Origin of the sequence: Myxococcus sp. CA023, assembly GCF_010998615.1 — a bacterium.
Taxonomy (GTDB): domain Bacteria; phylum Myxococcota; class Myxococcia; order Myxococcales; family Myxococcaceae; genus Myxococcus.
In genome coordinates, this window is the sequence record NZ_JAAEAH010000062.1 from 1 (window position 1) to 56098 (window position 56098).

Annotated in this window: 53 protein-coding genes and 1 pseudogene (1 of these 54 cut by a window edge); 16 read left to right on the forward strand and 38 right to left on the reverse strand. The window is 69.4% G+C overall.

The window, feature by feature from the left end:
- Positions 1–260, reverse strand: a pseudogene (locus F8M74_RS25365) (hypothetical protein); the annotation flags it as partial.
- Between the two features lie 224 nt (positions 261–484).
- On the opposite strand from F8M74_RS25365, the gene F8M74_RS25370 reads away from it, so the two are divergent.
- Entirely contained in the window at positions 485–811 is a 327-nt protein-coding gene (locus F8M74_RS25370; RefSeq protein WP_026113775.1) for a PilZ domain-containing protein, read from the forward strand.
- A gap of 12 nt (positions 812–823) precedes the next feature.
- On the opposite strand, the gene F8M74_RS25375 is transcribed toward F8M74_RS25370, so the two are convergent.
- Positions 824–1231 carry a response regulator gene (locus tag F8M74_RS25375; RefSeq protein ID WP_141259161.1) on the reverse strand — a complete coding sequence of 136 codons (408 nt, stop codon included), beginning with the start codon at positions 1229–1231 and terminating at the stop codon, positions 824–826.
- Positions 1232–1472: 241 nt separating this feature from the next.
- Here F8M74_RS25375 and F8M74_RS25380 point away from each other — a divergent pair, with 241 nt between their 5' ends.
- Complete coding sequence (locus F8M74_RS25380) at positions 1473–2060, forward strand: hypothetical protein (RefSeq protein ID WP_240462305.1); 588 nt, start codon at positions 1473–1475, stop codon at positions 2058–2060.
- 18 nt (positions 2061–2078) lie between these two features.
- Here F8M74_RS25380 and F8M74_RS25385 read toward each other — a convergent pair whose 3' ends face one another.
- From F8M74_RS25385 to F8M74_RS25425, 9 genes are all read right to left on the reverse strand, one after another.
- Complete coding sequence (locus F8M74_RS25385; protein ID WP_228560315.1) at positions 2079–2447, reverse strand: hypothetical protein; 369 nt, start codon at positions 2445–2447, stop codon at positions 2079–2081.
- 105 nt (positions 2448–2552) lie between these two features.
- Positions 2553–3263 carry a tetratricopeptide repeat protein gene (locus F8M74_RS25390; RefSeq protein ID WP_141254949.1) on the reverse strand — a complete coding sequence of 237 codons (711 nt, stop codon included), beginning with the start codon at positions 3261–3263 and terminating at the stop codon, positions 2553–2555.
- Entirely contained in the window at positions 3260–5149 is a 1890-nt protein-coding gene (locus tag F8M74_RS25395) for a BatD family protein (protein WP_141254950.1), read from the reverse strand. Before F8M74_RS25395 ends, F8M74_RS25390 begins: the two co-directional genes overlap by 4 nt.
- Positions 5133–6143: a tetratricopeptide repeat protein gene (locus F8M74_RS25400; protein ID WP_141254951.1), complete on the reverse strand. Its 1011-nt coding sequence runs from the start codon at positions 6141–6143 to the stop codon at positions 5133–5135. Before F8M74_RS25400 ends, F8M74_RS25395 begins: the two co-directional genes overlap by 17 nt.
- Positions 6140–7201: a VWA domain-containing protein gene (locus F8M74_RS25405; RefSeq protein WP_090490234.1), complete on the reverse strand. Its 1062-nt coding sequence runs from the start codon at positions 7199–7201 to the stop codon at positions 6140–6142. The genes F8M74_RS25400 and F8M74_RS25405 overlap by 4 nt, the downstream gene beginning before the upstream one ends.
- Positions 7198–8208, reverse strand: a complete 1011-nt coding sequence (locus tag F8M74_RS25410; protein ID WP_011555616.1) for a VWA domain-containing protein — start codon at positions 8206–8208, stop codon at positions 7198–7200. The genes F8M74_RS25405 and F8M74_RS25410 overlap by 4 nt, the downstream gene beginning before the upstream one ends.
- Positions 8183–9193 carry a hypothetical protein gene (locus tag F8M74_RS25415; protein WP_141254952.1) on the reverse strand — a complete coding sequence of 337 codons (1011 nt, stop codon included), beginning with the start codon at positions 9191–9193 and terminating at the stop codon, positions 8183–8185. Before F8M74_RS25415 ends, F8M74_RS25410 begins: the two co-directional genes overlap by 26 nt.
- The gene (locus tag F8M74_RS25420; RefSeq protein ID WP_141254953.1) at positions 9190–10071 is read right to left on the reverse strand and encodes a DUF58 domain-containing protein; all 882 of its coding nucleotides are present in this window, start codon (positions 10069–10071) and stop codon (positions 9190–9192) included. Before F8M74_RS25420 ends, F8M74_RS25415 begins: the two co-directional genes overlap by 4 nt.
- A gap of 30 nt (positions 10072–10101) precedes the next feature.
- Entirely contained in the window at positions 10102–11091 is a 990-nt protein-coding gene (locus tag F8M74_RS25425; protein WP_141254954.1) for a MoxR family ATPase, read from the reverse strand.
- 195 nt (positions 11092–11286) lie between these two features.
- On the opposite strand from F8M74_RS25425, the gene F8M74_RS25430 reads away from it, so the two are divergent.
- The gene (locus tag F8M74_RS25430; RefSeq protein ID WP_141254955.1) at positions 11287–12177 is read left to right on the forward strand and encodes an alpha/beta fold hydrolase; all 891 of its coding nucleotides are present in this window, start codon (positions 11287–11289) and stop codon (positions 12175–12177) included.
- Between the two features lie 218 nt (positions 12178–12395).
- Here F8M74_RS25430 and F8M74_RS25435 read toward each other — a convergent pair whose 3' ends face one another.
- Both F8M74_RS25435 and F8M74_RS25440 read right to left on the reverse strand, forming a co-directional pair.
- The gene (locus F8M74_RS25435; RefSeq protein WP_141254956.1) at positions 12396–13085 is read right to left on the reverse strand and encodes a YafY family protein; all 690 of its coding nucleotides are present in this window, start codon (positions 13083–13085) and stop codon (positions 12396–12398) included.
- Between the two features lie 12 nt (positions 13086–13097).
- Positions 13098–13508, reverse strand: coding sequence for a DUF1761 domain-containing protein (locus F8M74_RS25440; RefSeq protein ID WP_141254957.1), 411 nt, complete (start codon positions 13506–13508; stop codon positions 13098–13100).
- A 298-nt stretch (positions 13509–13806) separates the two neighbouring features.
- Here F8M74_RS25440 and F8M74_RS25445 point away from each other — a divergent pair, with 298 nt between their 5' ends.
- Entirely contained in the window at positions 13807–14154 is a 348-nt protein-coding gene (locus F8M74_RS25445) for a hypothetical protein (protein WP_171410249.1), read from the forward strand.
- A gap of 74 nt (positions 14155–14228) precedes the next feature.
- Here the strand turns inward: F8M74_RS25445 and trxA are convergent, their stop codons facing one another.
- Entirely contained in the window at positions 14229–14615 is a 387-nt protein-coding gene (gene trxA, locus F8M74_RS25450) for a thioredoxin (protein WP_141254959.1), read from the reverse strand.
- Between the two features lie 144 nt (positions 14616–14759).
- Positions 14760–15725, reverse strand: a complete 966-nt coding sequence (locus tag F8M74_RS25455; RefSeq protein ID WP_141254960.1) for a hypothetical protein — start codon at positions 15723–15725, stop codon at positions 14760–14762.
- Between the two features lie 466 nt (positions 15726–16191).
- On the opposite strand from F8M74_RS25455, the gene F8M74_RS25460 reads away from it, so the two are divergent.
- On the forward strand, positions 16192–17541 hold the full coding sequence (locus F8M74_RS25460; protein WP_141254989.1) for a sigma 54-interacting transcriptional regulator: 1350 nt from the start codon (positions 16192–16194) through the stop codon (positions 17539–17541).
- 12 nt (positions 17542–17553) lie between these two features.
- Positions 17554–18060: an ureidoglycolate lyase gene (locus tag F8M74_RS25465; RefSeq protein WP_141254961.1), complete on the forward strand. Its 507-nt coding sequence runs from the start codon at positions 17554–17556 to the stop codon at positions 18058–18060.
- Positions 18061–18077: 17 nt separating this feature from the next.
- Here the strand turns inward: F8M74_RS25465 and F8M74_RS25470 are convergent, their stop codons facing one another.
- From F8M74_RS25470 to F8M74_RS25480, 3 genes are all read right to left on the reverse strand, one after another.
- Positions 18078–18623 carry a hypothetical protein gene (locus tag F8M74_RS25470; protein ID WP_228560317.1) on the reverse strand — a complete coding sequence of 182 codons (546 nt, stop codon included), beginning with the start codon at positions 18621–18623 and terminating at the stop codon, positions 18078–18080.
- Positions 18624–19048: 425 nt separating this feature from the next.
- Positions 19049–20200: a hypothetical protein gene (locus tag F8M74_RS25475; RefSeq protein ID WP_228560319.1), complete on the reverse strand. Its 1152-nt coding sequence runs from the start codon at positions 20198–20200 to the stop codon at positions 19049–19051.
- A gap of 181 nt (positions 20201–20381) precedes the next feature.
- The gene (locus tag F8M74_RS25480; RefSeq protein ID WP_141254962.1) at positions 20382–21089 is read right to left on the reverse strand and encodes a fimbrial protein; all 708 of its coding nucleotides are present in this window, start codon (positions 21087–21089) and stop codon (positions 20382–20384) included.
- Between the two features lie 135 nt (positions 21090–21224).
- Here F8M74_RS25480 and F8M74_RS25485 point away from each other — a divergent pair, with 135 nt between their 5' ends.
- The 5 genes from F8M74_RS25485 (at position 21225) to F8M74_RS25505 (ending at position 25018) form a co-directional block, all read left to right on the forward strand.
- Complete coding sequence (locus F8M74_RS25485; protein ID WP_141254963.1) at positions 21225–22238, forward strand: DUF2157 domain-containing protein; 1014 nt, start codon at positions 21225–21227, stop codon at positions 22236–22238.
- A 1-nt stretch (position 22239) separates the two neighbouring features.
- Positions 22240–23337, forward strand: a complete 1098-nt coding sequence (locus tag F8M74_RS25490) for a DUF4401 domain-containing protein (RefSeq protein ID WP_141254964.1) — start codon at positions 22240–22242, stop codon at positions 23335–23337.
- Positions 23337–23825 carry a GDYXXLXY domain-containing protein gene (locus F8M74_RS25495; protein WP_171410250.1) on the forward strand — a complete coding sequence of 163 codons (489 nt, stop codon included), beginning with the start codon at positions 23337–23339 and terminating at the stop codon, positions 23823–23825. The genes F8M74_RS25490 and F8M74_RS25495 overlap by 1 nt, the downstream gene beginning before the upstream one ends.
- Before the next feature lie 138 nt (positions 23826–23963).
- Positions 23964–24218, forward strand: coding sequence for a hypothetical protein (locus tag F8M74_RS25500; protein ID WP_026113777.1), 255 nt, complete (start codon positions 23964–23966; stop codon positions 24216–24218).
- Positions 24215–25018 (forward strand): heme oxygenase (biliverdin-producing), encoded by an 804-nt coding sequence (locus F8M74_RS25505; RefSeq protein ID WP_141254966.1) that lies wholly within the window; start codon positions 24215–24217, stop codon positions 25016–25018. The genes F8M74_RS25500 and F8M74_RS25505 overlap by 4 nt, the downstream gene beginning before the upstream one ends.
- Positions 25019–25036: 18 nt before the next feature.
- Here F8M74_RS25505 and F8M74_RS25510 read toward each other — a convergent pair whose 3' ends face one another.
- The 8 genes from F8M74_RS25510 to F8M74_RS25545 form a co-directional block, all read right to left on the reverse strand.
- Positions 25037–26761 (reverse strand): sigma-54 dependent transcriptional regulator, encoded by a 1725-nt coding sequence (locus F8M74_RS25510; protein WP_171410251.1) that lies wholly within the window; start codon positions 26759–26761, stop codon positions 25037–25039.
- A 338-nt stretch (positions 26762–27099) separates the two neighbouring features.
- Positions 27100–27984: a bifunctional 2-polyprenyl-6-hydroxyphenol methylase/3-demethylubiquinol 3-O-methyltransferase UbiG gene (locus F8M74_RS25515; protein ID WP_141254968.1), complete on the reverse strand. Its 885-nt coding sequence runs from the start codon at positions 27982–27984 to the stop codon at positions 27100–27102.
- A gap of 9 nt (positions 27985–27993) precedes the next feature.
- Complete coding sequence (locus tag F8M74_RS25520; protein ID WP_090490250.1) at positions 27994–28782, reverse strand: ZIP family metal transporter; 789 nt, start codon at positions 28780–28782, stop codon at positions 27994–27996.
- Positions 28783–28812: 30 nt separating this feature from the next.
- On the reverse strand, positions 28813–30069 hold the full coding sequence (locus F8M74_RS25525; RefSeq protein ID WP_141254969.1) for a COG3014 family protein: 1257 nt from the start codon (positions 30067–30069) through the stop codon (positions 28813–28815).
- 15 nt (positions 30070–30084) lie between these two features.
- Positions 30085–30693 (reverse strand): penicillin-binding protein activator LpoB, encoded by a 609-nt coding sequence (gene lpoB / locus F8M74_RS25530; RefSeq protein ID WP_090490447.1) that lies wholly within the window; start codon positions 30691–30693, stop codon positions 30085–30087.
- 14 nt (positions 30694–30707) lie between these two features.
- Positions 30708–31535 (reverse strand): hypothetical protein, encoded by an 828-nt coding sequence (locus F8M74_RS25535; protein ID WP_141254970.1) that lies wholly within the window; start codon positions 31533–31535, stop codon positions 30708–30710.
- A 15-nt stretch (positions 31536–31550) separates the two neighbouring features.
- Positions 31551–32117, reverse strand: a complete 567-nt coding sequence (locus F8M74_RS25540; RefSeq protein ID WP_140794704.1) for a hypothetical protein — start codon at positions 32115–32117, stop codon at positions 31551–31553.
- 121 nt (positions 32118–32238) lie between these two features.
- Positions 32239–33888: a mechanosensitive ion channel family protein gene (locus tag F8M74_RS25545; RefSeq protein WP_141254971.1), complete on the reverse strand. Its 1650-nt coding sequence runs from the start codon at positions 33886–33888 to the stop codon at positions 32239–32241.
- Positions 33889–34070: 182 nt separating this feature from the next.
- On the opposite strand from F8M74_RS25545, the gene F8M74_RS25550 reads away from it, so the two are divergent.
- The 4 genes from F8M74_RS25550 to F8M74_RS25565 all read left to right on the forward strand — a co-directional run bounded on the left by F8M74_RS25550 (position 34071) and on the right by F8M74_RS25565 (position 39336).
- Positions 34071–34454, forward strand: coding sequence for a PleD family two-component system response regulator (locus tag F8M74_RS25550; RefSeq protein WP_002634498.1), 384 nt, complete (start codon positions 34071–34073; stop codon positions 34452–34454).
- Positions 34455–34459: 5 nt separating this feature from the next.
- Positions 34460–36013: a cytochrome c family protein gene (locus tag F8M74_RS25555; protein WP_171410252.1), complete on the forward strand. Its 1554-nt coding sequence runs from the start codon at positions 34460–34462 to the stop codon at positions 36011–36013.
- Between the two features lie 151 nt (positions 36014–36164).
- Positions 36165–38279: a LysM peptidoglycan-binding domain-containing protein gene (locus tag F8M74_RS25560; RefSeq protein ID WP_141254973.1), complete on the forward strand. Its 2115-nt coding sequence runs from the start codon at positions 36165–36167 to the stop codon at positions 38277–38279.
- A 64-nt stretch (positions 38280–38343) separates the two neighbouring features.
- Positions 38344–39336: a L,D-transpeptidase family protein gene (locus F8M74_RS25565; protein WP_141254974.1), complete on the forward strand. Its 993-nt coding sequence runs from the start codon at positions 38344–38346 to the stop codon at positions 39334–39336.
- Between the two features lie 46 nt (positions 39337–39382).
- Here F8M74_RS25565 and F8M74_RS25570 read toward each other — a convergent pair whose 3' ends face one another.
- From F8M74_RS25570 to F8M74_RS25620, 11 genes are all read right to left on the reverse strand, one after another.
- Positions 39383–40834 (reverse strand): DNA/RNA non-specific endonuclease, encoded by a 1452-nt coding sequence (locus tag F8M74_RS25570; RefSeq protein WP_141254975.1) that lies wholly within the window; start codon positions 40832–40834, stop codon positions 39383–39385.
- Positions 40835–40903: 69 nt separating this feature from the next.
- Positions 40904–41461 carry a gamma-glutamylcyclotransferase gene (locus F8M74_RS25575; RefSeq protein WP_171410253.1) on the reverse strand — a complete coding sequence of 186 codons (558 nt, stop codon included), beginning with the start codon at positions 41459–41461 and terminating at the stop codon, positions 40904–40906.
- A 60-nt stretch (positions 41462–41521) separates the two neighbouring features.
- Entirely contained in the window at positions 41522–43279 is a 1758-nt protein-coding gene (locus F8M74_RS25580) for an ATP-binding protein (RefSeq protein WP_141254977.1), read from the reverse strand.
- 75 nt (positions 43280–43354) lie between these two features.
- Positions 43355–45871, reverse strand: a complete 2517-nt coding sequence (locus F8M74_RS25585; RefSeq protein ID WP_141254978.1) for a serine/threonine-protein kinase — start codon at positions 45869–45871, stop codon at positions 43355–43357.
- A gap of 100 nt (positions 45872–45971) precedes the next feature.
- Entirely contained in the window at positions 45972–46751 is a 780-nt protein-coding gene (locus F8M74_RS25590) for a hypothetical protein (protein ID WP_141254979.1), read from the reverse strand.
- Complete coding sequence (locus tag F8M74_RS25595) at positions 46748–48031, reverse strand: FtsX-like permease family protein (protein WP_141254980.1); 1284 nt, start codon at positions 48029–48031, stop codon at positions 46748–46750. Before F8M74_RS25595 ends, F8M74_RS25590 begins: the two co-directional genes overlap by 4 nt.
- A complete protein-coding gene (locus F8M74_RS25600; protein WP_141254981.1) occupies positions 48028–48729 on the reverse strand; it encodes an ABC transporter ATP-binding protein in 702 nt (233 codons plus the stop codon). Before F8M74_RS25600 ends, F8M74_RS25595 begins: the two co-directional genes overlap by 4 nt.
- Positions 48726–50381 (reverse strand): hypothetical protein, encoded by a 1656-nt coding sequence (locus F8M74_RS25605; RefSeq protein WP_141254982.1) that lies wholly within the window; start codon positions 50379–50381, stop codon positions 48726–48728. Before F8M74_RS25605 ends, F8M74_RS25600 begins: the two co-directional genes overlap by 4 nt.
- 120 nt (positions 50382–50501) lie before the next feature.
- On the reverse strand, positions 50502–51305 hold the full coding sequence (locus F8M74_RS25610) for a hypothetical protein (protein ID WP_141254983.1): 804 nt from the start codon (positions 51303–51305) through the stop codon (positions 50502–50504).
- Positions 51306–51320: 15 nt separating this feature from the next.
- A complete protein-coding gene (locus F8M74_RS25615) occupies positions 51321–52508 on the reverse strand; it encodes an ABC transporter substrate-binding protein (RefSeq protein ID WP_141254984.1) in 1188 nt (395 codons plus the stop codon).
- Between the two features lie 10 nt (positions 52509–52518).
- Positions 52519–53256 carry a PspA/IM30 family protein gene (locus tag F8M74_RS25620; protein WP_140794720.1) on the reverse strand — a complete coding sequence of 246 codons (738 nt, stop codon included), beginning with the start codon at positions 53254–53256 and terminating at the stop codon, positions 52519–52521.
- Between the two features lie 261 nt (positions 53257–53517).
- On the opposite strand from F8M74_RS25620, the gene F8M74_RS25625 reads away from it, so the two are divergent.
- On the forward strand, positions 53518–54885 hold the full coding sequence (locus tag F8M74_RS25625; RefSeq protein WP_141254985.1) for a sensor histidine kinase KdpD: 1368 nt from the start codon (positions 53518–53520) through the stop codon (positions 54883–54885).
- Positions 54886–54888: 3 nt separating this feature from the next.
- On the opposite strand, the gene F8M74_RS25630 is transcribed toward F8M74_RS25625, so the two are convergent.
- Positions 54889–56098 carry the 3' portion of a 5'-deoxyadenosine deaminase gene (locus tag F8M74_RS25630; protein ID WP_141254986.1) on the reverse strand. It continues 137 nt past the right edge of the window, so 1210 of the gene's 1347 nt are visible here — the last part of the coding sequence; its start codon lies off the right edge, out of view; its stop codon occupies positions 54889–54891.

Here is a 56098-nt window from a genome sequence, read left to right on the forward strand (position 1 = left end):
GCCGCGCCCCCCGTATCCGCCGTTGCGGGAATCCCCGCCCCCGACGTCTTCGGTGCTACCGCCGACACCACCGTCTTCGCGCTGGAGACGGCCGCGCTGACGATGGGCCCCCCCGGAATCATGCCGCCCACCAGGCCCGCTCCCGAGCGCACCACCTCGTTCGCCGCACGCGCCAGCACCGTGCCGAAGTCGTTCTGCGGCGTCTGACGCGGAACCGTATGGGTGATGGTCAGTGTGGGAATCCGACTGTCATTGGACACGGGCAGCCTCCTGCGGAGAGTTGCCCGGCCCTGTTTCAGCCGCCGTGCCAGGGATAACCCCCGGCAATCCCAGGCGTTGAGGCACCACGGAGGGTCCGGAAGCGCTCCGCGGACCGGGAGGAGCGTCCGGAAGGCTGGACGGCGGCCCTGGCTGGAAACTTGCGTCCGCTCCGGAGTGCCTCAGAGTTGTTGCACCCTGTCGTGTGGAGAAGAGGAGAAACCCGGTGCGGACGACCGATGGCGGCCCCCAGATTGCCGAGCGCTTTCACCCGCGCGTCGACGCCAACCTCCCCGTGAAGGTGCTCCTCAAGGGACGCTCGGTGATGGTTCGCGCCCGGGACGTGTCCATGGCGGGCCTGTTCCTGATGGCCCACCCGGCCGACACCGCACGGGAGCTCACCATCGCGGTGCCGCTGCCCGGCGACCGGGAAATCGTCACCACCTGCCAGATTCGCCGCCGCGAAGTGGACGGTGTGGCGCTGGAGTTCGGCGAGCTGGACTGGGACGACCTCATCGCCCTGGCGCGCTACCTCCACCCGCGCCTGCCCTGAAGCCCGCCTGACTCAAGGCAGCTCTGGCTTCGGCCCCGCTTCGCGCAACCGCTCCACCAGCGCCATCAGCTCGGCGCCCCGGAAGGGCTTGTGGATGTAGCCGTCCGCCCCCGCCTGGGTGGCGCTCTCCACGTCGGAGCGCTTCGCCTTCGCGGTGAGCATGTAGAGCGGCACCCCCGCGGTGACCGGGTCCCCCTTGAGGATGCGGCACACAGAGATACCGTCCAGTTGCGGCAACACCACATCCATCAGGATGAGGTGGAACGTCTGGCTCTTGGCCAGCTTCAGGCCCTCCAGCCCCGTGGCGGCGCACACCACCTCCACGGTGCCGTCACTCAGCATGGAGCGCACCAGCTCCCGGATGACCGGCTCATCCTCGACGAGAAGGATGTGGAAGGGTGCCTGGGAATTGCCAGCCATGGTTCTCCGGACGCAACACGATGCCAATGCCACCCGCCGCGCGCGGTATAGCCCTCCGGGGCGTAGCCGCACCAGGGAGGATGCAACGGATTGTGCAATGGCACCCGTCTCCCCCATACGTAAGTCGGACACACACTGGATGCCTTGCTTTTCGATTAGGAGGGCTGACAGGCGAGCGTAGCCAGGGTGGGCACGGCCCCGTCCAACACGGCCAGAAACCGGGCGCTATGATGGCCCTGGAATGGCCGCGAAACCAGAATGTCCCGAGTGCCGGGCGACAGTGGGTGGAAACGACTTCCAGTGCACGCAGTGCGGGTTGCTGCTGGACCCGCAGCAGGCCAGCGGGGAGTACGTCATCACCGAGCCCACCATCGTCCGGGCGCTGCTGTCCCCGCCTCAGCGCACGCGCACCATGGAGCTGCCAAGGCCCCCGCCCCAGCGCCCCACGCCGCATGACCTGGCCACCGCGCGCTTCACGGTGCCCATGGACGCGCACACCGTGCCGCACCTGCGCGCTGGGTTGGACATCGCGCTCCAGCCGCTCCACCCCTTCGAGGCGCACATTGCTTCGTTCATCGACGGGGACCATGCCGTGCCGGACCTGGCCCAGGCGGCACGGCTGCCCGAAATCGAGGTGAAGGTCGTCCTCAAGGCCCTGCTGGAGCGCGGCGTCGTGGAGCTGCTGGAGCGCGCGGTGGCGCTGGAGCCGAACCATCCCGTCTTCCAGCAGAACCTGCTCAAGGTGACAGGCCTCGCGGCGGCCTCCCCCGGCCCTCGCAAGGAAGAGAAGCGCGGCCTCTTCGCGCGCCTCACGGGCCGCCGGAGCTGACCGGCGCCGTGCCGGGGCTCATGTCCAGCCGCCCTCCAGCAGTTGCTCCGCCTCTTCGAGGGAGAAGGCCAGGTAGGCCTCGTGCCCCACGTTCCGGCTGCTGCGCTGGAACCGCACCGCCGCCATCGCGGAGCGCCCCACCACGCGCACCACCCGGCGAAAGCCGCGGACCCGGGCCGCTTCGACGACGCGCTCAATCTGCCCCGAGCCCGACTCCGGGAGTTCCGTCACGGCCGTCAGGTCAGACAGGATGTCGAAGCCCGGCCGGAGCCGCTCGAGCGCGCGCAGCGACGCATCGCCAATCTGGAGCGCTTCCTCCTCCGTGACGACACCCCAGAGACGGATGACCAACCGGTTCTTGCCAACGAGTGCCTCGACCGAGAACACAGGGCCACGACCTCCTGGCAATACCCGCTGTCCCTCCAGAAGCAGTCTACTCTCCGAATGGCGGACATTTCCAGGTTTTCTCGTCCCGACACTCCGCGTACGGCCTCAGATTTCGGCCACGCCTTCCCGCTCGGCCCAGCCCTCCAGGCCGTTGGGCAGACGGATACGGACGAAGCGGCCCGTCTCTTCGAGCAGGCGCACCTTGAGGCCGGCGTGCACCTCGAAGATGGAACGGGCGCCGGGCTGAGGCAGTTCGCGCGCAACCAGCGTGGGTGCCACCACCACGGCCTCGTGCACCGTGGCCCCCACGTAGGCGTGCGTGGCCACCAGCAGCCCTGACGGCACCGCCACCGCGAAGAGCAGGACCGTCAGCACGCCCACCGCCGTCCGCCGGCCCTGCCCCAGCAAGCGCCAGAGCAGCACGAGAACGAAGGCCGCCACCCAGGTGCCCAGGAAGGTCCACGCCACCACCGGGCCATCCGTGGCCGCGGCGACGCGAGGCAGGAAGGCGTCCTCGGCGGTGGCGCCCACCACCTTGTCCACCTGTCGCGCCCGGGCCACCGCGAGGTTGGCTTCCAAATCTGGGGCCTGGCCCCCTTCCTTCCGGGCCTGCTCGAGCGCCAGCACCGCGCGGCCCAGGTCGCCCTGCGCCAGGTGCGTGGTGCCCAGGTTGTAGAGCACGTCGGGGCCGCCCTGGCCGTTCGCCAGCAGCTTCTCGTAGCCCTCCTTGGCCGCCGCGTAGTCCTCATGCGCGTAGGCTTCGTTGGCCTTGAGGAAGATGTCCTGCGCCTCTTCCGGCGTGTAGTAGCCGCTCACGCCCAGCCCTCCATGGCCGCCGCGGCGGCATCCATCACCTTCTGTCGCTCGGCCGGGTCACCCCCGCCGCCATAGCGTCCGAAGTCGCACGCCTCCAGCACGAAGAGCACCTTGGCGCGCCGCTCCGCATCCGCGCCCGCCGCTGTCAGCTTCTCCGCGAGCACCTCACGGGTGAGGCCCACCACCGGCATGCCCAGCCGCGCCTCCAGGAAGCCATGCAGCGCCTTCTCCACCTCGCCGTAGAACGCCCCCACGTCCCCGCTGGACTGGAGCTTCTCCGCATCCGCCAGACGCTTGCGCGCGGCCTTCGCCTGCTGACGCCCACGCCCCGCCTCGGTGCGCAGCGCCAGCCGCCCGCGCACGCCGCCAATCAGCGCCACGCCCAACAGCAGCCCCAGCGGGGCCAGCACCGTCGGGACAAAGAAGCCTCGCTTCCACACGGGCACGCCCGGCGCCTCGAATTGGGCCTGGTAGCGCACCGGCCGCAGACCTCCCGCCGTCAGCACGTTCTTCTGCTCGTTGGCCTGGTCCGACGAAGACTGCGGCGACGCCGAGGCGATGGACGATGCTCCGCCCGCGCCCGCCTCCACCGTAATCGTCACCGGGTCGGTGCGCGCCACCTCGTACTTACGAGCGCGCGGGTCGAAGTAGGTGAACTCCAGCGCGGGCAACGTGAAGCTGCCCGTGCGCTGCGGCATCACCAGGTACTCCATCACCCGCCGGCCCTGCACACGGTGGCGCTGCGGCGACACCTTGTCCGTCGTGGTGGGGTCATAAATCTTGAGCGCGGCGGGGCCCTTCAGCGCGGGGGGCGTGACGTTCTTCACGTTGCCCACCCCTTCCAGGCCGACCTTCACCGTGATGGGCTGGCCCAGCTCCACGCGCGTCTGGGATACGTCCATGGACAGCCGCCAGTTGCCCACGTGCGCGTTGGGCATGTCCTCCGGCCCACCGGGCGGCAGCGGCTTCACCTTCACCTTGAGCGCGTTGGACACCCGGTGCACGCGGTGGCCAGCGAAGAGGAAGCCGGTGGTGATGTCCGCCTCCGCGGGGGTGATGGACAGCGTGCCGGACTTCACCGGGAAGATGGCGCGGCGGCGCAGCAGGTAGGCGCGGTACGGAATGCCGTCCACCACGCGCTGCTCGCCCGACAGCTGCGTGGGGCTCTCCACCTCTTCCGTCCAGAAGCCCTCCAGCTTGGGCATGGTGACGGCGTCCACGCTGGACAGGTCCACGCGCGAATAGATGTAGAGCGACAGCGTCACCTGCTCGCCCACGTATACGTTGTCCCGGTCCAGGCTGGCGCGCAGGAAGAGGTCGGAGTCCCCACGGGGAATCGTGGGCCGGTCCGGCTCCATCATGTCGCCGAAGGCCTCTTCCATCTGCTGCATCTGCGACTGGATGCTGGAGAAGGGGTCCGGCTGCCGGCCACTCCCGCGCCCCGCCGGCCCGGACGACGGCGCACCGCCCACCCGGCCGGCATTCACCGTCAACTCCACGGGCTGCGTGCGGTACGTCTTGCCGCGCACCGTGATTTGCGACGGTGGAATCTTGAGCCGCCCCGCGCGCGTGGCCTGCATCACCAACACGTGCCGCGTGACGTCCTGGATGACGGCGGGGCCACCGCCCGACAGGGAGATGGAGCGCTGGCTGCTGCGCGAGCTGGAGAGGATGGAGAAGTCCCCCGACTCCGGCAGCTTCACCTGCGCATTGGCGGGCGCGTCCACCACCACCACCGTGAGGCGGAAGGTGTCCTCGGTGCCCACCTCCTCACGGTCCGCCGTCTGGTAGAAATCGAGGTCGTCCGAGGCCGCCCACGCTGGCGCGGTGGCCAGCAGGGCGAACACGGCGAACACCACGCCGAGGGCGCTACCAGTCCTTCTCATTCGGCTTCCTCTGCTTCTTCTTCTGCTGGAACCGCCAGAGCTGGAGGTTCTTCTCATTCTGCTTCATCGCATCCAGCAGGCGCTCCGCTTCCTGCCGATCCAGGTCCGACTGGCTGGAACCACCGTCCGCCTCGGATTCCTCCGAGTCTTCTTCTCCCGCGCTGCCGCCGTCGCTGCCACCGTCCTGGGGCTCGCCCTCTCCGTCGTCCTGTCCACCATCCACGCCGCCGTCCGCGCCCCCGTCGCCCTTGTCCGGTGGGCCCTGGTCGCCGCCGTCCGCGCCTCCGTCGGAGCCGCCGTCGCTGCCACCATCACCGTCGCCACCGTCGGCACCACCGTCCATGCCGCCATCGCTGGCGCCACCATCCGCGCCGCCGTCGGCACCGCCGTCCGAGCCACCATCGGTGCCACCGTCCTGGGGCGTGCCGCCGTCGCCCTTCGTGCCGCCGTCCTCGCCGGCATCCGGGCGCCCACCGTCACTGCCGCCGTCGTTGCCACCGTCCGTGCCGCCATCCTGGCCCTTGTCCTGCGGCGGCGGCAGGTTGCGCAACACCACCTCGTAGTTGTGGCGGGCCTGCACGTCCTGCGGGTCCAGCGTGAGCGCGCGCCGGTAGGCCTTCAGTGCTTCCTGCCGGTCTCCGGTGGTCGCATGCAGGTTGCCCAGGTTGTACCAGGCCTTCTGCCGGAGGTCGGCGCGGTTGGACTCCGTCACCGACTGGAACAGCGCCTTCGCATCGGCGATACGCCCCAGCTTGGCCATCGCGTCCGCGCGATTGAAGTCCACCGTGACGTCGTTGGGGCGCTCCTTCTTCGCGGCCTCGAACGCCTCCAGCGATTCCTCGAAACGACCCGCCGTGTACGCCTCGCGGCCCTGCTCCACCAGCGGGTGGTCCCGCTCCAGCGGCCCCGCGGCCCACACGGGCGACGGCAGCGCCAGCGACGTCACCAGGCCCCACGTCAGCCACCGCGCCGCGCGCGTCCTCGCGGCGCTCATGGTGACGGCCTCCGGCGCGATGACGGCAGCAACAACATGCCCAGCGCCAGCAAGGCCAGCCCCGGAATGGCGAACGACTGGAAGCGCTCGTCGTAGCGGACCGTCACCCGGCTCTCCAGCTCACTCTTCTGCATCTGGTCGATGCGCTCCACCACCTGCGACATGGCCACGCCACGGGGCTGGAAATAGAAGGTGCCCCCGGTGGCCTCGGCGATGGCCGTCAGCCCCGCCCGGTCCAACCGCGTAATCACCGTCTCCCCCGCGGCGTCCTTCTTGTAGTCCACGAACGCGCCGCGCCGGTCGAAGACGGGGATGGGCTCACCGGACTCCGAGCCCACGCCCACCGCCAGCACCTGCACGCCCGCATCCTTCAGCGCCTCGGTGGCCTCCGCCACGTCGCCTACCAGGTCCTCGCCGTCCGTCAGCAGGACGACCACGCGCTCCTTCGAGCCGCGGTCCGCGTTCTCCAGCACCTGCCGCGACAGCCGCAGCGCCGCGCCCACGTTGGTGCCGCCCTGGGGCATCACCTCCGGGTCCACCGCGCGCAAGAACAACTTCACCGCCGAGTAGTCCGACGTGAGCGGGGACTGGATGAACGCATCGCCCGCGAACACCACCAGGCCCACGCGGTCGCCCTTCAGCTCGTCCAGCAGCGTGGTCAGCTCCAGCTTCGCGCGCTCCAGGCGGCTGGGCTGGATATCCCGCGCCAGCATGGACTTGGAGGCATCCAGCGCCACCACCACGTCGATGCCGCGCCGCTTCGTCAGCTCGCTCTTGGTGCCACACTGCGGCTGCGCCAGCGCGAAGCCGAAGAGCGCCAACCCCAGGCCGTACAACCCGCCCTGCGTGGCCGGACGCCACACCGACACGCCCGGCGTGAAGCGCTCCGCGTGGCGTTCATGCAGCAGCGCCCGCACGCGCGAGCGGCGCCGCAGCGCCCCCACCAGCGCGAGCAAGCCCAGCGTCATGCCCGCGAGCACGAACAGCAGGAAGAGGGGCTGCGCGAGCCCCGCTTGGTAACCGAGCACGGTGAAGCGCCAGGGTTCCACGGGCGTCACGGGAAGACCCTCAGGAAGGAGGCGCGCAGGAGCAGCTCCAGCGCGGCGAGGCCGAAGGCGGCCAGGAGGAAGGGATGGAACTCCTCGCGGTAGGTGGCGCTGGCGCCGCCCTCCATCAGCTTCGAGCGCTCCAACGAATCGAGCACCTTCTGGAGTCCCTCTCGCAACTGCTCGGGGTCCGTGGCGCGGTAGTACTCGCCGCCGGTGCGGTCCGCGATGTCCTGCATCAGCTCCGGGTTGATGGGAATCTCCGTGTCGCGCCACACGGTGTTGCCGAACAGGTCCGTGCCCTGCGGGAAGGGCACCTTGCCGCCCTTGCCCACCAGAATCGTGTAGATGGGCACCTTCAGCGCCTGGGCCATGTTCGCCGAGTCCATGGGCGAAATCTTCCCGGAGTTGTTGTCGCCGTCGGTGATGAGCACCACCACCCGGCTCTTCGCCTCCGAGTCCCGCAGGCGGTTGAGGGACGTGGCCAGCGCGTCGCCAATGGCCGTGCCGTCCTCCAGCACGCGCGTGCGCAGCTGCTTCACCACTTCCTTCAGCACGCCGTAGTCCAGCGTCAGCGGCGCCTGCGTGTACGCCGCGCCCGCGAACACCACCAAGCCGATGCGGTCGTTCACCCGGTTGGCGATGAACTCGCTCAGCACTTCCTTGGCGACGTGCATGCGGTTCTGCGGACGGAAGTCACCGGCCTCCATCGACGTGGACAGGTCCAACGCCACCACGATGTCGATGCCCTCCACCGACAAGTCTCGCACGCGCGAGTCACGCACCTGCGGCCGAGCGATGGCCAGCACCGCCGCCGTCACCGCCGCCACGCGAAGCAGCGGCAGCAGCGGTAGCAGGTACGCGCGGAAGCCGCGGCCACCCCGGGCGAAGACATGCGCCGCGGAGAAGCGCAGCGTGGCGCGGGCACGCCGCTCCCGCCACGCCTGCCAGAGCAGCAGCGGCACGAGCAGCAGCCCCCAGAGCGCCTCGGGGTTATTGAACGCGGGGAGCGGCGGCATTGTCGGGAGCCTGGGGCGGCGGTGGCGGAACGTACGTCGTGTCGATGAGCGAGTAGCCGAAGGCCAGCGCGTCGCGGCAGGCGTCAGCGGAGGCATCCGCGCGTGCGTATTTCACCATGTCCGACTCGGACACGAAGCGCATCAGCTTGTCCTCCGGCAGCCCCGGCGTGGACATGCGCCGCAGCGACGCCATCAGCTCGGAGCTGGTGCACTCCAGCGCCTCGAAGCCGTAGCGCTCGCCCAGGTAGCCCCGGACGATTTCGGACAGCCGGAAGTAGAAGTCCTTCACCCGGCCGCGCGAGGGCAAATCCTCCGCCTTCAGCGCGTCCAGCGCCTTGCGCGTGCGCACGTCCAGGGGCAGCGCCGGCACCACCTCCACGTGCTTGGGCCGGTTCCTCCACCAGCGGAAAAGCACCCACGCCAGCAGCGCCGCGGCCAGCACGCCCAGCACCGTGAGCACCAGGCGCCACGAACGGATGGGCACCTCCTCCGGCGGCTTGTAGTCGAAGAGGTCCGCGCCCTGCCCCTCCGCGTCCGGCGGCAGCGTGGACGTCACGTCCACCGTGCGGCCCGGCACCGTGAACGCCTTGGGCCCCTCCGGCGTGGCCACGTCGAAGGGCAGCGCCGGCACCGCCACCGAGCCCAGGGCGAAGGCGGACATCCGCACCCGGAACGTGGTGGTCGCAGACTCCTGCCCGTCCTGGCGCTGGCGCGTCTGGTCCAGGAACTCGAAGTCCCCCGTCTCCTGGGGCACCTTCAGTTCGTAGCGGTGCTCCTTCGGATGGGTGATGACCACCTCGTAGACGAAGGGGTCACCGATGCGGACCTGCTGCGGCTCCAGCCGCACGGACAGGTTCCGCGGTTCGACCTGCTCCGTCGTCGCGGCCGCCGGTGCGGGGGCCGGAGCCTGGGCCCACGCCGGAGCCGCCACCGCCAGAGCCGTCACCACGAGCCACACCGCCAGCAGGGGGATGAGCCGGTTCATGCCGCCATCCTCCGGGCCCGCGCGCGGAAGAAGTTCGCCAACGCCTTGCCGTGGTCATCACCTGCGCGCAGCTCCACGTGGTCCAGCTCCAGCTTCTTGAACAGCTTGCGCCGCTCGTCGCGCGCGGCCTGCATGGCCCGGGCGAAGCGGCCTCGCACGCGCGGGTCGCTGGTGTCGACGACGAAGCGCTCGCCCGTCTCCGGGTCCTCCATGTCCACCAGGCCCAGCCGCGGGAAGGCCTCCTCCAACGGGTCCGCCACCACCACCGGCACCAGGTCGTGCTTGCGCCCCACCAGCCGCAGCGGCTTCTCGTAGTCGCGCGCCTGGAAGTCGGAGATGAGGAACGTCACCGCCTTCCGCTTCGCCACCCGCGTCAGGTAGTTGAGCCCCGCGGCCAGGTCCGTCCCCCGCCCCTGCGGCTGGAACGTGAGGATGTCGCTCACCAGCCGCAGCACGTGCGTGCGGCCCTTGCGCGGCGGAACCACCTTCTCCACCCGGTCCGAGAAGAGGACGAGCCCCACCCGGTCATTGTTGGCGATGGCGCTGAACGCGATCTGCGCCGCCACCTCCGCGGCGACCTCCGACTTGGTGCGCTCGCGCGAGCCGAACTCCTTCGACGCGGAGACGTCCACCACCAGCATCACCGTCAGCTCGCGCTCCTCGGTGAAGACCTTGACGTAGGCCTCATCCATGCGCGCGGTGACGTTCCAGTCGATGATGCGAATCTCGTCACCGGGCTGGTACTGGCGCACCTCGGAGAAGGCCATGCCCCGGCCCTTGAAGACCGAATGGTACTGGCCGGCAAGCATGTCGGAGACCACCTTGCGGGTGCGAATCTCCAGCTTGCGGATGCGGCGGATGAGGTCCTTGGGAAGCACGGGGCGCCTGGCGGGCTCGAGGAGGAAGGGTCAGGGGACTTCGACGCGGTCGAACACGCGCTGGATGATCTTCTCCGGCGTGAGGTCTTCCGCCTCCGCCTCGTACGTCATGGCGACGCGGTGGCGGAGCACGTCGAAAGCAATGGCCTTCACGTCTTCGGGGGTGACGAAGCCGCGGTGGCGCAGGAAGGCATGCGCGCGCGCCGCCTGGGCCAGCGCGATGGTGGCGCGCGGCGAGGCGCCAAACTGGATGTAGTCCGCCAAATCCTTGAGGCCGTACTTGCTGGGCTCGCGCGTGGCGAACACCACGCTGAGGATGTACTCCTTCACCTTCTCGTCCATGTAGATGTGGTGGACGAGCTCGCGAGCACGGACCAGGTGCTGCAGGTCGATGACCCGCTGGGCGCGCGGCGACGAGCCGCCGGACATCCGGTCCATGATGACCTTCTCTTCGTCGCGCGTCGGGTAGCCCACCTTCACCTTGAGCATGAAGCGGTCCACCTGCGCCTCGGGCAGCGGGTAGGTGCCTTCCTGCTCGATGGGGTTCTGCGTCGCCAGCACCAGGAAGGGCGAGGGCAACGGGAAGGACTGGTCGCCGATGGTGACCTGGCGCTCGGCCATGGCCTCCAGGAGCGCGGACTGCACCTTCGCCGGGGCGCGGTTGATTTCGTCCGCGAGCACGATGTTGGCGAAGATGGGACCCTTGCGGACGGTGAAATTCGCCGCCTGCTGGTTGTAGATCATGGTGCCCACCACGTCCGCGGGCAGCAGGTCCGGGGTGAACTGGATGCGCATGAAGGTGGCGCTGAGCGAATCCGCCACGGTGCGCACCGTCAGCGTCTTGGCGAGGCCGGGCACGCCCTCCAGCAGCACGTGCCCGTTGCACAGCAGGCCGATGAGGATGCGCTCCAGCATGTAGCGCTGCCCGACGATGACCTTGCTGGTTTCCTGGTTGAGGACCTCGACGAAGCTGCTTTCCTGCTGCACGCGTTCGGTGAGCGCGCGAATGTCGGTGTTCATGTCGCCTCGTGTCGGACTGGCGGCGGGCAGCCTAGGGTTTACAGGGTATCCGGCTCAACACCGCTGAGGGCCGCGCATTCCAGTATGTTGCCCGTCCGTCCGCCCCTCCTGGAGTGTCCTCCCCATGTACCACTCACAGCCGCCACGCCAACCCCTGTTCCACTCCCGGCGGACGGCGGTGTCGAGGAAGCTGGTATGAAGGCCCCCTCGGTGGGACCGGTGGAAGCCGCGTTGCTGGCCCAGTTGGCCCCGGCGGTGGTCGCGACGGTTCACTGGTTGCCGGGCGGCGGGGCCCTCCGGGTCCTGGAGGCGGGCACAGGCCCCACGGTGGTGCTGCTCCACGGGCGCGGCGGCGCGGCCTCCCAGTGGTTCACCTACCTGACGGTCCTCGCCCGGGGCCACCGCGTGCTGGCGGTGGACCTGCCGGGCTTCGGCATGTCGTCCGCCCCCGAAGGCCCGCTGGCCACCGGCGAGGACGCGGCGGCCTTCTTCACCGCCCCCATTGAGGCGCTGCTGTCCCAGCTCGCCCCGGGCCCGGTGGCCGTGGTGGGCCACTCGCTGGGCGGGCTCGTGGCGCTGGAGCTCGCGCTGCGCGGCCGGGTACCGGTGGAGCGGCTGGCCCTGGTGGATGCCATGGGCCTGGGCCCGGAGATGGCGCGAAAAGCCCGCCTCTTCTTCCGCGCCGGTCCCGAACGGCTGGCGCGCTCGCTGGGGCCATGGGCCTGGGCCCAGCTGATGCCGCCGCCCCCGACGCCGCTGGGTGAGCGGCTGGGCGCCCTGGAGTACGAACTGCACACCCGCCCGGGCGCCAGCCCCGACGCCGCGCGGGCCTTCAACCGGCTCGTGCCCGTGGCTGGCCCTGTCTTCCATCGCGCGGAGAAGCTCGATTCCGTGACGGCGCCGGTGCTGCTCGTCTGGGGTGAACACGAGGACACGCTGCCCGTCTCCATCGCCGAGCAGGCGGCACGGCGCCTTCCCCAGGCCCGGCTCCTGCGCCTGAACGCGGGCCACAGCCCCCACCAGGAACGTCCGGAGCGCGTGCTCCCCGAATTGAAGGCGTTCCTCGCCGCGCCCCAGGAGGGTTAAACCAAGGATTGTGATTCTCGAACGGCTGCCCACGACGAGCTGCCCGCTCGCGATGGTGGCGACCGGCACCAGCGACCAGGACTCCCTTCGAGGATGTAGCCTCGGCTGGAGTTCGGGCCGCTAACTGACTGGAACTACGGCAGAGGCCGGCGGAGAAGCCAGCCGCCGCAAGGTCGCCCGGCCTTTTCCTTGGCCTCGAGTCCTGATGTGCACCCCTTCTACTTCGTGTGACGCAGCTGGGCTTCCCAGCGCCGGCGCAATGTAGAACGGCGCTCGGGGTAGAGCGCGTCGAGGAAATCCACGCTGAGCAATCGCTCCGTCCTGAAGATCCGAAAGTCCCGACGCAGCTCACACCATGCGATCAACACGCGAACGCCGGTCACGTAGCCCACGAGAATCGGCCACACCGTGCGCTTGCTCGTCGTGCCTTCCGCATCGGCGTAGTGAATGTGGAGCTTCAATTGCTTCCGCGACCACTCACGCAGTCGGCTCAGGTCGACGGTTCCGTCCGGATGCTGCTGCTTCGCCGGCGGAGTGCCCACCACCGGGTCGTCGACCAGCTCGCGCAGGTGCTTCGGTACGATGGCGGCGACCTTCGCCAACACATCTCCCGCTGCCGCCGACAACGTCCTGTCTGCGTTGGCCGCCACCCACTGTGCGCCGAGCACCACTGCCTCGATTTCGCTCGGCGTCAGCATCAACGGCGGCAGGTCGAAGCCGCGCTCGAGCACGTAGCCGACACCCGCTTCTCCTCGAATCGGCACGCGACGCGCCATCAACGCCGCGAGGTCCCGGTACACCGTGCGCTGACTCGTCTCGAGTTGCTCGGCGATCGCGCTGGCCGTCATCGGCCCCTTTGCCCGCCGCAGCACCTGCAGAATCTCGAACAGCCGGTCAGCGCGTCGCATGCGTCCTCTGCGCTATGCCATCGCGGTAAGAATAGCGCAGCTCACGAGGTTGCTGAGCAGGAAGTAGGGAGCGTTGATGACACCGTACAGAACCGGCCGCGGGATGTTCGGGTTGATGGCCACGTTGAACACCGTGGCGACGAGATAGCCGACTCCGCTGATGGCTCCGAACACGAGCGCATTCGACATCGCGTCGATGTGAAACGTTCGCAGCAGCATCGCGTTCGCCATCGTCACCACGAGTCCGCAGAGCAGGGGACCTGCGATGAAGATCGGCTCCGGCTTACGGCCCATGAGGTCGGCGCGCCCGAGCGCCAGCGCATACGGCTTCGGGATGACCCCCATGAACCACGCCGCGCCAAGCATCTGCAGCGCCACGGCCGAGAGAAGAACCGCGAACCAATTGATCGAAAGAGTGAACATCGTGTACGTCCCCGGTTGAGGTGAGACGCATGAAGTACTGCCACCCTGTTGCCACCGTGGTGGCAGCAGAGAGTCGCTTGCTTCACGCCGCCGTCGGTCACCACGTACTGGCCAACCAAGGAACGTGATTCACGAACGGCCGCCTGGCGGGCGCCCGGCAGGCAGGCGCCCGACGGCGTTCGGGTGACACGGGCTGGTCCGGTGGTCGGAGTTCGTCCTGGCGGCGCTTGTCCTGGCCTTCCTGGATGGCAACCGTCCAGCCGTGTCACCCACGGACACCGCCGCCAGGGAGGCTGCCATGAATCACAAGACGCACGAGCGCCATGACCACGTCCACGCCAAGGGCTGTGGCCATCCCGCCATCCAGCACCAGGACCACGTGGACTATCTGCACGACGGGCACCTGCACCACTCGCACTCGGACCACACGGACGAATGCACGCTCGCCGAAGACGCGCGCAATCCCGCGCAATGCACGCCGCAGCATGCCTGTGGTGCCCATGAAACCACGCACCGCCACGGCCCCTCGTGTGGCCACGCGGCCGCGCCGCACGGGAACCACATGGACTATCTCGTGGACGGCCACCTGCATCACCCGCACGACGGCCACTGCGACGACCACGGCAAGGTGCAGGTCCTGAGCTGAAGCGAAGACGTGACGGAAGACCTCTCCCCCCGAGAGGCCCCGCCCGTCTTCACGCGGGACAGAGGCGTGCCGTCTCAAGCCTGGGACGGCGCGCCGTGCTGTGCCTCGCGATCCACCAACTGCTTGCGCACCTCGTTCATGTCGAGCGCGCGCACCTGGCGGATGAGGTCATCCAGCGCGCTGGCCGGCAGCGCTCCCGCCTGTTCGAACAACATGATGCCGTCACGGAAGACCATCAGCGTGGGGATGGAGCGGATGGCGAAAGCCCCCGCGAGTTCCACCTCCGCGTCGGTGTCGAGCTTGCCGAAGACGAGGTCCGGATTCTTCGTGCTCGCCTGTTCGAACACAGGCGCGAAGGTGCGGCACGGTGCGCACCACTCGGCCCACCAGTCGAGGAGGACGATTCCCTCCTTCGAGACGATTTCCTTGAAGTTGGCTTTGGTGATGTCGATGGTTGCCATGCCCTGACACTGGGCCCTCCCCCCCGGAGGCGCCAGTGTCAGGACGTGGCCAGCCAGGCTCCCCCCAGGGCCCGACTCCCAGTCACCTTGAGCTCAGCGCGGCGGCGACCCATGACGGGTGGACCGCCGGGACAGCGGGCGGGCTCAGCCCCAGACGCTCGCCCGGCCCATGAACTGCGCCAAGTCCAGGCGGTTGGACTGCGTCTCGCGGCGGGGGGCCTTCGCCGTGAAGGACTCCAAATCCTGGAGACTGATGTGGACCTCCTTGCTGGACTTGGACTTGCTGGCACCCTGGTCCACCGAACGCAACGCCGTGGGGTGGTTGATCAGAAACTGCGCCGCCTCACGGAGCTCCTTCGGCGCGCCGCTGCTCGGGTCCGCCACGCGCTTGAGCTCCGACATGCCGATGTTGTTGTCCCCGGCGCCCTTGCCGCTGGCGTTCATGCCCACGCCCTCGGCGAAGTTGAAGTGGTCCTTGAGCGTCTGGGCCGCCTTGTAGACGTCCATGGGCTCCTGGCGGCCAGCGCCGAAGGGCGGGCGGGACAGAGGGCCGAACGAAGGGCCACACAGGTCCAGCCGAGGCGGCAGGTTGGGACGGTGCGGGTTGGGCAGGCCGCCCGGGCCACCAAGTCCGCCGCCGAAGCCGCCTCCGAACCCGGAATCGAACAACGACGGACGCTGCGGGAAGCAAGGCCGCTGCGGAGCCCCGGAGTCCGACGCATTGCCCGCGCGCGCCTGGAGGTCCGCCTTGCTCAGGTGCACCTCATTGTTGCCGCCATGGGCCTTGCTGGCGCCCTGGTCCAGCGAGCGCAGGGCGATGGGGTGGTCGAGCATCCACTTCGCGGCGGCGCGGACGTCGGGCGGGAAGCCGCTGTTCGGGTCCGCCACGCGCTTGAGCTCCGACGTCCCGATGTTGTTGTCCCCGGCGCCCTTGCCGCTGGCGTTCATGCCCACGCCCTCGATGGCGTCGAAGTGCTTGAGCACCGTCTGCGCCGCCTTGGACGGGTCCATCGACTGGTAGGCCGCCTGGTAGCGGTCCGTCGGGCCGCAGCCACGGGTGTTGCCGGAGAAGCCGCTGCACTGGATGGACTTCGCGATGGACAGGCTCATGGTCGTGACTCCTGATAGCGATTGCTACGATGGTTTGGATTGGGGGCAGGTGGCTGTTTCAGCCGAAAGCCCCGCGCGCTGACTACATGAACATTCTCCGTCGGATACGCGCGATGTTTCGTGCGGTGTTTTTGTTTGTTTTTCGCGCGCCTTAGAGGGGAACGAACACAAAGCAAAGACAAATAAGCCCACCCGCGAAGTGCCTTGCCATTCAAGGCAAGACATCGCGGGTGGGCGGCTCGGCGGTGTCGTTCTCGATGCGGACCCAGGCCATTGCAGTGGGTGTGCCATGGCCCTCCAGCGCCTCCGGAGCCGAGGCGAGGCGCGCGCTCTAGAGGAGGACGCCCGGCAAGGCGCACCGGCGGGCCTGGTAACCGCGGTTGTCAGGTGGCAACAACAGTTGTCACCCCCCCCTCCCCCGCGTGGGTGAGGTGGTAGCCTGCCCGCCGTGGCGGACCCAGGTGACATGGACACGGAGGTGGACGCGCTGGTCCAGACGGCGCCCGTCCCGGTGGCGCGGCGCGGCCCCTTGCGGTTGAAGCTGCTCGTGCTCTCCGGGGAACAGGCGGGACACAGCCACGTCCTGCGCCCGGGGATGGTCCGGCTCGGCGCGTCCTCGACGTGCGACATCGTCTTGACGGATCGCGTCGTGTCCCGGCAGCACCTCCAGTTGGAGGTGACGGACGAACGGGTGGTGGCCACCGACCTGGGCTCGCGCAACGGCTCCTTCCATGAAGGGGTGCGCTTCACCGAGTTGGAGGTGCGGCCCGGGGCGTCGCTGACGCTGGGCACCGTCGTCCTCAAGGTGGTGCCGGAGGATTCGCGGGAGCGACCTCTACCGCTGTCCTCGCGGCGGAGTTTCGGCGCGCTCGTGGGCGCCAGCGCGCGGATGCGCGAGCTGTTCACCGTCCTGGAGCGGGTGGCCGCGGGCGGTGGGGACGTGCTCGTCCAGGGCGAGACGGGGACGGGCAAGGAGCTGTGCGCCGAAGCGCTCCATCAGGAGAGCGCCCGGGGCAGCGGCCCCTTCATCATCGTGGACATCGCCGGGATTCCGCCCTCCCTGATGGAGTCGGAGCTCTTCGGGCACGTGAAGGGGGCCTTCACGGGCGCCCAGGCAGAGCGCGCCGGGGCCTTCGAACGTGCCCAGGGAGGCACCGTCTTCCTGGATGAGGTCGGCGAGCTGCCGCTGGAGCTGCAGCCTCGGCTCCTGCGCGTGCTGGAGCGCCGGCAGGTGAAGCGCGTGGGCGCCAACGACTACCACACGGTGGACATGCGCGTCGTCGCGGCCACGCACGTCGACCTGGAGCAGGCCGTGCAGCAGGGCCGGTTCCGTAAGGACCTCTATCACCGGCTGGCGGTGCTCAAGGTCGCCCCGCCGCCGCTGCGGGAGCGGGTGGAGGACCTGCCCCTGCTCATCGACGCCATGCTGGAGCGGCTGGGCCGTCCGCCCAGCGCCCTGTCCGAACAGACGCGCGCGCTGCTGGCCCAATACCCCTGGCCCGGCAACGTGCGCGAGCTGCGCAACGTCGTGGAGCAGGCCATCCACCTGGGCGAGGACACCCTGCCGCCCATGGAGGCCCCCTCCGGTTCGACCCGGTCGCCACAAGGCGCGCTCGACGCGGAGCTGCCCTTCAAGGAGGCCAAGGAGCGGCTCATCGAGGTCTTCGAGCGGGACTACCTCCAGGGCCTCATCGCGCGCTGCGACCGGAACATCTCCCGCGCGGCCCGCGAGGCAGGTATCGCCCGGGTGTACCTGCGCAAGCTGCTCACGAAGCACGGGATGATGCTCGTGGACGACGACGACTCACGGGATTGAGGGAGACGACGCATGCGACCGCCCATCCGCGCCCGACCGCTCACGAAAGAGTCCTTCGCGCCATTCGGTGACGTCATCGGAATGGAGCTCGCGGGCGGGCATAGCGCCAACCAGGGCACGGCCACGCGGTATGACCGGGTGGCGAACCTGACGGGCAGCCGGCCCCAGGCACAGCCCAACCTCGCCGTGTTCCGCTCGGTGGCGAAGGCGCTGCCCTTCGAGGTGCAGCTACTGGAGCGGCACCCGTGCTCCACGCAGATGTTCGTGGCGCTCGCGTGCCAGCGTTTCCTGGTGGTCGTCTGTCCGGACGACGCGCGCGGCGAGCCGGACCTGGACCGGCTGCAAGCATTCGTGTGCGGCCCCGGCCAGGGCGTGAATTACCGCCCCGGCCAGTGGCACCACCCCATCATCGCGCTGGATGGCCCCGCGGACCTGCTGATGCTCGCCTGGGAGGACGGCTCCGCCCTTGACTGCGAGGAGCGCCCCCTCACCACGCCCCTGCTCGTCACCAGCGGCTGAACGGCGCCACGCGCGCGTCAGTCCTTCAGGTCGTTCATGACGTGGAGGGGCTCACCAGGCTCCACGGGCTGTCCATCCAGCCCGGTGAGTTCCTTCGAGGAGATGAGCCACACGTCCAGGTCGCCATCCCGGTCGAGATTGGCAACACAGGCGGCCGTGATGGCACAGTCAGGGCACTCTCCCGAAAGGCCGACCTGCTTGGCCACGAGCACCGGCAGGTCGCCGAACTTGATGGCCTTCAATTCCGGGTTCGTCGCCACGTCCACACCCACGGCGACGGCGTCCTCCACCGCGGCGGCCCCAGCCGCGTCACGAGCATCCGCCGGCTCGACACCCGCCAGGAAGGCGAAGTGATTGCCCCGCGGAATTTCATGGTTCAACTTCGCGAAGACAGGCTCATAGGCGTCGTGCTCGGCGTAGTGAGCCAGCTGGGCGATGTACCACTGCTTCAACTGCAACTTGCACATCGCCTGCATCGCGCGGTGCTTGGAGCCCTGGAAGCCGCTGATGGCGCCAAGGCTGACGAAGAAGCACGGGATGAGCAGCAAGACGAAGCCACCCACAGCTATGAAGAGGAAGACCTGCTTCCTGCTGAGGCGAGGAGGTACGGGAGACGTGTATCCGCAAGAGCACCGGATGATTGAATCCGGCATGAGCACCGTCACGCCGGCCTTCGTGCCGCACGCCGGACACTGGATGTCTGCCATCGAAGAAGAATCCCCCCTGTGAATGTCCGCACCCCAATGCGCGGAAGGCGCGGAACCCTATCACCCCCATCTCGCCAATGAGCCATCCATTGCAACTGTTTCTTCAATAGCAGCGAGTGTCCCTTGTGCCCCATCCAATGCAGCACATGCGCGGTCCCCTCACCGCGCGGGATGCCTTCGCGGACCTGCGGATGCTCGCCTGGGAGGCTGGCTCCGCCTGGACTGTGCGGAGCCCGCTGTTCACGCCCCAGTTCGGCCCCCACGGCCGGGCCCGTCTCCGCTCAGCGCGTCTGCGGCTCGCGGCTGGACTCACGCGTCGAGTGGATGCTCTGGAAGCCCGCGATGCACAGCTCGGCGCGCAGCGGCGCGGAGTTGTAGTACGGGCCACCGTCATACGGGGTGTCGATGCCGTTGCGGCGGTCCGGGTGCGAGTAACCGGCGATGTGCATCATCTCGTGGATGAGCGTCTGGGCAATCTCCGTGTCCCCCTGAGGGAAGAGCACGCCGAAGTTGATCCAGACATCGTCTCCACCCAATTCCGCCCGCGCGTTGATGCCGGCCTCGTTCGTGCCCGAGTGACGGATGGCCTTGCGGTAGGCATTGCGCAGCGCGGACTTCTCCAGGTTGGTCAGGTGGGTGCAGGTCTGGATGGCGTCCTGCGCTGCCTCGTGGCGCCGCAGCGTCCGGGCCCAGTTGTCGCCCGTGACGGTGGCGGTGTCGGAACTGAAGCGGTCCTGCATCGCCAGCACGTCCGCGAGCACGTCCCGCGTATCGGCGTAGCCCGGACGGATGAGGTGCATGCCGTACACCCTCGTGCCGCTGTAGATGGCGGAGTGGAAGGTGGGCAGGCCCGCGGCGAAGCCGTTCGAGGAGGCGTAGTCGTTGGCGGCGCGCATCATCGCCCCGGCGTCCGTCACGTCCGGGTAGCCAATGGCCCAGCCCGGGACGTCGCGGAACTCGACGACGCTGGGGTGGAGGAAGTGGATGCCGTACTCCACGACGGAGCCGTTGAGGCCCTGCTCGAACGAGGGCAGCGCGACGCCCAACCCGTGCGCGTTGCCGTAGTCCTGCGCGCGGCGGAACAGCTCCGGGATGTTGCTCAGCGCCGTGTTGCTCAGCGAGGAGCGGGGCACCGCGAGGTAGTGCGCCACGGTGCCCGGCTTGAGCAGGATGGTGCCACGCACCACGCCCGCGCCGTAATTGGCCTCATGAAAGTTGCCGTAGCCCGCCGCGTAGCCGTGAATGCCCGCGTAGCGGTTGGCGGTACGAAAGCGGAAGTCACTGGCCGTCTCCACCGCGGACGCGGTGGTGCCCACGGCCTCCTCGGGCAGCGCCATGTCCGCCATGGCGTCGGCGTCCATCATCTCGCCTCCGCACCCCAGCAACGCCATCGACGTGGAAATGCATACACCCAGGGAGAGACGCTTCATCATCGAGCGCACGGTTGAAACCTTTCTGTGGATTGGCGGGCGAGGCGGAACGGGACTCAGGCCCGTCCATCCGTCGGTCGCTCTCAAAGTCAGATACGAAAAGCGCGGGATTTCCAGGTCGTCCTCCCACGGCGATTTCGCCGGGTGACGAAACGGAGCGTCCGCGCACCTCGAACCGCACGCGTCAGTTGTCGACGTCGTTCACGACATTCACTGGCGTGCCGGGAGGGACGGTCTCACCATCCTCGTCCTTGAGGGGCTTGGTGGAGATGAGCCAGACATCCACCGTGGCATCGATGTCGATGTCTCCCGCGCAGGCCAGGGTGACGTCACAGTCCGGACATGTGCCAGAGACCCCCACCTGCCTGGAGACCCAGCCGGGAAGGTCCGTCAGGGTGACGGCCCGGCGGCGTTCATCTCGCGAGCGGTCCACGCCGATGCCACCCGCGTCCTCCGGAACCGTCGGTGGCGTGGCCGCCTCGTCCACCGTGTCGCGCGTCACCAGCGGCCCTGGGCCCGTGAAATACGCATAGCGGTTGCCATGCTCGGGGACGAAGCCCGCCTTCAGGATGCGCGGCTCGAAGGCGCCGTGCTCAGCGTGGTGATGCCGCTGGGCCTTGTAGAGGGCGCGGAGATTGGCTTTGCACTCCGCCTGCTTGGAGCGCACTGGGAACTTCTTGTAGTTGGGAATGGCGATGGCGGTCAGGACGCCCACGCAGGGGCAAAGGAAGAGCAGCCCCAGGGACAGCGCCACGCCGCGAAGACTTCCCCAATGAGCGCGTTTCGGGACGGCCGACAGGTTCCCACACGCGCAACGGATGATGGCGCCCGGGCTTCGCCCCGATACATCCAGTTCGCTGCCACACTTCGGGCACTCCAGGTTCGTCGCCATGGCCAGGGCCCCTTGGCACCCGTGCGAGCCTCACACGAAGGCGGGCACCGTAACATGCCCCCGGGACGCCGTTCGGGCGGGCGCGGCGGACATGCCGATGGACGCACCACCCGGCCGGGCCGCTAGACTGCGCCCGTGCTGAAACCCTTGCTCGACCTTGACGCGACGCCTGAACGACTCCGGGCACTCGCGGACGCTGGCGTCCTGACGCCGACCACCCTGGAGCGCGCGCTGCACCTGTCCGTGGCCACCCCGCCGCGGCAGGACTGGCGGCGCTTCCTGTCCACCACGCTGATGGGCCTGGGCGTGCTGCTGGTGCTCGCGGGCGTCATCTACTTCTTCGCATACAACTGGGCGGACATGCACCGCTTCGCGAAGCTGGGCCTCATCGCGGCGGCCATCACCGGCGCGACGGTGGGCGCCTGGAGGCAAGGCGCGACGCTGGGAGGCCAGCTGTCACTGTTCGCGGCCTCCGTCCTCGTAGGCGCGCTGCTGGCCGTGTACGGACAGGCGTATCAGACGGGCGCAGACCCGTATGAGCTGTTCATCGGCTGGGCCGTGCTCATCCTTCCCTGGGTGGCGGTGTCCCGTTTCGCGCCCCTGGGGCTGCTCGCGCTGGTGCTGGTCAACACCGGCATCCTCCTCTTCTGGGAGCAGGTGCTGGATACGGAGCTGGACCAGACCTACTGGCTGGCGGTGGTGCTGGGCGGGCTCAACGGCTTCACCTGGGCCACCTACGAGCACTTCGCCAACCTGCGCGTGTCCTGGCTCCAGGCGCGCTGGGTGCCTCGGGTGCTGGCGGTGATGGCGGTGGCCCCGGTGCTCATCGCCTCGGTGCCATTCATCATGCACCCGGCGCGAGCCCCCACCGGCGCCGTGGTGGCGCTCCTCCTGGTGCTGGCCTCGCTCGCGGCCGAGTACGCCCTGCACCGACACCTGAAGGGCGAGCTGTTCATGCTCACGCTCGGCGCGGTGAGCGTGATGACGCTCCTGACCTCCGGCGCCGTCAGCATCGTCTTCGACTCCTACCAGGACGTGGAAGTCCTGGGCCTCTTCGTGCTGCCGCTCTTCGTCATCGCCCAGGTGGCGCTCGCGGTGTGGTGGCTGCGGCACGAAGCCCGCGTCACCGGCGCCACGGAGGAGTCCTGACATGGCCCTGCGTCCCTCGTTGCAGGACGTGTTGAACGCGCTCCAGGCCGAAGGCCAGCTTGAGCCCGACGCCTTGAACCGGGCCCGCGTGGCCCTGGAAGCCCATCAGCGCCAGTCCGTGGCCGTGCCCTGGTTCGTGAAGGCCTTCGCTGGCGTCGGCGCCTGGCTGTCCGCCATCTTCGTGCTGAGCTTCTTCGCCTGCGCGGGCCTCTGGGAGGAGCAGGTAGTGATGGGCGTGGTGGGCCTGGGCCTGTGCGCGGGCGCGACGATGCTGCGCCGCACGCTGCGCGGCGTCTTCGTAGAGCAGCTCGCGCTGGCGCTGTGTCTGGCCGGCGCCGCCATGGCCTCCGCCAGCTTCGGCATCGAAACGGAGAACGAAAACGTCGCCGCGACGCTGGTGCTGGTCATCAGTGGCGTGCTGCTCTTTGTCTACCCGGACGCCATCCTCCGCTTCCTGAGCACGTTGGGGATGGTGAGCGCGGCCGGCTTCCTCGCCTGGCACCTGGTGGGCGGCTTCGCACTGGACCTTCTGATTCTGGGCTGCGCTGCGCTGATGTACTTCCTCTTCCTGGAGCAGGCCCGGCTGCGACGGGGAACCACGGGCGAACTGGTGGGGCCGGTGGCCTTCGCGCTCGCGTGCGCCATCCCCGGCGTGCTGCTGGCGCGCGGCATGAAGGACGTGGCCCGACACTTGTTCGACACCGTCTCCGCGCTCCCGGATGGCGTGCTGACGCTAGGGCTGACGGCCCTGACGCTGTACACGGCGTGGCGGGTGCTGCGTGAGCTGGCGCTGGAGCCCACCGGCGTGGCGGGCGCGGCGGTGTTCGCGGCGCTGACGCTGGTGGCCGTGCTCACGCCCCATACACCGGCGGTCATCACCGCCGTGGGCATGCTGGTGCTCGGCTTCCACCGGCGCAGCAGCGTGCTGCTGGGGCTGGCGGTGGCGTACCTGCTCGCGTCCGGCAGTTGGTACTACTACGACCTGGGCCTCACGCTGCTGGCCAAGTCGCTGGCGTTGATGGGCAGCGGCCTGGTGTTCCTGGGCCTGCGTTCGTTCCTGCTGCGGCGCTTCCCCGCCCCGGCGTCGGAGGTGCGGTGATGGTGCGCACGGCGGTCATCTTCGGCGGGCTGGCCTTCGCGCTGCTCGTCCCCGCGGGGCTCGTCGTCCAGAAGGAGCACGTGCTGCGCTCGGGCACGCCGGTGCTGCTGGAGCTGGCCCCCGTCGACCCGCGCTCGCTGATTCAGGGCGACTACATGGTGCTGGACTACGCCATCAGCCGCGAGCGGGACGCGAATCCCGCCACCACCGCCAAGGACGGAAACATGGTGCTGCGGCTGGACGCGAATGGCGTGGGCTCCTTCGTGCGCTTCGACACGCCCGACACCCCGCTGGCGCCCGGCGAGCTCAAGCTCCGGTACCGCCTGCGCAAGGAGCGCTTCCGCCTGGGCGCGGAGGCCTTCTTCTTCCAGGAAGGTCACGCCGACCGCTACGAGGGCGCCCGCTACGGCGAGCTGCGCGTGGCGGACAGCGGCTCCAGCGTGCTGGTGGGCCTGAGGGACGCGCAGCGCCAGCCCCTGGGCCGCTGACGCCCCGCTATCCCACGCCGATCTCCTTCCCCACACTCGGAGCAAATCGAGAAAAGGCCGGGGCTTGCTCTCCGCCGGCCTTTGGTGCATCATCAATTTTGATTTCGATATTCAAAATCAAAATCAAGGATGACGACGATGCCCGGTCAGGGATGCGGCAAGACGGTACTGGCGCGAGGTCCATGCGCGGAAGTGACGCAGTGCTCGTGCGGGCACATCCACCTGGCCATGGGGCCGGTGACGATTCGCGTGGAGGAGGAGGTCCTCCGCGCCATCGGGATGACGCTGGCGGAGGCGCTCCAGCAACTGGGGACACCGCTGGAGGCCTTGTCAAACGAGGACGCCGGGCCCCTGGCGATGAGCACGCTGGCCGGTGGCGGGTGGAAGCAGTGAGCGCCACCGGCACGTTGCGGCTGCCGCGGACGGATGTGTCCGCGCGTGTGAAGCGGCTGGTGGAGCCCCAGCCCCCTGCGTCCCAGCAGCAACCCCAGGCCACCACCCCGGCGCCACTGTCCGTGCTGCTGGCGGAAGGCACGGCGAAGCTGGCCGAGCAGGCGGAGCGCTCCCTGTTCATCCAGTCCCTCTTCTTCGACGCGTGGGAGGGCGGCATCTACGGCCAGTACGTCCGGGCGCAGCACTACGTGAGCCACCTGCGGCAGCTCCACACGCTCTACGCGGCGTTCGAAGCGGCGCTGCCCCACGTCATGGGCACCACGCTCACCACCGCACTGCTGCTGCCCGAGCTGCGGCTGGCCTCCGCGCTGGAAGCGGACCTGACGTACTTCTGCGGCGAGTCCCGGGCGGACACCTTCGCCTGCGTGGAGACGCGGCTGCACGCCGAGCGCATCCGGGAGGTGGCCGAGAACGCCCCTCACCTGCTGGTGGCGCACGCCTACGCGCGCTGCGTGCTGGACGTTTTCAGCGGGCACCGCCGGGCGCGGCGAATCACGGATGCCTTCGAGCTGGCGGAAGGCCAGGGCACCGCCTTCTACGGCACGGTGCCCGAGGCCGGGCTGGCGGCCTTCCGCGTCCGCTTCCACTCGCGCATCGACGGACTGGAGCTGGAGGAGGACGAGGCGCGCGAGGTGGTGCAGGAAGCGCGCATGGCCTTCCGGCTCCACGCGCTCGTGTGTGACGAGCTGGCCCGGGGCGCCACGGGCATCACCGCGGGCCCCCACGCAGACGCCCGGTAGCTTCCCGGGCGCCGCGACTCAGATGGCTTCGACCTCCGACAGCAAGTCGGAGAAGGGCGAGCCCTCCTCTCCCAGCGCCTTGTAGAGCGAGTCCACCTTCTCCAGCTCGCGCTTGAGCGCCTTGTGGTGGTTGCGGTTCTTCACCAGGCTCTCACGGCCCAGCAGCTTGAAGCCCTCGTCCCGCCCCACCTGGCGGATGGCGAGCCCCAGCACCATGCCGCGGAAGGCATCGGCCAGGTCCAAATCCAACGGGGCATTGCGGCGGCGTGCTTCGGCGACGAAGGCCTGCGCGGCCGCGCGCAGCGCCTCCGGCAGCGGCCGGGCTCCCGGGGCCTGCTCATAGTCGAGCGCCCGCGCGACATGCTTCTCGTGCAGCACCAGCTCGCCCGAGGCGTCCGCGTGCTCCACCATGGCCAGCGTGTAGGCGCGGCGGACGATGTTGTCGAGTTGCCGCAGGTTGCCCGGCCAGGGACTCCCCACCAGCAGCCGCTCCGCCTCCTTCATCAGCCGGGCGTGGCCGTCCGGCGAGCGCTCGCGGTGCCGGCGGTTCACCATGTACTGCGCCCACAGAGGGATTTCGTCCTGGCGCTCCTGCAGGGCCGGCATGCGCACCGGCAGCACGTTGACGCGGTAGTAGAGGTCCTCGCGGAAGCGGCCGGCGCGGACCTCCGCGTGCAGGTCCGCGTTGGTACCGATGATGAAGCGCACGTCCGCCTGCCGCTCACCGGTGCCCTCGCCCAGCGGCCGGTAGCTGCGCGACTCCAGCAGGTGCAGCAGCCCCGCCTGGGCCTTGAGCGACAGCTTGTCGATTTCGTCGATGAACAGCGTGCCGCCCTCCGCGCGGGCCACGCTGCCGGGGGCATCTCGCACCGCGCCGGTGAAGGCGCCCTTCTTCCAGCCGAAGAGCTCCGCCATCTGGAGGTCTTCCGGCACCGTCACCAAGTCCAGCGTCTCGAAGGGCTTGCCGCGGCGGTTGGAGCGCTCGTGGCACCAGCGCGCCAGCCGTGACTTGCCCGCGCCGGTGGCGCCGCTGATGAGGATGGTCTCATCCTGCAGCGCGAAGACGCGGAGGATGGGCAGCAACTCCGCCATGGAGCGCCCCACCACCGGGAGGAACTCATCCACCTCCGGCCGGGCCACGGGCCGCTGCGGCAGTCGGGCCAGGTACGGCGCCGCCACGTCCGCCAGCAGTTGGAGCCGGTCCCCCGCCTCCAGCCAGACGAAGTCCTGCCCCATCGCGGCCAGGCAGTCCGCCTCCAGCGAAATCATGCCCTCGATGTCCCCACCCGGCGTGCGCAGCGGAAGCACGCAGACGTGTGTCGCATGACGGCCCAGGAAGCGCTGCCGGCTCTCATGGCTGTTGAAGCCCGCCAGGCTCGGGTCTCCCGTCACAGGGGCGTTGGGCGCATGGGGCTGCACCGTCCCGACATTCACGTCGATGGAGACCGCGCACCGGTGCTCCACCACCGCGCGCCAGGCCGTGGCGGAGGTGAAGAAGGGCGTGCCTACACTGGCATCCGTAATCTCCGCAGCCCCTACCTCCAGCGCGGCCAGACTGCGGTAGGCCTCGCCTGGGCGGAGGTGGACGATGCCTCGCAACACCCGGCCCCGGGCTGCGTACCGGCTGGACGCAACGGCCTCCTGGGCGACGGCCTGCAGCCGCCGGAGCGTTGCGGCAGCCGCGGCCTCGAAGTCCTTGGCTCCCCGCAAATCCGTGAGGAGTTGCGCCATCTCGTCTTGCATCCACTCGCCTCCGTCCAATGCCCTCCGACAGGCTCTGTCAGGAACCACATCAGGGAAACGGAGTGTAGCGGAGATGAAGAACGCGGAAGGAGCGGCCCCTCCTTCCGCGTTCCCGAAACTCCAATGCTGCGGGGCAGCCCGGTTTCCCGAAGCGCCACGGCAAAACGACATGCGCGTCCCGTGCCAGACGCGACATTCGTGTGATTCCAGGGGGATGGGTGAACGCGGCCACCACGAGGGGCCTGAGTTGCGTTCCAGCAGAACGCGCCCGCGTCCCATCAGAACGCAGGCCGCCCAGAGTTCACCAGGAGTGCCTCTCCAACCCTCTCAAAACGCCCTCATCGTGAAATCTTGCGCGATTTCTGGGGCGTCGAGGCCCTCTTGGGTGCTTTCCGCGCGGACGCACGCCCAGGCTCGGCAGGGTCCACGGACGGAGACTCGGGGTCCGGCTGGAGGACGAAGACGCGGTCCAACCGGAGGCTGCCCCGCTCCACAGGTGCGTTGATGTCGTAGTCGAAGGTGTACCCGGCCAGCACCCGCATGCCCGCGTCGCGGAACAGCTTCGCCGCCTGGGCATTGCTGTACGTGCGGAAGTGCCACTGGGTTTCGATGAGCCAGTCCTTGTCCGGCCCGGTGACGCGCAGGCGGTTGCGCATGGGCGAGCGCCGCGCCCGCTGCTCCGGAAGGCCCTCGTTCGTGTTGCAGACGACGCGGTCCTCCCCCACCTGCCCCACCCAGCGCTCGTGTTCGGGCCGGGCGCGCGCATAGTCCGTGAGGTGGAAGCCGAGCACGTAGATGCCGCCCGGCTTCAAGAGCCGCCGCGTCCCCAGCAGGTGCTGGCGCGCCGCGGCCTCACTGTCCAGGTAGCGGAAGGTCGACACCAGGCAGTGCGCCAGGTCCACCTGACCCTCCAGCGACGGGTCGGCGAAGGACTCCATGCGTGACGGCCCCAGCTTCACGCGCCGCCGCTGCGCCGGCGTCAGGCGCTTTCGCGCATGGGCCAGCATCGCCTCGGAGATGTCATAGCCCACCACCCGCAGGCCCCGGCTCGATGCCTCCTCCACGAGCCGCCCCGCGCCGCAGGCGGGCTCGAGCCACAGCTTGCCGCCCGTGCCGAAGCGCTCGCTGAGCGTCTGGAGGAAGTCCACCTCGCGCACGGTGTCCGTGCCGAAGATGGCTTCGTAGTACTGCGGGTGTTCGTACCAGTCGGTGCGTTTTTCCATGAAGGGCGCTCAGTGGCCGGGGTGCTCGGGGTGCCCCATCAGCCGCGCGAGCAGGAACATCAGCAGCAGGCCCGCGAAGAGCGCCAGCACGTTGCGGCCCGGCTGGTCCTTGCCGTGCCGGTGCACGTGGGGCAGCAGGTCCGACACGGCGATGTAGAGGAACGTGCCCGCGGAGAAAGCCAGGGCCTTGGCCGCGAGGCTTTCGAACTGCAGCATCGCGTCGAAGAGGAAGTAGAGCAGCGCGCCGGCCGGCACCATCATCCCGTACAGCGTGGACAGCGACAGGATGGAGGCCTTCGAGCGCCCCTCCGTCTTGAGGATGGAGGCCAGCGACAGCGCGGAGGGCACTTTGTGCGCGACGATGGCCAGCAGCGCCATGCCCCCCACGCCCTCCTCCACCGCCGACCCCAGGGCAATCCCGTCAAACAACGTGTGCGTGGACAGCCCCAGGAAGGCGGTGAGCCCCAGCACGTGGCCCGGATGCACCGAGTGCCCGGTGCCCGCCATGGTGTCTCCGTGGGAGATGTCCTCGCCCGCGTGCGCGACGAGGTAGCGCTCCAGCACCAGCAGGAAGGCGAAGCCCGCGGGCACCAGGGCGAAGGCCCACCATCCGCCACCCAGATACGCCTCCGGCAGCATGTGGAAGAAGGCGGCGCCCAGCATCACGCCCGCGGCGAAAGCCAGGAAGCGCACCAGATGGGTGGGACGGTCGTTCAAGACGACGACCACGGCGCCAGCCAGCGCGCCGAGGACGATGATGAGGGAATACAGGGCCACCGTGGCCAGGACCGGCGACATGGGGCGCGCACCCTACATCAAAAAACCAAATCAGTAGCGCCGGAGCACCAACAACCCCACCCGGCCCGGTTTCACCTCCACCGGATGCTCCGTCACCTGCCCCCAACTCGTCACACGCACGGTGTGATTCCCCGCGGGCACGCGAAAGCGCGCCACCTGGAACTCCGCGGGCAGGGAGAGCCAGGAACGCAGGTCTGGCGCATTCATCGCGCTGAGGACGAGGAAGGTCAGCACGCCCAGTTCATCGCTCTTCGTCAGCGCGCCCACGCCCGCCGCCACGCCCGCCTTCACGGCCACGCCAGCGAGCTGCTTCGCCAGCATGCGGCCAATCCGGTCATTCAGGTGGACCACGGCCACGTCCGCCAGGGACGTCACCGTCACCGCCTGCTGGGACTGGCCCTCCAGGGCGACACTCACGGGCGGCGCGAGCCCCCGGTTCCGGTAGGTGGGGACTTCAATCAGGTCGCCACCGCCGCCCGGGTCCCTGGAGCCGCGCTGCTTCTCGGGAGACAGGCCCGCCTCCACCACGACGACGAGCTGCCCTTCGTCCGGCGCCAGCGGAGCGTGCGGGACGTCCGGGTACTTCGCCAGCAGCTCCGCGTACATGTCGTCGCGGCCCACCTTCTTCGCCAGCCGTAGCAGGGGCTCGGCCAGCGCGTCCTTGCGGGGCGCGATTTCATAGGCCTTCGCGTAGTCGATGTAGGCCGAGTCCCAGTCTCGCTGGTCCTCCCGGATGACGCCGCCCAGGTAGCGGGCAATCGCGAGCTGCTCGTAGGGCTTCTTCTCCTCGGCGATCATCTTCTCCAGGCGCTCGTTGACCTGGCGGACCTCCACCATGGCGGCTTCGTCGTCGCCCAGCTCCGCGTAGTTGAGCGCCTGGAGGACGGAAATCATCAGCTTCTCGAAGTCCTCCCCGCGGTAGGTGCGCTGACGCTCGTTGGTGACGAGCGTCTTCGCCTCCTCGCTGACGGAGACACTGTCGATCTGCTCGCTGAGCCGCTCCGCCTCCTCGAGCACGGCGTTGCTCTCCGCCCACTGCCCGGCGGCGTGCAACACCATGCCCTGGTCCATCAACACCAGCAGGCGGTCCTGCGCGGGCCCTTCCTTCGCCGCGGCCTCCAGCGTGGAGAGCGCGCGCGAATAGTCCCCGGACTGGTATGCGGACCGCACGCCCCGGGTTCGCGCCACATAGTCACCCGCGCAGCCCGACGACAGGAGGAGCACGCTCGCGAGCGCGAGCGCGCCCCACCCGCTCAGGCGGACCGGGCTGCGGGAGTGGATGGACATGGAAGGGTGCGCCCGTTACCAGCTCACGCCGCGCTTCTCGAACTTCTTGCGAATCTGCTTCTCGTCCGTCCACTCGATGAGGCCGGTCCGCACGTTGCTGAGCTTCGCGGTCATCTTGTAATAGACGAGCTTGTCACGGCCGACCTCCTGGATGATGGAGGCGAGGTCGCCCGTCATCAGGAAGTCCACCGACGTCTGCTGACCCGGGCCCTTGGCGGTGTTCGGGTCGACGTAGCCGGACTGCTGGTACTCGTACTCCTCGGCGATGTCCTGGCGCGCCTGCTGGTCCACCAGGGCGAAACGGCCCGTCTGCGCCAGCGCCGTCTGAATCTTGTCGCCCAGCGAGCGCATGTCGATGTGCTCGGAGGTGCTGTTCTTCAGCTTGCCCACCAGGACGATGGGCAGCGAGCCATCCGGCCGGGGCTGGGAGAAGCGCGGCGAGGTGGCGAGCGACTCCGCCATCTTCTTCGCGATGAGCTGCAGGTCGTTCTCGTTGAAGCGGTCCGACAGCATCTCGATGGTGTTCGGGTCCTCGTACGTGCCACGCGTGAAGGCGCGCGGGCCCGTGCAGGCGGACAGCGAAGCGGCGAGGCAGGCGGACAGAAGCAGGCGGCGGGTGTTCATGGTGCGGGTCACTCCTAGTTCCATTCGCATTCGAAGCGGCTGCCTTCGAAGTTCCACTTGTAGGCGAGCACCGCGTCGCGGCGGTACCCGGCCGTCAGGCGGCAGACGTTCTGCAGCGACGCACGAGGGTAGTCGAAGGTGTAGCGCTGCGACCGCGACAGCTCCTGCGCGGTGAGCTGGGACGGATGCGTGAGCGTGGGGCTGGCGCTGGCGACAACCAGCACGTTGTGCTTGCCGTAGGTGCGCAGCGGCACCTGGCCCGCCAGCTGGACACGGCGCACGGTGCGCGCGACGAGGATGTCGCTGCGGTCCACCGTCGTCTCGTGGCTGTTGCGGCGGCTCAGCAGCTCCGGGATGTTGGCGGTGAAGACGCGGGTGATGTCTCCGTCGTCCACGAAGAAGTAGAGGAACGCCTCGCGCGCGGTGCGGCTCTCACCGGTGAAGTCCAGCGTCACCAGCAGGTTCAACCCGCGGTTGGGCGCCAGTCCGTGCCGGGACACCGCGGCCAGCACGTCCTTGTCCACGCCGGCCTTCTTGAGCCGGATGAGGCCGTCCGCGCTGGCGTCGCAGGCGCAGCGGCGCTCTTCAATCATCTTCACGAGCTGGGCGGGCTCGAAGCCAGCCTGGGACAGCTTCGTCAGCTCTTCGTCGGTGAGCGGGAGCTGGTCGGAGCGCTCGTAGATGCGCGGGAGCTGGTTGGGGTCCCACTGGATGATGTTGTAGGTCTGCACGTCTCCGGCCGGAAACGGCAGGTTCACCTGCGGACTTCCCCGGCCGGAAACAGAGACGGGCGCCTGGCTGGAGGCCAACGCCAGCGTGGCGGCAAGCAGTTGGGCAATCATGTCGAAGCCTCCTTGCTAGAACTTGTAGCCCACGGACATGCCCAGCCGGTGCGTGACGCCGCCACCGCCAATGGGGATGTCCGGGGTGTAGTTGAGGGCCATGAGGATGTTCTCGTGGTCCCCCAGCAGGATTTCGGCACCCAGCTGCGGGGAGATGCCAAAGCGCAGGCCCTCTCCCTCCGGGATGACGATGGCGCCGGCCTTCAGGCCCGCGGTGAACACCAGCGGCCAGCCCCAGGTCCGGAAGCGCGGGCCCACCATGCCGACGAAGCGGCCCCCGTCGAACACGTAGGCACCACTCACGTCCAGCTGGTACCAGTCCGCGCCCCACAGCGACAGCGTGGCGCCCACGAACAGCGGCGGGCCTTCCGGCGCGCCCCGAGGCGGCTTGCGGGAGTTGATGGCCGCGCCCCAGTCGAGCTGGAGCGACACGCTCCGGCCTCCGGGACCGCTGTAGCCCCCCTTGCCGTACTCGGACTCCTCTGGACCGTCCGTGCGGCCTCGGGATTGGGCACTGGCGGTCAGCGGCACGGTGGCGGCCACCATCGCAAGGGCCCCACACAACCTGACATGACGCATCATCTCGAAGACTCCCCCGGGCGGTAGGTGCGAATTTCCAGCGCTATGACGGCGCGGCGCGCCGACTATTCAAAACCCCATGCCCCCAGGCAAGGGCTCACTGCGCCTGGGGGGCAGCCCGCCTTCACGCCCGAGGCGGCGTGGGCGGCGAATCCGGGGAAGCGGACAGCTGCGCCGGGTCCAACTCGGGCGGCGGGAAGGGACGCGCCTCCGTGCGGGTGACGGGCAGCCACAGCGGGTGGGCGCGCAGGAAGGCCACCAGCTTCTCGCGCACCAGGGCCCGCAGGTCGAAGAGCTTGCTGAAGTCCGACACGCTGACCAGCGCGCGCACCGTGAGGGTCCGGTCCAGCACGTCCAGGACGACCACCGTCGCCACGCGGCCGTCCCACATGGACTTGCCCTCGTTCTCCAGGATGCGGCGCAGCTCCACGCGGAGCGCGTCGATGTCCGTCTGGAAGTCCACCTGGAGGATGACGGGCCCCAGCATCTCCGGATTCCCCTTGCTCCAGTTCTGGAAGGGCTTGTCCAGGAACTGGACGATGGGGATGACCAGCCGGCGCTGGTCCCACGTCCGCAGCACCACGTAGGTGAGCGTGATTTTCTCCACCGTGCCCCACTCGCCCTCGGTGATGAGGGTGTCGCCAATACTGATGGGCTGGGTGATGGAGAGCTGGATGCCGGCCAGCAGCGTACCAATGGACTTCTGCGCCGCGAGACCGAGCACCAGGCCGGCGATACCGGCGGAGGCCAGCAGTGACACTCCGACATTGCGCACCACCTCGAACTGGATGAGCAGCAGCGCCGCGGCGATGACGTAGGTGGCCACCTCGAAGATGGCGCGGAGCACCACCAACTGCGTGCTCACGCTGCGCGCCCGTGCCGCGTCCTTCATCTCCGACGACACGCGGCTCTGCACGAAGGCGACGGAGACGTGGAGGATGCGCAGCACGGCCCAGGCCAGCGCCACGACGCTCAACGAATAGCCAATCCGGATGAACACGCCCTGCGCCGGACGAGGCAGCCGCAAGAGCAGCGTGCCCACCACCAGCAGCGCGGAGAAGGTGAGCAGCTTCAGCGGCCCCTTCCCCGAGGAGACCACATCCTCCTCCCAGGTGAACCGGGTCCACCGCGCCACACGGCGGGCGAAGGCCAGGACCAGGCGCTCCAGCAGCACCGCCAGGCCCAGGCTGCCCAGCACCGTCACCAGCAGCCCCAGCCACTGCCAGGGCTCCAGTCCCAGCACCGTGTCACTGAAGAAGAAGGCCGGCAGGAGGCCCACCAGCCGGGGGCCATACTCCGCGAAGAGCGGGTCCACCTGCCGCACCGTGGACTCGCTGAAGACCCAGACCTGCGCCCCCTCTGCAGAGGAGACACGCTGGACGCGGACAGGGACGTTGTTCCCCTGCAACGGAATGGTGCCCAACTGGTCGTAGCGCGCGTCGGCCGGGTCGCCCTCCTGCTCCTTGCTCAGCGAGCCCACGTCCACGGGCAGTTTGCGGTCCAGCACGAACTTGAGCGCGCGGGCCAGTTGGAAGCCCCGCTCCGCCTGCTGGGCGCGGGGGATGTAGTCCAGGTCCAGGTAGTGCGCCGCCAGGGCGTAGTCCCCTCGGTGCGCGGCGGCCAGAAAGCCCTGCACGGTGGCCTGCGGCGTCTTCCGGTCCACCGAGGGGGGCGGCGGGCTGAGACCTGCGTTGAGCGCGGCGGCAGGAAGGCTCCACAGCAGCCCCAGTCCCAGGACGAGTGCTCTCAGGGTCCATCTGTCACGGTGCATCATGGCGGACTTCCATATCCCTTTTTGGATGTCTCACTGGAAAGAAGTCGTCCCCGGAGACCCGGCGGGCGAGCGTGCGGCGGTGGACATCCGAAATCAGGGAAACGCCGGCCCCGGGAGCGCACGGGAAAGCGTTGGTGCGGCGCGTGGGGGTAGGATAGATAAAGGAGTGAAGGAAGGTCGCCGTGTCCGAGAAGCGAAGAATCCTCCTGATTGATGACAGCGAGATTACGCTCGCGATGGAGAAGGCCGTGCTCGAAGCGCGCGGCTACGAGGTCATCGCCACCTCCACGCTCATGGAGTTCGAGAAGACGCTGCAGACCTGGCGCCCGGACCTCATCCTCACCGACATCCACATGCCCGAAGCCAAGGGCACGGATATCTGTCGCACTCTGAAGAACGAGTACGGCACGCAGGACATCCCCATCGTCCTCTTCTCCAGCCTCCCGGACGACGAGCTGTCCAAGCTGGCCGAACAGGTGGGGGCAGACGGCTCCCTGTCCAAGGTGAACGGACTGGAAGCCATGGGTGAGAAGATCGACGAACTGGTGCAGAGCATCCTCTGGTGAATCCCATGCGTGCCTTCCTCGCCGCGGCCCTGTTGGCCGCGTCGCTCGCTGGCTGTGCACGCAAGGACCCGCCCCCCAAGCCCGCGGAAGCAGACGCTTCGTCTTCGTCGGCCACCGCCGCCGCGAAGCCCGCCGCGGCAGCAAGCCAGGGCTCGGGCGCCATCCTCTTCCTCTCTGCCGACACGCGTGGCTACCTGGGCCCGTGCGGCTGTAGCGAGAACATGCGAGGCGGCATCGCCCGCGCCGCCGCGCAGGTGCAGTCGGCGCGCAAGGGCTCGCTGCCCGTCCTCTATGTGGATGGCGGCAACAGCCTCTTCGGCGAGCAGCGGCTCAAGCCGGGACAAGTGCCCCAGGAGGAGCGCAAGGCAAAGGCGCTCGCGGACGCCATGCGGCACATGGGACTGGCGGTGCGCGCCACCGGCCCGCTGGACGACACGCAGGGCGTGGACTTCCGCAAGGGACTGAGGCTGCCGGAGCTGGCGCCGGGCGCGGTGAAGCTGCTGCCCGCGGGCGAACGGACGGTGGGCGTGGTGGCGGCGACCACGGCCGTGCAGCTCGCGGAGGCCAGCGCCCAGGCCCGCTCGCAGGGAGCGGACTTCGTGGTGGGCCTGCTGGATGTCACGCTGGACGTGGCCCAGCAGGCGGTGGAGCAGCCGGGCCTGAAGGCCGACGTGGTGGTGGCCACCCGCACCGCCACCGAGTTCAGCGGCGAGCAGAACCGGCTGGTGCGGTCCGCGGTGCCGGTGGTGGCGCTGCAGAGCAAGGGACGCTCACTGCTGCGAGTGGACCTGGCCTATGCGCCCCAGGCAGGCCCCTTTGCGTTGCAGAAGGGTCAGGATGACCTGGAGCGTGAGGCCGCCGCACTGGAGCAACGCACGGCGCTGCTGGACAAGGACATCAACCTCCCCGGCACGGACCCGAAGCTCAAGGCGCTCAAGCAGGGCAAACGCGACGAACTGGTGGCGCGCCGGCAGGCCCTGCTGGACGCTCCGCCCGTCACCCCCGACGGCGTCAACGCATTCACGCTGCGCTTCGTCCCCCTGGAGTCCAGCCTTCCCTCCGACGCGGAGGCGGTCGCGCTGGTGTCCGCCTACGACGCGGACGTGGGGAAGATGAACCTCGCCTGGGCGAAGGCGCATGGACAGGACTGCCCGCTTCCGGCGCCGGGCCGCGCGGGCTTCGTGGGCAACGAGCCCTGCCGCACCTGCCACGAGGACGCCTTCCTCGTCTGGGAGAAGTCCAAGCACCACCACGCCTGGGAGACGCTGGAACAGGTGGGCAAGCAGTTCCACCTCAACTGCGTGGGGTGCCACGTCACCGGCTGGGAGCAGCCCGGCGGCGTTTGCCGGCTGGACAAGGTGGCGGGCCGCGAGGACGTGGGCTGTGAGAGCTGCCACGGTCCGGGCTCGGAGCACGCGGATGCGCCTGGCACCCACAACATCATCGCCTCGCCGGGCGAGAGCGTGTGCGTCACCTGCCACAACCCGGAGAACTCGCCTCACTTCGATTTCGCGACGTACTTGCCGCGCATCGTGGGGCCGGGACACGGGAAGCCCTAGTCATCCAGGAATCCAGGGCCTCGCCTGGGCGGTTGCTCCTACCCGACGTCCGAACAAGACGCGCATGCCGCGACTCCTTGTTTGACTGTCAAGGAAAAGGGCGATTACTTCCGGCTTTCGCCCGCCTCCGGGCGCCCGTTCCCGCGACTGTATGCCGCCTCTACCTCTGCTTCTGCTCGCCCTGGCCTCAGCCCCTGCCTCGGGGCTCACCCCACCGCCCGTGGGGCCCGTTCCTGCCAAGGCACAGGTGGTGGAATCCGAGAGTGCGCAGGCACCTGCAGCGCAGTCACCGGCCGAGAAGGCACCCACGGCCAGCCTGGAAACAGCACCCGTTGCCGTGAAGCCGACAGGCGAGGCTCCGTCGCCGGTGACTGGTGGCGAGAAGGCACCCACGGCCGCCACGGAATCTGGCACCGCGGATACCGCGACCGATGATGTCGATGAGCCCGGTTTGGAGCCGCTGGAGCCCGGCACGCCGATGGTGGCCGAGGACGCCTCCGAGCAAGACGAGGCCACGCGCGACGCGGTTGAATCCGAGTCCGCCGAGTTGGAGGAACTGCGCGCACTGGAAGGCGCCGCGCTGGACCCGGCGTCGCGTTCCACCGCGGAGGTGATGCAGTCGCTGCGGCGGCTCGGGCTCGCCAACCCGCTGCGGATGCGCATGCTGGACGCGCTCGACGAGCACACCTTCCGCGAGGACGAAGAGCTGCCGGAGATTCCGCTCATCACGGACCTGGCGACCTTCGACGTGGGGCAGATTCAGGACCGTTACGACATCCCAGTGGAGATGCAGCCGCTGGTGGCCCAGTACGTCCAGTTCTTCCAGGGGCCCGGGCGACGCTGGTTCCGCAAGTGGATGTCGCGCGCGGCCCGGTACGTGCCGGTGATGCACCCCATCCTGGAGCAGTACGGCCTGCCGAAGGACACGGTGTACCTGGCGATGATTGAGAGCGGCTTCTCGGCGCATGCCTATTCGTGGGCGCACGCGGCGGGGCCGTGGCAGTTCATCTCCAGCACTGGCAAGCAGTACGGGCTGAAGCAGGACTTCTGGGTGGACGAGCGGCGGGACCCCATCAAGGCCACCCACGCCGCGGCGTCATACCTGAAGGACCTCAAGCGCGAGCTGGGGCACTGGTACCTGGCGTGGGCCGGCTACAACACCGGCTCCGGGCGCGTCCGGCGGATGGTGGAGCGGCACGGGACGACGAACTTCTGGCTCCTGTCCGAAGAGCGCGGCCTGGCGAAGGAGACGAAGCACTACGTGCCCAAGCTGATTGCCGCGGCGCTGGTGGCCAAGCATCCAGCGGCGTTCGGCTTCAACGAGAACGAGTTCGACCCCGAGCCCGTGCTCGACTTCGACGAGGTGCAGCTCACCGACGCGGCAGACTTGGACGTCGTCGCCCGCGCGGCCGGCGTGTCCGTCAAGGTGGTGCAGGACCTCAACCCGGAGCTGAAGCGCTGGTGCACCCCGCCGGCGACGGCAAAGAAGCCCTACACGCTCCGGCTCCCCAAGGGAACGGGGCCGCAGTTCGCGGATAGCTACAAGCGCATCAGCCCCGCGGAGCGGCTCACCTTCCGCATCCACAAGGTGACGCGTGGCGACACCCTGTCCCAGATCGCGGAGAAGTACGGCACGGCGTCCGAGGCCATCCTCCAGATGAACCAGCTGAAGTCAGCCCGGACGTTGCGCGTGGGCGGGGAGCTGGTGATTCCGATTCCCGCCGGCAAGAGCTCGGGCGGCGCGCTGGCGACGAAGGTGGCGCAGGCCCGCCGCACCGGCGTGGTGGTGCGGCCCGAGGACGAGGTACCGGCGGGCACGCCCAAAGGCCCGGTGGCCGCGGGCCCCGTGAAGAAGGAGACCATCAACGGGCGCACGCGCGTGACATACGGCGTGATGTCCGGTGACAGCCTCTGGGTGATTGCGAACAAGTTCAACGTGTCGGTGGATTCGCTGAAGCAGTGGAACAACCTCAAGCGGCGCAACCCGACGCTCCAGGTGGGCTCCACGCTGTTCGTCTGGCCCGATGGCAACACGGCCACCGCCAGCGTGCAGGAGCGCGGCGGCACGGTGCTGGCGAAGCACTCGGTGAGCGTCGCCAAGCCCGCGGGCAAGGCCGGCAAGGTCCACGCGCTGGCGGAGGGCGAGACGCTCTGGTCCATCGCGCAGCGCTACGGCGTCAGCGTGGACGACATCATGCGGTGGAACAAGATCAAGGACCACCGCACCATTCCCACGGGAAAGGTGCTGCTCCTCAGCGCGCCATAGTCTCCGGCGCGAAGACAGGCCTCGCGTGGTTGCGTCGGGCCAGCGATTTGCACTGAGGCCGGGGATGACCTCATCCATCTCGCCACCGGAGTCACGTATCTCGTTCCTTCCGCCTGACGTCCCGGACGCGGCATCAACGCCCGCCCTCGGGAAGACGGCACGCAGTCCCAAGCCTGCCTCCCGAGTCACCGTCGACCAAGGTCCTCAGCCCGCGCTGGATGCACGTCCACCGCCCGGGACGCCCTTGCCTCCGGAGGGCGTGGATCGGCCCGCGCGACCCCCAGCGCCCCCTGCCAACGCGCGATTCACCGGACTGCCCCAACTGGCGGACGTCGCGTCAGGGGCCCAGGTACTCGGCCCCGGCAGCCAGGGCGAGGGCCTCCGCGCCGTACAGGCCACCCTGCTCGACATGGGTTTCGCCCTGCACGGTGGCGCGGACGGACGCCACGGCCCGCACACTGCCCGAGCGCTGCGGAACTTCCAGGTTCATGCCTCGCGCACCTTCCCCGCCGTCCTCCCTACGGGCGCCCTGGATGCCGCCACGCTGCGCGCGCTGGATGCACTGGCGCCAGCGCCAGGGGCGCGTGGGCAGACACGGGGACTGCCTTCCGCCTTCTTCGACGGACAACAGGTCCGCGTGGTGGTGGCCCTCCGGGAGCACCGGACCTTCCTCTTCGACACCCGTGGACAACTCGTGGACATCTTCCCCAATGCCACGGGCGCCGCGGCCTCCCCTACCCGCACCGGGCTCAAGATGGTCCGCACGAAGTTGGATCAACTGGCCACCGAAGCGGCCGGCGCACGGCTGTGGAACGACCGCCATGTCTTCGGCGTGCGCATGCTCGACCTCTCCTGGGCGGATGGCCGGCACTCCGGTGAAGAGCTGCACGGAACGAATGCTCCGTCCCTCCTGGGCACCGACGTCTCGCACGGCTGCATCCGGCACTCGAACGAGGCCGTGCGCGTGCTGCACGACGCGCTTTCCGTGGGAGACCGCGTGGCCGTCGTCGAGCACGTGGACGACCCGCACCTGGGCGTACCGCGCCCCGTGGCATGAGCCCGTGCCTCGCCCTGAAGCGAAGCCCAGGCCGCGAAGCCCCGCGTCAGTTGCCGGGCGCGAAACGGAACAGGCTGGCGGCGAAGTACAGGCTGTTGCGCTGGAAGACGCCTTCGGACGACGTGCCCTTCTCCAGTTTGTCCTGCACCCGCTTGGGCAGGTTTGCGTAGAGGTCCTGCCCCAGCAGCTCCTCGATGCGGTCCACGGGCACGCGGTGCGAATCGAGCAGCGGGAGGATGTCCTCCTTCTTCGACGGCCCGTCCTTCGTGTTGGGCACCAGGTACGCGTACATCGTGAGGCTGCCGTTCGGCAGCTCGTGGAGGACCGTCTTGAAGTTGTGCGTGGGCACGGCGAGGCGGCGTTCCCCCGCCCCCGTCGTCTCCCGCTTCTCTGGAGGCAGCGGCTGCCCCTTGTCATCCAGGTACAGGTTGCCGGTGAGGATGTACGCCTTGCCGCCCAGCGAGTTCACGAGACCGGAGACGCCCTGCTCCAGCGTGCGCCACACCTGCTGGTTGTGGTTGCCATGCTGGGGAGCGATGTTGGTCATCAGGTGGCTCTCGTTCATCGCCTCCTGCGTGGGCGAGTCCTCCGCCGGCTTCATGTGGCCCCGGTCGAAGCCCGTCCGCGTGTAGTCGGAGTCGGTGACGCCGTTGCGGCCCAGCTCGGGGTCGCGAACGAAGGTGCTCTCCAGCCGGGACACCGTCGCGGGCGTCTCCTGGATGTCCGACGCAGACAGCATGTAGCTCACGAAGGTGGGGACGTTCGCCCCCTGGTCCAGCGCCAGGCGCGAGTACTCCTTCACCAGGCTGAGCCCCTCCGAGCCCGGCGCTCCGGCGGGGCGCAGTGGGTCCAACTCTCCGGCCGCCTCGGCCACGCGGCTCTGGAACGCGGCCATCTGCTGGTCCGGCACCCAGCGGGTGTCCGCGTGCTTGCCCGCCTTTGACGCCTGGATGAACGCGTCCAGTTCCCCCGCGCTGAGCTGGCCGTCTCCATTGCCCCCCAGCAGGTCCGCGCGCCGGGCCACCGTGGCCTGCCAGCCACTCTCGAAGGCGTCCACGCCCACCGCGGAGCCATTTCCCTGCGCGAGCTTCGCGTCCAGCGAGGAGCGCTTCTGCTGAAGCGCGGTGGACGTCAGGTACTGCCCGTCCTCGGGCGCGGCCAGGTAGCGCTCCAGCTCCGCCGCGGACACCTGCCCGTTGCCACCGCGCGTCTTGCTGCCCGCCGCGTCGGCGGCCTGCATCAACCCCACCTGCCAGCTGTCATCCTTCCAGCCGAACTTCTCCTGGAGCTCGTTGATGGGCACCTCGCGGGCCGTCGAGCGTCTCCAGCTTCCTCCCGGCGTGGTGACGGCATTGAGAGGCGAAGCGGCCGATGCCGGGCGCGGGGGAACGGCTCGCGTCGTGGTGGGTCGCAGCGTCATCCTGAATGTCCTCGGGGCCGACGAGGTGAAGCACGAGGTGAGGTCCCGCCTCCCATCGTCGGCCGTTCGGCGCGCCAAGTTGCGTCACGGCTCCGTTTTCTTACGAAGAAAAAGAACCTGGGGGTCGTTTCGCACCTGGATACCCGCCTAACCCTTCTTTCCAGGGGCTTTCGACGGGCTCAGGGCCTCGGGGCCCGCCTTCTGGAGGGCCTGGACGATATGGGCCTCGGCCTGGAGCCGCTCCACGTGGTCCGGGGACAGCCCGGCTTCCTCGGCCGACAGCGCCAGGGTGACGAGGAAGGACTCACTCACGAGCCCCTGCGCGGGCGTCGCGGGAGCCGCGGGCGTGAAGACATGGGCGCTGAGCACGGCCCCGGTGAAGGTGCGCACCTTCACCTGCCGGACCTCGGTGGCGCCCGCCATCGCAGACTCCAGGCGGACCAGCGCGTCCCAAGCGTCCGCGGGAACACGGCGGAGCATGCCTGGGAGCTTGTGGCCCGGCGCATCCACCAGCCGGGCCACCTTCCCGCCCCAGGCCGCCGACGCCACGTCGTAGACGACGTCCACGTCGAGCGCCTCGGCCAGCTCGCCCTCCAGCACGTCGGGAATGGGCGGGAGCCCCGGGAGGCGCTCGTGCGCAATCACCGGGGCCAGGTCGAGGGAGTACGCGAACCAGAAACGCGGAGCAGTGGGGCCAGCAGCCATGTCCCAAGTCTCAGCGGACCGTGCGCCCAGGACAAGCGCCTGGGCGCGAGGCGGCACCGGCTACTGCGACTCCAGCAGCGCCTTCAGCTCGCGCACGCGCCGGGTGATGTAGTCCCGGTCCAGTTGGCGGAAACCCTCGGGCAGCAGCTCGCGGCTGGTGCACTCCTGCACCGCCACCAGGTTCTGCAGCTCGATTTCCAGCGGATAGCTGGGGGGCACGAAGTCCGCGAGCACCGCGGCCAGGTCGTCCTTCGTCACCGTCTCGCGGCCCTCCGCCAGCGCGCGGAACTTCGAGCGCACCATGACGGCTTCGATGTCCGCGCCGCTGAAGGCGCGCACGCCCTCCGGAATCAGCGTGGAGAAGGATTCGATGCCTTCCACGGACACGCCCGTCTTCTTGGACATGACCTGGAACAGCTCGTCCCGCTCCGCGTCCGTCTGCGGATAGAAGAGCGCCAGGTGCTCCTCCGCGCGCCCCTGCCGCTTGAGGTCGATGGGCAGCAGGTCCGGCCGCGCCGTCATCAGGAACCAGACAATCTTCCCGCGGTAGAACGTGTTGCCCATGAACGAGGCGATGGAGCCGAACACGCGGCTGCTCGTCCCGGAGTCTCCGCCGGAGTCACGGTTGCCGAGGAACGTATCCGCCTCGTCAATCATCACCGCCACCGGCCACAGGGCCTTGAGCAGGTTGAAGATCTTCTCGAGGTTCGCCTCGGTGACGCCCTGCCACTGGCTGCGGAAGTTGAGGAACTTCACCACCGGGATGCCAATCTCCCCGGCGAAGCAGCTCACCATGAACGTCTTGCCCGTGCCCACGGGGCCCGACAGCAGGTAGCCCATGGGCATGACCTCCAGGCGCCCCTTCTTCAAGGCCCCAGCGGCCTGCCGCAACATCTGCTTGGCCTTGGCGTGTCCCGCCACGGCGTCCAACGTGTGCACCGGCTCGATGAACTCCAGCAGGCCGTGGCACTCCGCCTGGATGATTTCGCGCTTCTTCTCCTTGAGCAGCTCGGAGGTGATGCGCACCTCGCGCTCGATCGCCTCCGTGAGCACGCGGTCCAGGTTGATGCGGGACAAACCCGCCGTCATCTTCGCCAGGCCCGCCAGCGGCACGTCCGACACGGACTGGAGCCGCTTGCCCTCCAGCTTGTAGCGCACGTACTCCAGCCGCTCCTCCTCGGTGGGAAGGGGCAGCTCGATGGGCGCCACGTACGGGTTGCGGCTGATGCGCGGCGACACGTCCGCCAGGTTCTCCGCCAGCAGCACCACGGACACGTCGGACGCGAGGAACTGCGGGTCGTGCGCCCACTTGTCCAACGTGGCCACCACGAAGCGGTCCTCGCTGGAGAGGTGACTCATCTCTCCGCCGGGAACGAGCGTCTCCGCGAAGTCGACGATGAGCGCCAGCGAGCGGCCCTCGCTCAGGCGCATGCGCATGAAGTTCTCCAGAATCTGGAGCGCGCGGCCCGGGTCTCTCGGCATGACCTTGGCGTAGTCGGTGCCGTACATGGCGTCGTAGCCCGCCATGGCCCGCTGCAGGTCCTTCTGCGTCTCCGGCGTCGCGGAGCGGATGCCGGACGACCGGTCATAGAAGATGACGTGGTCCCGGCCGCCGAAGAGCTCCTCTGAGAGGAACGTCTTCAGCGTGCCGAAGCCGCGGCCGCCATCCTCGAGCTGCAGGGGCTGCAAGTCCCGCACGGCCCCGTACAGCAGGAAGGCGCTGACCGTCTTCGTGTAGTACTTCCGGGCCAACTGCTGGGCCCAGCGAGGAAGATCCGCCAGAGGATCCGCCTTGTTCACCTTGCGCACCTTGCTCACGAACTCCCGCCTCCTCTCGCTCCACCCACAGGGGAGCTGGCGCGCCCGCCCCCTGCTCGGGAGGCGGGCCTTCGGCTAACGGCAGCGCGGCTGCCGCTTGAGGGAAACGCTCGCCGTGGCCGGCTCATTGCCTGGCGCCGCGTCCGGGACGTCCACCTCGGCCTCGTTGTGGCACTTCAGCTTCAGGGTGAGCTGCCGCGCGCTGGGAGGCACCTGCACGACGGCGGGCGTGGTGACGCCCATGTCCTTGCCGTCCACGAAGATGGTGGCACCGGCCGGCTTGGACTCCACCTTCACCGACACCCGCATCACCGACGGCTCCAGCTTGAGCGACACCTCCACCGGTCCACCACCGGACACCGGCACCCGCTTGGACGCGGGCTTGTGGCCGGGCGCACTCACCTCCACCACCCACTCCGACCCGCTGATGGGCACGTCCTTGATGTAGGCCGCCGACTTGCCCTGCTCGCGCACCACCCGGCCATCCACCTTCACCTCGGCCGTGGCGGGCTCCGTCGTGAGCACCAACGCCGCGGTGCGCACCAGGCTCTCCAGCACCGCCTGCACGGGCGTGACGTCCTTCCCCTCGGTGACCTCCACCGTCTTCGTGAAGGTGTTGTAGCCCTCCGCGCTCACCACCACCATGACCTTGCCGGCGGGCACCTCGCGCAGGAGCGTCGCGCTGCCACCCTCCAGGGGCACCAACTGCGTGTCCAGGCGCACCTGCACGCGGTTGCGGACCTCCGAGGGCACTCCCTGCAGGTCCACCAGCACGTAGCCCACACCGGGCCCCGACACCGCCCAGCCGATCAGCGCCAGCACGAGCACGGCGGCCGCGCCGATGCCGCCGAAGAGCACCTTCCTCGGAATGGGCGCTCGGCCACCCACGGGCGGCATCGCGCCGGTGGGCCGCTCCGGGGCATCCCCATCGTCTTCATCGTCGTACGCGGGGGCCACCGGCCCGGGCGGCGCCACGGGCGGCAACGGGCGGGCCGCGGCCTGCGAGGCGTCGAGCACCTGCACATCCCGCGTCATCCGCGGCAAGCCCCCACCCCGACTCGTCCGAGGCGTGGACCCCGAGGCGGGCGGCGGCGGCGCGTCCGAGGGCGCCAGCGTGGGCACGGACATGGACGGCCGCACCACGGGGATGTTCGCGTGCGACATCCGTGGCGGGCCGACGGGAGGCGACAGGGGAGCGGGCGGCGAAATGACCGCCGTCCTGCCGCTGACGGGCTCGTCGTCCTCGTCGTGACCCGGCGTCGACGGCACCTCCAGCGGGGTGATGGCACGCCCGACGGCGGCACCCGGCTGCGTGGTGGGCTCTGGCGTGTCCGCGAACTCGTGGTCGCTGGAGACGAGCTGCGTCGCCCCACCCTCGTCCTCGTCGGGAGGGGGCGCAGCGGTGGCGGCCGTCAGCTTCGGCAGCGCGGCCAGCGTGGGCGAGCGGCGCACGCCACCTGGGGGCACCGCCGGCATGGCGCCCGTCATCCGGGGCTGCGGCGCTACCGGCTGCACCACCGGCACGGGCGCCGGCGGCGGCGCGGAGGGCATGATGGGGCTGTTGAAGGACGCGGCTTCCAGCGCGGCCTGCATGCCTTCGGGCGGCTTGATGTCCGCGTAGTCCAACAGGCGCTGCTTCTCGCGCTCCACGTCCTCCGCGAACGTGGACTTCATGTACTGCGCCAGGTCCTTGCGGCTGAAGATGGTGTCGCTGGTGATGAGGAAGCGCTGCAGGTCGTCGCCCAGCTCGCTGGCGTACTGGTAGCGCTCGTCCACGTCCTTGGCCAACGCCTTGAGGACGATTCGCTCCAGCGTCTCCGGGATGCGCCGGTTGTACGTGGTGGGCGACGGCACCTCCGCCTTGCGCACCTTCTCCAGCACGCTGAAGTCGCTGTCGCCCACGAAGAGGCGCTCGCCGGTCAGCATCTCGTAGAGGCACACGCCAATGGCGAACACGTCCGAGCGCCGGTCCAACGGCAGGCCGCGGATCTGCTCCGGGCTCATGTAGCCGAACTTGCCCTTGAGGATGCCGGCCTGCGTCTTGGTCGCCTTGCCGGCCGCCTTCGCGATGCCGAAGTCGATGACCTTGACCTCGCCCTCATAGGAGATGAGGACGTTCTGCGGCGAGATGTCGCGGTGGACGATGTTCATGTCCCGCCCCATCCCGTCCTTCTTCCGGTGGGCGTAGTCCAAGCCCTCGCACATCTTGGACACGCAGAAGGCCACCAGCGGCACCGGAGCGGGCTCCCCCTTCTTCCGGCACCGGTCGAAGATGGCCCGCATGTCCTTGCCGGGGATGTACTCCATCGAGATGAAGTAGCTGCCGACGATGTTGCCCAGCTCGTAGATGGACGCGACGTTGGCGTGGGTCAGCTGGACGCTGATCTTCGCCTCGTCGATGAACATCGAGATGAACTCGTCGTCCTCCGCGATGTTGGGGAGGATGCGCTTGATGGCGACGAGCCGCTCAAAGCCGCTCGCGCCGAACTGCTTCCCGCGCCACACCTCCGCCATGCCGCCAATGTTGATGCGGTCCAGAAGGAGGTACTTCCCAAACGGGATGGGCTGCCGCTTCGGTTGAGTGGTCGTCACGTGGGGGAGGGTCCGTTCTCGGCGAGCCTATCGACCGGGGCTCCAAAGGGTCAACCTCGTGAAAGCCCCGCCCAAACTGACCAGGCAGGCAAGCGGCGGATCAGGGCCCCGCCCGAGGAGAACCCGCGTCCGTGTCACCGGCAGGTGACGGTGGGGCAGCAAGGCTGTCGCGGAATGCGGCTCCTGGCTCCGCCTCATCGGGTGGAATGGGGCGCACCAGCAGGAAGCGCGCCTCGCCCGCGACGGAAACGACGGCCGGCGGGCCGAAGCGCTCCTCCGCGGGGAGGCCCACCATCGTCACCCAGGCGCCCTGCCGCTCTGGCGCCACGCAGTAGAGGATTGTCCCGGCACGCACGCCGGGAGCATCTCGCACGGGCCCCTCGCAGTCCTTTCTGACCTGGAGGGTGTACGCCGGGAGTGACTCCCCCCGCACGAGGTACGGCGGCCGGCCCAGTTCCTCCAGCAGGGACTGGAGGAGGCGCGGGTCATCCGGCACCTCCAGCGCGGAGGTACGTTCCTGCGCCGATTGGTGGAAGCGCTGGAGCGCCATGGACGCGATGTCCGTGGACGTCAGCGGCGTGCGGCTCTCCGACAGCACCAGGTCCACGAAGAGCGCGCCCACCAGGACGATGGGCAGCAGCCGGTAGCCCTTGAAGCCCTCCTCCTTGCGCTGGAGCAGGCCCACGACGAACGCGAGCGCGGCCACCGCGGCCACGGCCAGCACCACGGCGGGCCGCTCCAGGGAGGGCACCGTCATGAAGGCGGACACGTCCGAGGTGCGGGCGCGCACGGCGTCGGAGAGGTCGCCTCCGTAAATCCAGGCGATGGCCATCAAGCTCAGCGCATTGCCAAGCAGCGTCTTGCGAGAAGGAAGTGTCATCCGGCGAGCGTGCGTGCGGGGTCGGTGGCGGCGGCGCGGCGGCTGGGGAAGTACGCGCCCGCGAGCGCGGCGAGGAGCCCCAGGGCGACACCTCCGGCCACCACCGGCCAGGGGAAGGAGAAGAAACTGTCGGGCTTGAAGGGGAAGTTGGGCAGGTAACCCGCCGCCAGGCGGTTGACGCCCAGGGCCAGCAGCAGCGCGGCGATGGTTCCCGCGGCGCCGCCCGCGAGCCCCACCACGGCGGCCTCGGCCAGGACGATGGCGCGGATGTCCGCGCGAGAGGCCCCCACCGCCTGCATGACGCCAATCTCCTTGGCGCGCGCCCGGACGGAGGCGGACAGCGAGTGGGCGATGTTCACCGCCGCGAGGATGCAGATGAGCAGGGACAGCAGCGCCAGCGCGGAGGTGGTGAGCGCCACCGCCGCGCCCGAGTTCTCCGCCATCCGGCGCTCCTGGTCGTCGATTTCCAGCCCCATGCCCTTCACCGCGTCCACGATGACGGGCACCTGCGACGGGTCCGTGGCGACCAACGTGACACCGGAGTAGTTCTCCGCGTCCACGCCGAACGCGCGGTTGAGGCGGATTGCCGCGTCCAGCGGAATGGTGATGCCGGCCAGTAGCGCCCGGTCCGACGCCCCCACCACCTGCGCCTGCCCGGACTGCGTGGGCCCCGATGCGGACGCCGCGGCCACGTAGGAGCGGTTGAACTCCACCGGGAAGCCGAAACCCACCAGCATGTTGGCGGAGAGCTGTGGCAGCTTGCGCGCCGGAGCGAACGTCTTGTTGTACAGCTCCAGGAGTCGCGTGGACACGAGCGCCGGAATCGGCTGCCCCTCCCCCGCGTCCTTGAACTCACCCATCTGCACGTCACCCTGCACCAGCGCCGGCTCCACGCCCAGGGCCAGCACCTCCATGCCCATGCGGAGCCTGGTGCCGAAGAAGACGCCGTCGTAGCGCGTCACCGCGGGCACGCGCACGTTCATCTTCCGGTAGGCGGCCTCCACGCCGGGGAGCTCGCGCAGGCGCTCCACCGTGGGCGCGTCCAGCGTGCCACCGCCCAGCAGCGAGCCCAGCGACACCGCCGGGGGCACCACGTCCACCAGCCGCGCGTCCGTGGGGAAGACCTTCTCCCGGATGACGGCGCCAACACCCAGGCCCAGGCCCACGAAGAACACCAGCGCGCCCACGCCCATGGCCACGCCGAAGGCGGAGAAGAACGCCCCCTTGCGCTCACGGGCGAGGCTCAGCCGGACCAGCCGGGACAGTGCGTCCAGCCTCATGGCGAACCTCCCGTGGCCACCTGAAGCCCTGCGCGCTCCTCCACGAGCTGCCCGTCCTTGAGCCGCAGCACGCGCCCGGCCGCCGCGCTCATCCGTTCCTCATGGGTGACGCACAACACGGTGAGTCCTTCGCGGTGCAGATCCTGGAACAAGGCGATGACGCCCGTGCCCGTGGCCGCGTCCAGGTTGCCCGTGGGCTCGTCGCACAGCAGCAGGCGGGGCTTGCCGAACAGGGCGCGGGCAATGGCCACGCGCTGCCGCTCGCCACCGGACAGGCGCACCGGCGCGCGGTCCTTCTTCGCGCCCAGGCCCACGCGCTCCAGCAGCGCCTCCGCGCGCTTGCGGGCATCCGGGGGCGCCACGCCGAAGTGCGACGGCAACAGCACGTTCTCCACCGCGGAGAGGTTGGGGATGAGGTGGAAGGACTGGAAGACGAAGCCCACGTGCGTGTTGCGGAAGTGCGCCAGGGCCTTGTCGCCCAGGCCTCGCAGCTTCACGCCGCCCACGCTGATGTCGCCGCGGTAGTCGACGTCCAGGCCGCCCAGCAGGTGGAGCAGCGTGGACTTCCCGCTGCCGGACGAGCCCACCACCGCGACGAACTCCCCTTCCGTCACGTCCAGCGACATGCCGTCGAGCACGCGCACCTGGGTGCCGTCGCCATCCACGTACGTCTTCACGACGTCCCGCGCTTGAATCACGGCGCGGCCGACGGGCTTGAGGTGGCGGCGGAGGGCGCCAGGCGCAGGGACAGCTCCGCCTGGAGCGCCTTGTCCTTGCGGGACACGGCCAGCGTCACGGCGCGCAGGTCATCCACGGCCTCCAGCCAGCGCACGGTGGTGGCCTTGATGGCGAAGCCGCCAATGCCCCAGGCCTCCGACGGCAGGTTCTTCACCGCGTCCGACAGGCGCCGCAAATCCAGCACGGCGCTGAAGGCCGCGTCCTTGCCAGCGTCCTTCAGGTCCGCGGCCACCGGCCCGTCGCCCGAGGGCTTCGCGAGCGAGGCCAGCGTGGACTCCAGCCGCGCCTTGGGCGAGGCCACCACCAGCCGGCCGTTGGGCGCGAGCGCGAAGTGCGCGCCTTCGCCCGCGCGGTAGGACGTGAGGTACACGCGCTGGCCGCTCAGCTCCGACGCCTCCACCTTCGCGCCGAAGTTCTCCGCGATGCGCGGCAGTTGCTCCAGCGTGGACTGCATCTTCGGAGCGTCCTCGGCGTCCGCGAGCGCCACCAGGTGGACGAAGCGGAAGGGGTTGGTGCGGCGCATATCCAGCACCGGCATGCCCGCGCCCAGATTCACGGTGGGCGACAGTGACAGGCCCAGCACCGTGCCCGGCTTGAGATTGTCGAGCAGCTCGGTCTTCACGTTGAGGCCGCTGTTCTGCACCGCCCGGGTCAGGTAGCCGCCGGCCAGATAGGGCCACACGCCGTCGAGGTGCGACGCGTCCCCACGGAACTGGGCCACCAGGAAGCTGTCGGCGGGCAGCGAGGTGAGGAGCGTGCTCGCGGCGGGCGCCACCGCGTCCAGCGCCGCCAGGGACGCCTGGGTATCCGGCCAGGGTGCGTCCGCGTTCAGCGTCACCGCGCTGTCCTCGATGCGGCCCGTGAGCGTGACGCCCTGGACGGTGCCCGGCGGCACGAGCCCGGCGCCGCCCGGGAGCCAGACGTGGAAGTCACGCTGGGCCGGGAGCCGTTGCAGCGACGCCGCCATCACCGGCTCCTTCGCGAGCGAGCGCTCTTCCGACTGCGTGGCCAGCGCCCCCAACGTGGCGGCGGTGGGCCCCGCGCCGAGCAGCGCGAAGCGCGTCCCCTTCACGAAGAAGATGCCCAGCGAGGGCGTGGCGCTGCCGGGCCGGCTGAAGGTGACCAGGTCCCCACCGTCCACGGAGGACTGCTTCTTGTCGGACGCGCCAAGGCGGCTGCGCGCGAAGTTGCCGAACGTCTCCTCGAGCTTGCCAGCGTCCTTGACGCCCACCACGGAGATGGCTCGGTTGCCCCCGAGGAACGCCGCGCCCGCGCCGAGCTCTGGCGCGATGCCGGCCGTTTCGAGCGCCTGTCGGCTGCGCAGGTCCACGCCAATCTGGCGCATCACCGCGGAGACGTAGCCTTCCGCGGTGGAGAAGTTCTGGAGCTGCGCGGCGAACGAGGCGGCCTTCAGCTTCTGGAAGCGCGCGAGCTTCTCTCCCAGCGCGCCCAGGTCATTGATGACCACGGCGGCCTGCGCGTCGCGCGGCAGGTAGCGAGCCACCCCCACGGTCGCGGCCGGGGCGGCGGGGTCCACGTCCTTGCCACAACGGGAGCAGCCCGCGACGGCGAGCACGAGGAGGAGGGACGGAAGCCAGACTCGGCGGAGCATGCGGGCACCTCAGGCTGCCTGGGACGGAGAGTCAACCGATTCGTGGAGGCCCCAGAGCCAGTCCAGGAGCCCGGATGATGGGCAGGCGACGGCCAGGAGATGGCCCCCGGCCGTGGAGCTTCAACGCACCCGGCTGCCGTGAGGCAGCGGGCCCCGCGTCTCCTCGGAGAACTCGAGGAACTGCTCCATCTGCCGCACGGATTCCTCGGTGGCCTCCGCCTCCGCGCTGAGCATGGTGAGCTGGCGGTTGACGACCTCCGGGTCGCGGATGGCCACGGATTGCTCGTGCGTCAGCCGCATCAGGTCCTCGATGCCCGCCAGCTGGTGGCTGACCACCTCGCGGCTCTCACCGGCCTGTTCGAAGCGCGCCAGCCGCTTGCGGAGGATGTCCACGCGGTTCTGCTTCACGTCCTTCAGCCGCGGGTTCGATTCCCGCGCCAGGTCCGCCTCCAGTTCCGCCACCTCGCGCTGCAGGTGCTCGCGGTCGGAGCTGTTCAGGTACGTGCGGTACTGGTTCAGCGTGGAGATGAGTCGCAGGAAGGACGTCAGCAGCGCATCCAACCGGGGCTCGCTGTCCGCCTCCAGCACCTTGCCGCCCGGCAGCTTCCGGTAGTTGGCGAGGATCTTCTCCTTCAGCCCGACGAGCTGCTGGTAGTGCTCTCGCTGGGAGGGCGCCAGGTCGGCCTGGAGCGCGTCCAGCGCCTTGCGCGCCGCTTCCGGGTCGTCGAGCGTGTTCGCCCGCACCGCCCGCTGGAAGCGCTTCATGGACGACATGACGCCCAGGTAGAGGCCTTCCAGGCCCAGGGCCACCAGCATGGGCAGCGGCTCGCCCGTCATGGCCGCCGAGGCAGCCGCCGTGCCCAGCCCCACCAGGTTGGCGGGCATCATGAAGGCGGCCTTGATGTAGTTCGGCGACTTCGCCACGTCCGTCCTCCAGCGTCAGGGGCCGCGAGCCTCCGACACGTACTTCAAGGCCCCCAAATCCTTCGTGTCCTCCGCGGGAGGCACCGGAGGCCCTTGCTTCAACTTCTGGAAGAGCGCCGCGGCGCTCTGGAAGAGCTCGTCATAGGTGACAGGCGCCTCGCCGGAAAGCCCGAAGAAGGCCCGATTGTCCGCCAGCGTGGCCGGCGGCGCGCTGCGGATGGCTTCAATGGGGTCGCCCAGGTACGGCGCCACCTCACCCAGCATCCGGGCCCCCGCCGTCGGGTCCTTCAACACGCTCTGCCCCGCGTCCAGGAGCCCCCGCAGCACCCGCCGCACGGCATCCGGGTAGCGGGCGGCGAAATCCCCCCTGGCTACCAGCACCGTTGCCACCAGGTGCGGCGCATCCGCCGTCGTCGCCAGCACCGCGCCTCCCCGGTCCCGAGCCGCCAGCTCCACGTCACCCCACAGCCCCACCACGGCGTCCGCCCGGCCCTCGCGCAACGCCCGTCCCGCATCCAAGGTGGTGGGTAGCTCCACCCAGCGCACGTCCGTGATGCGCAGCCCCGCGCGCGACAGCAACCACAGCGCGAAGTAGTGCGACGAGCCATACGGATACACGCCCAATCGCCTGCCACGCAGGGAGGCGAGGTCCGGCACACCCACCGCGGCCAGGGCCTCCTGCCCCCGGCTGCGCCCCACCAGCAGCAGCGTGCGAGGCGCCGCGTCCCGCAGCAACGGCACCCACGCGGCCAGCCGGTCGACGGACAGGGTGGCCATGTCCACGCCGCCGTTCTCCGCGCCAATGGACAGCGCGTGGCGCAGGTCCTCTTCCTTGGCGAAGAGCACCGCCCGCGCATCCAGCGCATAGGCCGTCTTCAGCAGCCCCTGCGCCGCACCGGGCGGAGGCACCGGGTTGTCCAGGGTGGTGGCCCCACCCGTCGCCACCAGCAGACCCGCGGAGGCACCGCGCGGGCTGAAGCCGATGAGCACCGGCCGCAGGGGCACGGAGGCCACGTCCGCCACCGGGGCCGCCACGCCGGCCGGGAAGTCTCCCGGCGACAGGCGGACCGCCTCACGCGTGGACGGGAAGTACCGCTCCTGCAAGCGGTCCAGGTACCCCATGCGCGACGCGAGCCCATAGCTCGCGCCGAGCACACAGAGGAACAGGAAGAGGAAGAGACCTGGACCGCGGTGGAGCCTCATTCAAGACGGACTACTCGACGCCGACCTTCTTGCCGATGGTCTTCTCCGGACCGCTGCCCACCTCGGACACCGGCGCCGGGCTGCTGACGAGCCCCATCTCCATCTTGAACTGCTTCACCAGTTCGTTGGCCTGGATCTTCTCGGCCTCTTCCTCGATGGACGCCGCGGTGTGGTCCACCGACTCGAGGGCCATCTGCATGCGGGCCTCGTTGATGGCGGACTTCTCCTGCACCTTGCGCAGCATCTCATCGTGGGTCGAGTCGATGCCCGCCACGGTGAAGGACTCCATCGTGTCGGCCACCTTGGCCTGCCACTTGGCGCGGCGCGCCTCGCGGATGGCGTTCATGGCCTCCTGCGTCTTGCGCTCCTTCTCGCGCATGAACGCCTTCTTCACCGACAGGGCCTTCTCGTACGCCTGGCGGGCCGTGGCCAGCTGCTGCTCGTTGCGGCCCAGCGCGTCCTTCTCAATCTGGAGCTTGGAGGCGTACTGCGCGGCCAGGTCGTCACGGCCCGCCTGGATGGCGGCCTTCACCTTGGCCGTCAGCGAGCGCACGTCGTCCTGGTACTTGGCGTTCTCCTTCTCCAGCAGCGTCACGTTCGCCCGGACCATGGCGATGGACTCATTCATCTTCGGGACCTGGTCGTTCAGGTCACGGACGTTCTGCTCGAGAATCAGCTCAGGGTCCTCGATGGAGGAGACGAAGAACCCGGCGAAGCTACGCATTGCTCTCTTGAATCGTTGCCACATATCGGCGGTCTACCTCCGTCCAGACCTACTTGCAGCCACCTTACACGATCCCCGGGGCGAGCAAGCAGACACAGTCCCAATGTCTTCTCAGTACTTACGCGCTTCTACCTAAGGCGATTGCGGCGGATCCAAAAGCGTGACGTGACGGATCCACGTCGGAAAATGGAGCCCGCCCGCGCTATGCCCGCCCGTCCGTCCGCTTCCGCACGATAGGCGGCAGGGCTTGCAAGCAACAAAGGAAGCAGGGAAAACCCAGACCTCGTGACGTCTCCACCTCCCGTGCCCGGCCCGCTCGAAGAGACGATGTCCCGGGCCATGGACGCCCAGCGGAGGAGCGTCGTCGGGGCGGGCGCGGCGGTGCGCCTCGTCGGCGCGGCCCTGTTCCTGGCCATCAGCACCACGCTGTGGCTGGCCGGAGGCCGGGACTGGGGGGTGTACCCACCGGCGTTGGGGCTCTACGCCTCGGTCGCCGGCGTGCTGTTCATGCTCCGCCAGCGGCGCGTGGCCCGGGGCCTGGGCGCGGTGCAGTCCCTGGTGGACGTGGGGCTCGTGTATTGGATTCAGTCCACGACCCTGCCCGTCTCGCCCTTTCCAGCGGGTGTGGCGGGCTTCAGCCTGGGCCTGTTCGCGCTCGTCGTCGCCCTGAGCGGACTGGGCATGCAAGGCACCGTCGTCTACGGCACCGCGCTGTTGTCCGCCGTGGCCCAGGCGACGCTCATGCGGCAGGCGGACGTGGGCTGGGGCGCGGTGGCCATCGCCGTGGTGGCGCTGGTGCTGGTGGCCGTGGTGAGCCACTACGGCACCGGGCGGCTGCGCAACCTGGCGGTGACGCTCTCCCGCCTGGAAGTGGACCGGGCGCTGGAGGCCCGCCGCTTCCAGGAAGTGGAGGAGGCGCGCCGCACGATTGAGCGCATGCTGGCGGACGCCCAGGCACAGAACGCCGAACTGCAGCGGCTGCAACGGGACAAGGAACAGCTGACCGAGTTCCTGGTCCACGACCTGCGCTCGCCCCTGTCGGCGCTGACGCTGTCCTTGTCGTGGATGGAGCAGGAGGTGCCCCAGCAGGGCATCCTCGGCGAGTCCGTCCGCACAGGGCTGGCCGTCACCGCGCGGTTGGACCGGATGATTTCCGACCTCATGGACGTGCCCCGTCTGGAGGAAGGCCGGCTGGAGCCGCAGCGGGCCACCTTCCCCGCCACGCGCATCGTGGAAGACGTGCGCCGCTCCCTGGAGAGCGTGGCCCGCGCGCGCAAGCTCACCCTGGATGCGGAGGTCCCCGTCCAACTGGAGCTGGAGGGCGACGCCGACCTGCTGGTCCGCGTCCTGGAGAACCTCACCACCAATGCCCTGCGCTACGCCCCGTCGGGCGGGAGGGTGCGCCTGGAAGCCGGCGCGGATGTGGACGGCCGCTGGCTCGCGGTGCGCAACGACGGCCCGCCCATCCCCGAAGAGGCGCGCGGGCGCATCTTCGACAAGTACGAGCAGGCCGACGCGGAGCGGGACAGCCGCCGTGGCTACGGCCTGGGGCTCTACTTCTGCCGGCTCGCCGCGGAGGCCCACGGCGGGCGGTTGGCGGTGGAGGACGCGCCCGGCTGGTCCACGTCCTTCGTGCTGCGGCTGCCGGCCTGAGCCTCAGCCGCTGCGCGCCTTCTTCTGGCGGCGCTTGAGGATGCGCGCCACCTGCGCGTTCGCGTTCGCCAGGACGGAGGGCGCATCCAACGTGGTGAGCACTCCATCGCGCAGCACCGGCTGGCCGTCGATGAAGACATGCGCCACGTCGCTGCCCCGCGCGGAGTGCACCAGCGGCACCAGCACGTCCTCGGGCGTGGGGCCCGCGTGCAGGCCGCTGACGTCCACCACGGTGATGTCGGCGCGCTTGCCGGGCTCCAGCGAGCCCACCTCGTCCTCCAGGCCCAGCGCCCGGGCGCCGTGCAGCGTGGCCATCTCCAGCACGCGCATGGGCGTCATCGCGCACGGCCCCACGCGCGGGTTGTGCATCACCGCGGCGAGCTTCATCTCGTAGAAGATGTCGAGCGTGTTGTTGCAGGGCGCGCCGTCCGCGCCCAGCGCCACCGCCACGCCGGCCTCCAGCAGCTCCGGCACCTTGGCGATGCCCGACGCCAGCTTGAGGTTGGAGCCGGGGCAGTGGCACACCACCGTGCGGGTGTCGCGCAGGATGTCCTGCTCCTCCTGGGACAGCCACACGCAGTGGGCCATCGTCACGTGCGGGCCGGACATCCCCACCGTGTGGAAGAAGGCCACGTTGTCCTCGCCGCCGGTGTACTGGCGGACCGCGTCCGTCTCCTTCGCGTTCTCACTGGCGTGGGTGTGGATGCGCAGCCCGTGCTCCTTGGCCAGCCGCGCCACCTCGCGCAGCAGCTCCGGGGTGCAGGACAGCACGAAGCGCGGGGCGAAGGCGTAGCGCAGCCGGCCGCCGTGCGTGCCGTGCCAGCGCTCCTTCAACGCCAGGCTCTCCCGCAACGACTCCTCGGTGCTTTCGCGCAGGCCCGCGGGGACGCCCGCGCCCGCGTCCATCATCGCCTTGCCGCCCACCAGCCGGAAGCCGGAGTCCCGCGCCGACTCGAAGACGGCGTCGTAGTGGTACACGCTGCCCATATCGAGCGCCGCCGTGGCGCCCGAGCGGATGAGCTCCGCGAAGGTCAGGTCCGCCGAGGCCCGCATGGACGCGGCGTCGTGCGAGGCCTCGAAGGGCCAGATGCGCTCGCGGAGCCAGTCCAGCAACTCCAGCCCGTCCGCGCGGCCACGGAAGAGCGTCTGACAGGCGTGGAGGTGGCCGTGGATGAGGCCCGGCAGCACCACCTTTCCCGTCACGTCCACCACC

Excerpts from the sequence above, each read along its gene's own strand:
- F8M74_RS25375 (WP_141259161.1), bottom strand. The coding sequence starts at position 1,231 with ATGGCTGGCAATTCCCAGGCACCCTTCCACATCCTTCTCGTCGAGGAT.
- F8M74_RS25380 (WP_240462305.1), top strand. The coding sequence starts at position 1,473 with ATGGCCGCGAAACCAGAATGTCCCGAGTGCCGGGCGACAGTGGGTGGA.
- F8M74_RS25395 (WP_141254950.1), bottom strand. The coding sequence starts at position 5,149 with ATGAGAAGGACTGGTAGCGCCCTCGGCGTGGTGTTCGCCGTGTTCGCC.
- F8M74_RS25400 (WP_141254951.1), bottom strand. The coding sequence starts at position 6,143 with ATGAGCGCCGCGAGGACGCGCGCGGCGCGGTGGCTGACGTGGGGCCTG.
- F8M74_RS25410 (WP_011555616.1), bottom strand. The coding sequence starts at position 8,208 with ATGCCGCCGCTCCCCGCGTTCAATAACCCCGAGGCGCTCTGGGGGCTG.
- F8M74_RS25415 (WP_141254952.1), bottom strand. The coding sequence starts at position 9,193 with ATGAACCGGCTCATCCCCCTGCTGGCGGTGTGGCTCGTGGTGACGGCT.
- F8M74_RS25425 (WP_141254954.1), bottom strand. The coding sequence starts at position 11,091 with ATGAACACCGACATTCGCGCGCTCACCGAACGCGTGCAGCAGGAAAGC.
- F8M74_RS25430 (WP_141254955.1), top strand. The coding sequence starts at position 11,287 with ATGAAGGCCCCCTCGGTGGGACCGGTGGAAGCCGCGTTGCTGGCCCAG.
- F8M74_RS25435 (WP_141254956.1), bottom strand. The coding sequence starts at position 13,085 with ATGCGACGCGCTGACCGGCTGTTCGAGATTCTGCAGGTGCTGCGGCGG.
- F8M74_RS25440 (WP_141254957.1), bottom strand. The coding sequence starts at position 13,508 with ATGTTCACTCTTTCGATCAATTGGTTCGCGGTTCTTCTCTCGGCCGTG.
- F8M74_RS25445 (WP_171410249.1), top strand. The coding sequence starts at position 13,807 with ATGAATCACAAGACGCACGAGCGCCATGACCACGTCCACGCCAAGGGC.
- trxA (WP_141254959.1), bottom strand. The coding sequence starts at position 14,615 with ATGGCAACCATCGACATCACCAAAGCCAACTTCAAGGAAATCGTCTCG.
- F8M74_RS25455 (WP_141254960.1), bottom strand. The coding sequence starts at position 15,725 with ATGAGCCTGTCCATCGCGAAGTCCATCCAGTGCAGCGGCTTCTCCGGC.
- F8M74_RS25460 (WP_141254989.1), top strand. The coding sequence starts at position 16,192 with ATGGACACGGAGGTGGACGCGCTGGTCCAGACGGCGCCCGTCCCGGTG.
- F8M74_RS25465 (WP_141254961.1), top strand. The coding sequence starts at position 17,554 with ATGCGACCGCCCATCCGCGCCCGACCGCTCACGAAAGAGTCCTTCGCG.
- F8M74_RS25475 (WP_228560319.1), bottom strand. The coding sequence starts at position 20,200 with ATGATGAAGCGTCTCTCCCTGGGTGTATGCATTTCCACGTCGATGGCG.
- F8M74_RS25480 (WP_141254962.1), bottom strand. The coding sequence starts at position 21,089 with ATGGCGACGAACCTGGAGTGCCCGAAGTGTGGCAGCGAACTGGATGTA.
- F8M74_RS25490 (WP_141254964.1), top strand. The coding sequence starts at position 22,240 with ATGGCCCTGCGTCCCTCGTTGCAGGACGTGTTGAACGCGCTCCAGGCC.
- F8M74_RS25495 (WP_171410250.1), top strand. The coding sequence starts at position 23,337 with ATGGTGCGCACGGCGGTCATCTTCGGCGGGCTGGCCTTCGCGCTGCTC.
- F8M74_RS25500 (WP_026113777.1), top strand. The coding sequence starts at position 23,964 with ATGCCCGGTCAGGGATGCGGCAAGACGGTACTGGCGCGAGGTCCATGC.
- F8M74_RS25510 (WP_171410251.1), bottom strand. The coding sequence starts at position 26,761 with ATGCAAGACGAGATGGCGCAACTCCTCACGGATTTGCGGGGAGCCAAG.
- F8M74_RS25515 (WP_141254968.1), bottom strand. The coding sequence starts at position 27,984 with ATGGAAAAACGCACCGACTGGTACGAACACCCGCAGTACTACGAAGCC.
- F8M74_RS25520 (WP_090490250.1), bottom strand. The coding sequence starts at position 28,782 with ATGTCGCCGGTCCTGGCCACGGTGGCCCTGTATTCCCTCATCATCGTC.
- F8M74_RS25525 (WP_141254969.1), bottom strand. The coding sequence starts at position 30,069 with ATGTCCATCCACTCCCGCAGCCCGGTCCGCCTGAGCGGGTGGGGCGCG.
- lpoB (WP_090490447.1), bottom strand. The coding sequence starts at position 30,693 with ATGAACACCCGCCGCCTGCTTCTGTCCGCCTGCCTCGCCGCTTCGCTG.
- F8M74_RS25535 (WP_141254970.1), bottom strand. The coding sequence starts at position 31,535 with ATGATTGCCCAACTGCTTGCCGCCACGCTGGCGTTGGCCTCCAGCCAG.
- F8M74_RS25540 (WP_140794704.1), bottom strand. The coding sequence starts at position 32,117 with ATGATGCGTCATGTCAGGTTGTGTGGGGCCCTTGCGATGGTGGCCGCC.
- F8M74_RS25545 (WP_141254971.1), bottom strand. The coding sequence starts at position 33,888 with ATGATGCACCGTGACAGATGGACCCTGAGAGCACTCGTCCTGGGACTG.
- F8M74_RS25555 (WP_171410252.1), top strand. The coding sequence starts at position 34,460 with ATGCGTGCCTTCCTCGCCGCGGCCCTGTTGGCCGCGTCGCTCGCTGGC.
- F8M74_RS25560 (WP_141254973.1), top strand. The coding sequence starts at position 36,165 with ATGCCGCCTCTACCTCTGCTTCTGCTCGCCCTGGCCTCAGCCCCTGCC.
- F8M74_RS25565 (WP_141254974.1), top strand. The coding sequence starts at position 38,344 with ATGACCTCATCCATCTCGCCACCGGAGTCACGTATCTCGTTCCTTCCG.
- F8M74_RS25575 (WP_171410253.1), bottom strand. The coding sequence starts at position 41,461 with ATGGCTGCTGGCCCCACTGCTCCGCGTTTCTGGTTCGCGTACTCCCTC.
- F8M74_RS25590 (WP_141254979.1), bottom strand. The coding sequence starts at position 46,751 with ATGACACTTCCTTCTCGCAAGACGCTGCTTGGCAATGCGCTGAGCTTG.
- F8M74_RS25595 (WP_141254980.1), bottom strand. The coding sequence starts at position 48,031 with ATGAGGCTGGACGCACTGTCCCGGCTGGTCCGGCTGAGCCTCGCCCGT.
- F8M74_RS25605 (WP_141254982.1), bottom strand. The coding sequence starts at position 50,381 with ATGCTCCGCCGAGTCTGGCTTCCGTCCCTCCTCCTCGTGCTCGCCGTC.
- F8M74_RS25615 (WP_141254984.1), bottom strand. The coding sequence starts at position 52,508 with ATGAGGCTCCACCGCGGTCCAGGTCTCTTCCTCTTCCTGTTCCTCTGT.
- F8M74_RS25620 (WP_140794720.1), bottom strand. The coding sequence starts at position 53,256 with ATGTGGCAACGATTCAAGAGAGCAATGCGTAGCTTCGCCGGGTTCTTC.